Here is a 55558-nt window from a genome sequence, read left to right as displayed (position 1 = left end):
GAGTCGCCCGTGTGGACGCCCATCGGGTCGATGTTCTCGATCGAGCAGACGATGATGCAGTTGTCGGCCTTATCGCGGACAACCTCCATCTCGTACTCCTTCCACCCCAGCACGCTCTCCTCGATGAGCACCTCGGTGGTGGGCGAGAGGTCCAGGCCGCGTTCCACGATCTCGCGGAACTCCTGGGCGTTGTAGGCGATGCCGCCGCCGGTGCCGGCCAGGGTGAACGACGGGCGGATGATCGCGGGCAGGCCCACGAACTCCAGGCCTTCCAGGGCCTCTTCCATCGTGTGGGCCGCCTTGGACTTGGGGCTCTCGAGCCCGATCTTGTCCATGGCGTCGCGGAATTTCTGGCGGTCCTCGGCCTTGTCGATCACATCGGCCTTCGCGCCGATCATCTCGACGCCGTACTTCTTCAGGACGCCGCGGCTTTCGAGCGCGAGGGCCGTGTTGAGCGCGGTCTGGCCGCCCATGGTGGGCAGGAGGGCGTCGGGGCGCTCCTTCTCGATGATCTTTTCGACCATCTCGGGCGTGATCGGCTCGATGTAGGTGGCGTCGGCGACGTTCGGATCCGTCATGATCGTCGCCGGGTTCGAGTTCACCAGGACGATGCGATAGCCCTCGGCCCGAAGCGCCTTGCACGCCTGGACGCCCGAGTAGTCGAACTCGCAGGCCTGGCCGATCACGATCGGTCCCGCGCCGATGATCAGGATCGAGGAGATGTCGGTGCGTTTCGGCATGGCTCTCGCGCGCAAGGGCGGCCGCGCTGCGACGCGCGCCGTCACCGGTCAGGACTTCAGGTTAAGGCGCCCCAATAGAGGGGGAGTTCCCCGCGCGCAAGCTTGCGCTGTCCTCCGAAGGGTATACGCGGCCCATGGCGGCGTCCGCCGCTCGGGCCGTGTTGCGCCGCGGCCGATTGGTTCCCGAGAATTTCTCTTTCGAATCACGCAACTAACACGCGGCTCGGGCTCTATCCCTTGGCGCGCCGAATCCCCGGCGGCGGCAGAGCGGAGTCGCCCGATGAGCTTGGTGGACAGAATCCCGACCTTGAGCGACGAGGAGGTCGTGAACCTGCTGGCCAACGCGCAGCGGCTGGCCGAGACCGGCGACGACAAGCAGAAGGCGGCGGCCGCGGACCTGCTCCCCGCGCTGGAGACCGAGGCTGCGGCCCGCAAGGACGCGCGCCTGGAACGCGCCAAGGCCAAGCGGGCGGCGACCCGCAAGGCGACCGTCAAGGCCAAGGCCGCGGCGTAGACGTCCACTGCTCAGGCTGAGCGCCCGGCGCCTTGCGGCGCCGGCCCGCCGGCGGCAGGGTCGTCGCCATGCGACGCGTCCTGATCCTGCTTCTCGCCGCAGCGGCCTTTCCCGCTGCGGCCCAGACCCCGCCCGCGCCGGGGAAGCCGGTCACGATCGACGCCACGCTCACGGGCCAGCCGATCCGCGCTGCGCCGGGCGACCTGCGCGTCAGCATCAGCCAGGTGGAGCTGCCGGCCGGCGGCCGCCTTGCGGCGCACAAGCATCCCTATGCCCGCGTGGTCAACGTGCTCGCCGGGCGACTGCGGGTGATCAACCTGGACACGGGGGACGTCCGCGAGGTCGCGGCCGGCGACTGGGTCGTGGACGCGGTCGAGCAGTGGCATGAGGCGTCGGTGGTGGGGCCGGAGCCCGTCCGCCTGATCACCATCGACCTCGCGCCGCCGGGGGCCCCTGTGACAATCCAACGCACGCCGTGACAACCAGCGCTTGCCTAACCGTGCGGCTGAAGGCAGCTTCGCAATGGCTGCCCGACCTTCGGCGGCCTCAACCGTAGGATCTCACTTGGCCGCCGTTGCGACCTCCTCAGAAAGCCTCAATCCGCTGATGGCGCGGATCGCCGAGGGCGATCGCGGCGCCCTGCGACAACTTTACGAGGCGACGTCCGCGAAGCTTTTTGGCGTTTGCCTCCGTATCCTCTCCGACCGCGAGGAGAGTGAGGACGTTTTGCAGGACGTGTACGTCACCATATGGCGACGCGCCGACCGGTTCGACGCCTCCCGTGCCAGCGTGATGACCTGGGTCAGCACGATCGCACGCAACCGCGCGATCGACCGGCTGCGGGCGCGGGGGCCGATGGCCTACGCGGAGCCGGTGGAAGAGTTGGAGATCCCGGATGGGTCCGAGAGCGCCGAAGCGCTGCTTTCGGCCGCCGACGACCGGAACCGCCTGTCGCACTGCCTGGGCGAACTGGACGATCGGACGGAAAAGGTCATCCGGACCGCCTTCTTCGAAGGCGTCACGTACGAAGCGCTGGCCCGGCGAATGGATGCGCCGCTGGGCACGGTGAAGAGTTGGATTCGTCGGGGACTGGCGAAGCTTAAGGGATGCCTCCAGTCATGAGCGAAGCCCCCGATCTTTCGGAAGCCGAAGCCCTGGCCGCAGAGCATGCGCTGGGGGTGCTGAACGCGCGGGAACGTGCGGACGCCGAAACGCGCATGGCGCAGGATCCGGCCTTCGCGGCCGACGTCGAGGCGTGGCGGCAGCGCCTCGCGCCCATGCTGGACAGCGTGAAGGCCATTCCGCCGCCCTCGGACACCTGGGCGCGGATCGAGCGGCTGCTCCCGGCCAACGACAACACGCTGGCGAACCGTGTGCGGTTCTGGCGCAACTCGGCCATGGGCGGGTTCGGCCTTGCCGCTGCGGGCATCGTCGCCGCCGTCGTGGTCGCCGCGCAGGGGCCGCAGATCGTGACGCAGGAGGTCCCGGTCCAGCCGCAGGGCCAGCTGCTCTCGGCCAGCGTGGTCAGCCAGGACACCCGGGTCCAGCCGCTGTTCGTCGCGGCCTACGACCCCGACCGCAAGCAGCTGATCGTCACCTCGCTGCTCCCCGAGGGCTCCGAGCGCGACAAGGTCCACCAGCTATGGCTCATCGCGGGCCAGGAGAACCCCAAGTCCCTGGGTCTGGTCGAGTCCGGCAAGGCCAAGGTGATCGCGCTCCCGGCCGAGCTGCTCGCCAAGATGAGCGAAGGCGCCGCCCTCGCGGTCTCGCTCGAACCGCCCGGCGGCTCCAAGAACCCCGACGGCCCCAGCGGGCCCGTCATCGGCGTGGGCAAGCTTTCGCGGCTGTAGCGCCGGCCGTCACGTCCGACCTCTCCGAAGCCGCCGCGGGCCACCGCGGCGGCTTCTGCATTCCTGCCGACCTATCCTGCGGAATCGGCGGGGGAAACGCCGCATCGGCTGCGGCTGACAGGGCGGTATCCGGGGTGTCGCCAGATCGAGGCGATGAACCCAAGGAAGACTCCCACATGACCGCCAAGTTCCTCGCCGCCGCCGCGGCCGGACTCGCCATCGCCGCCGCCGCCGTCCCGGCTTCCGCGGCCGAAAAGACCGTCCAGGTCGGGGGCGCGCCCATGTACCCCTCCAGGACCATCGTGCAGAACGCGGTGAACTCGAAGGACCACACCACCCTGGTCGCCGCGGTGAAGGCGGCGGACCTCGTGCCCACGCTCTCCAGCCCCGGGCCCTTCACCGTCTTTGCCCCGACCAACGCGGCGTTCGGCAAGCTGCCGCCGGGCACGGTGGACACGCTGGTCAAGCCCGAGAACAAGGGCGCCCTGACCAAGGTCCTGACCTACCATGTGGTCCCCGGCCGGCTCTCGGCCAGCGACCTGTCGGCCAGGGTGAAGGCGGGCGGCGGCAAGGCCGTCCTGAAGACCGCCCAGGGCGAGGCCCTGTCCGTGACGTCGAGGAACGGGGCGCTCTGGATCACGGACGCGAAGGGCGGCATGAGCCGCGTCACGATCGCCAACGTGTTCCAGTCCAACGGCGTCATCCACGTCGTCGACACCGTCCTGATGCCGTGAGGCCCTGGGGCCGGGGTGGGAGCCGGCCCCTTCGCCCGAACGCGAACGAGGCAGCGCATGTGCGATCGGACATTCCTGTACTGCCCGCGACGTCTGGTGGGCCTCTGCTCGCCGGACGGTTGCGACCCCGGACAACCGGCCGCGCCGGCGCGGCGTGCTCACGCCAGCGAGCGGACCCACCCCGGCAGCTCCGAGATGGCGGCGAGCTCGGTGAACCGCGGGTGGCCCTCCGGCGCGTCGGCCACCTCGTGCGCCCAGGTGATCGGGTAGGGGATGTAGGCGCCCCAGCCGCCGGCTTCGAGCGCGGGCAGGATGTCCGATCGCAGCGAATTGCCGGCCATCACGGCCTCGGCCGCCCCTGTGCCGTAGCGATCGAAGACGCGCGCATAGGTCTGGGCGTCCTTCTCGCTGACGATCTCGACGGCCGCGAACAGGTCGCCGAGCCCGGAGGCGGCCAGCTTCTGCTCCTGGTGAAGAAGGTCGCCCTTGGTGATCAGGATCAGGCGGTAGCCGGCCTCGGAAAGTTCGGCCAGGGCGTGGTCCACGCCGGGCAGGGGCTCGACCGGCTCGGACAGCATCTCGCGCCCCGCGGCCAGGATGTCGGCGATGAGACGTCCCGGCGGGTCGCCGCCGGTCAATTCCATCGCGGTCTCGATCATCGAGAGCGTGAAGCCCTTCACGCCGTAGCCGTAGAGCCTGAGGTTCCGCTTCTCCACCTCGGCCAGCTTGGCGGTGGTGACCTCATGGCTGGCGAAGCCGGACAGCATCTCGCGCAGCCGGTCCTGGCTAAGCCGGAAGATCGTCTCGTTGTGCCAAAGGGTGTCGTCGGCATCGAGGCCGATCGTGGTGATGCGCATGCGCGCTCATAAGGCGCAGACCGGAGGTTGCGCAATCGCCGGGCGCCGGCTGCGCGGGCCGCGGGCGCCGAACCGCTTTCGCCGCCGCAACCCCCGATTGACGCACGCGGTTAAGGGTCGGCGGACATCCTGGACCTGCTGGAACAGGGGAGGCGAGGCATGGCGGGAAGCGGGCTCTGGGCGCGGGTCGCCCGGCTGTTCGGCGGCCGGGCGCTTGCGGAGGCCCGCGACCAGGCCGCCCGGGCGGAGGCCCGCCTGCGGGACGCCATCGAGGCCATCCCCGAAGGCGTGGTCTTCCTCGACGCGGAGGGCCGCTACGTCCTCTGGAACGCGCGCTACGCCGAGATCTACCACCGCTCGGCCGACCTGTTCCGGCCCGGGACCCGGCTGGTGGACACGCTGCGCGAGGGCGTGCGCCGCGGCGATTACCCGGACGCCATCGGACGCGAGGAGGCATGGCTGGCGTCGCGCCTCGCGAAGCTCGCCGCGGCTACCGGCGAACGCCACGAGCAGCAGGTCGCCGACGGGCGCTGGCTGATGATCGAGGAGCGGCGGACGTCCGACGGCGGCGTCATTGGCCTGCGCGTGGACATCACCGAGATGAAGCGGCAGGCGGCGCTGCTGGAGCACGCCCTCGCTCACGCCGAAGCCGCGCACCGGGCCAAGGCCGAGTTCCTGGCCGACATGAGCCACGAGTTGCGCACGCCGCTGAACGGCGTGCTCGGTCTGGCCCAGGCGCTGGACGCCATGGAGCTGGGCCCCGGGCAGCGCGCGCTGGTCTCGGAAATCCGCACGGCCGCGCGGCAGCTGGACCGGCTGGTCACGGGGCTCCTCGACTACGGGGACGCCGACCTCGCCGGCGACGAGCACGCGGTGCAGGCCGCCCCGGACCAGCCGCTGCGGGTGCTGGCTGCCGACGACAATCCCACGAACCGCAAGGTGATCGCGCTGATGCTGGAGGCGACCGGGGCCCAGGTGGTGACGGTGGAGAACGGCTACGAGGCGGTGGAGGCGTGGCGGGTCGGCGCCTTCGACGTGGTCCTGATGGACCTGCGCATGCCCGTCCTCGACGGCCTGGCGGCCATCCGCATGATCCGCGCCGAGGAACAGGCGGGCGGCCGGCCGCGAACGCCGATGATCGTGCTTTCGGCCAACACGTCGGCCGAGGACCGGGCGGCCAGCTCGGGCGCCGGGGCCGACGGGCATATCGCCAAGCCGATCCGGACCGAGGCGCTCTTTGCGGCGCTCGAGGCGTCCCTGGCCGCGCGGGCGGCCTGAGTCCGCTCCGGCCGCCCGCGACGATCGGGTAGATCCGTACTCGTAACCGGTCATCCCGGCGAAGGCCGGGATCCAAATGGGATGGCTTAGACGTGGGTTCCGCAGGCGCGGAGCCCCTCCAACCACGGTCTCGCACCTGGGCCTGGGTCCCGGCCTTCGCCGGGACGGTCGGAAGTCGTGGAAACCGGGTCTGAACCCTACGCGACGCAGGCCTTGTGGGGCTTCAGGACGCGTTCCGTCGAGGCGGGGAAGCGGGCCAGGGCGGCGGCCGGCCGGATCGGGCGGCGCACGAGCTCGCCGCCGCAGTTGGGACAACGTCCTTCCAGCCGATGGTCGGCGCAGTCGGCGCAGAAGGTGCACTCGAAGCTGCAGATGCGCGCGTCGGGGCTGGCGGGCGCCAGGTCCCGGTCGCAGCACTCGCAGTTGGGGCGAAGGGCAAGCATGGCATGAGCATCGTCCGGCGCGCGCCGGGGCGAAAGGACAGGCTTGCCTCCTTTCCCGCCAGCTACTCGCCGAAGCCCTCGCCGAGCTCCCGGACCGGGTCGAGGCGCAGGAGGCGCGAGTCGGCCACGCCCGCCGTCCGGTGCTTCACGAACTCGCGGTACTCCGGATCGCGGACCATGGCGATGAAGGCGTCGGCCGACGGGTACTCGGCGATGAAGGCGATGTCCCACGCCTCGGAGCCGGGCCCGGTCACCATCACCTGAGGCTTGCCCGCCCACACCTGGCGTCCGCCCAGGCGCGAGAAGATGTGCGCCGTCGTCCGGCCATAGGCGCGGTAGGCGTCCAGGCCCGTGAGGTCCTTGCCGTGATCGGGATGGTCCGGCGGGTACTCGGCCTTCGGCTTCAGCCGGACCAGATTCAGCATGTGGATCGGCTGATCGCGCGGCAGGCCCTTGAAGATGTCCCAGGCCTCCCGGCCGGGATCGATGTAGCTTTCCGCCATGACGTCCTCGATCGGCTCACGGCCCCGCGGGCCGAAGCCTCGCCGTAGCATGCGGGAAGGCGGTCGTCTGCGGGGCGGGTCGCTCGGCAGGCGCGCTGGGCAGGGTGAAGTAGAAGGCTGCGCCGCCGCCGGACGCGCGCTCGCACCACAGCCGGCCGCCATGCGCCTCGACGATCGCCCGCGAGATCGAGAGGCCGAGACCCATCCCCTGCGGCTTGTCGGTCACGAAGGGCTCGAACAGCCGATCGGCCAGGCTCGAGGCGATGCCCGGTCCCGAGTCGATCACGTGGACGCGGACCATGTCGGAGCCGTCCGCCGTCGCGCCGACGCGCAGCTCGCGCCAGGGGGATGCGGCCATCGCCTCCAGCGCATTGCGCACGAGGTTGACGATGACCTGCTGCAGCTGGACCCGGTCGGCCAGGACCTCGGGCGCCCGCTGCCGGAAGTCGTAGTGCAGCACCACCGATTCGCGGGCGATGTCGGCCATGGCGAGGTCGATCGCCTCGGCCACCAGCTCATGCAGGGGCCAGGCCGCGGTCGCCACCTCGCCGCGATGCGCGCCTTCTCGGACGCGGTTGACGATCTCGGCGGCGCGCGCCGCCTGGTCGCCCAGCTTGCGGAGGAGGTCGGCCATCTCCGGGTCGCCCCGCGCGGCCAGCCGGTGCGCGGCGGCGGCGTAGCTGGTGATCGCGGCCAGCGGCTGATTGAGTTCGTGAGCCAGGGTGACGGCCAGCTCGCCCATGGCGTTCAGCCGGGCCGCCTGGGTGAACTGGAACTGGGTTTCGGCGCGGCGCTGCGCCCAGCGCTCCGCGAGCGAGCCTTGCCGATCCTCGGATGTCGCCATCAGACGCGAGAATCCCGCGACGCGCCGCGCGAACGCGGCGATCGGACCTTGGGCGGACTCCGCGGCCCAACCCGCGGTGCTCGACCGTGCACGCTTCACGTTACTTCTGCCCCCTAGAGCAGGTTCAGCGTACAATTTCAGATAGAATTTACAATAGAATTCCTACCAGGGCGGGCGGTCACGGCGCCGCGCATTGACCCCGCCCCGGCGACTGACTAGGTACCCCGCCGTTTGCCCATAAGGAGCCGCCGATGAGCCGTGACCTCTTGCCTGGCGTCACCGGCGTGCTTGCGCTGGCCGACGGGACCGTGCTGCAGGGCCTCGGCGTCGGCGCGGTCGGCGAAGCCGTGGGCGAGGTCTGCTTCAATACCGCCATGACGGGCTATCAGGAGATCCTGACCGACCCGTCGTACATGGCGCAGATCGTCGCGTTCACCTTCCCGCACGTGGGCAACGTCGGCACGAACGTCGAGGACATCGAGCAGATGTCGGGTTCGGCCGAGACGGCGGCGCGCGGCGCGATCTTCCGCGACGTCCCCACGCGGCCGGCCAACTGGCGCTCGGACGCCGACCTCGAGACCTGGATGGCGCGGCGCGGGGTCGTGGGCCTCGCCGGCGTCGACACGCGGGCGCTGACGCGTTCGATCCGCGAGAACGGCATGCCGCACGGCGTGATCGCCCACGATCCGGACGGCCGTTTCGATCTGGACGCCCTGATCGCCAAGGCGCGAGCGTGGTCGGGACTCGAGGGCCTGGACCTGGCCAAGGACGCCTCGTGCCTGCAGCCCTTCGTCTACGAAGAGGGCCTGTGGGACTGGGAGGGCGGCTACGCGAAGGCCCCGGCCTCGCCGAAGTACGAGGTCGTGGTGATCGACTACGGCGTGAAGCGCAACATCCTGCGGGCCCTCAACTCGGTGGGCGCACGGGTCACCGTGGTGCCGGCCAAGACCACGGCCGAGGAGATCCTGGCGCGCAATCCCGACGGGGTCCTGCTCTCGAACGGCCCCGGCGACCCGGCGGCGACCGGCGAGTACGCGGTCCCCGAGATCCGCAAGCTGGTGGAGAGCGGCAAGCCGGTCTTCGGCATCTGCCTGGGCCACCAGATGCTGGCCCGCGCGCTGGGCGCGAAGACCGTGAAGATGGATCAGGGCCACCACGGAGCGAACCATCCGGTGAAGGACCTGACCACCGGCAAGGTCGAGATCGTCTCGATGAACCACGGCTTCACGGTCGACCGCGACAGCCTGCCCGAGCCGGTGGTGGAGACGCACGTCTCGCTCTTCGACGGAACGAACGCGGGCATCGCGCTCAGGGACAAGCCGGTCTTCTCGATCCAGCACCACCCCGAAGCCTCGCCCGGCCCCACCGACAGCCTCTACCTCTTCGAACGCTTCGCCGGGCTGATGGACAAGGCGAAGTAGGGCGACATCCGTCGGCGGCGAGGCCGCAAGAGTTTTGTCCACGGAAGCACACGGAAACACACGGACTGGGTGTTTCCGTGGAGGGCTCCAGACTCCATTCGATAGCTGGGGCTTCAACAGCTTCCGACCGTCCCGGCGAATGCCGGGACCCAGATCCACGCGCAGGGTCGTGGCGGGAAGAGCTCCGAGCCTGCGGAACCGCTTCCGAGACATCCCATCTGGATCCCGGCCTTCGCCGGGATGACCGGGTTTGGATTGCGGACCCGAGCGGAGTTGGTCCGACCACAACCGAGGGATCGAACCAGACGCGAACATATCTGCGATGTCACACGCAGGCTTCCTGAGCCGTCCTTGCCGTGAACAGGACGGAGATGAGCCTTGCGGTTGTGGGAGCGGGGTTTGGCGGCGTTGATGGCGCTGCTGTTTGCGGCGAACGGGGCGGCGATGCTGGTTGCGCCGCTGGGGTGGTACGACGCCGTGCCGGGCGTGCCGGCCACCGGGCCGTTCAACGCGCACTTCGTCCGTGACATCGGCTGCGTCTACCTGGTCTGCGCGCTGGGCGCGGGCTGGTACGCCTGGCGGCCGGCGCAGGGCTGGCCGGCGCTGGCGGCCGCAGCGGCCTGGCTGACCGCGCACGCCGCCGTCCACGTCTACGACGCCTCGTGCGGGAGCACGCCGCTGGGCGACCTGCGGCGCGACCTCGTGGGCGTCTACCTCTTCGCGGCCATTCCGCTGGCCCTCGCGATCCTCGGCAGACCCAAAGGAGCCTCCGCATGCTGAAGGCGATCTTCACCCGCGTCATCGACCGCTTCGAACGGCGCTGGCGCTACGACGCGAGCTACATGCGCCATATCCTGCGCGGCTCGCCGGCGAGCTTCGCCAGGTTCAGCGTGATCCCGTTCGTCGTGGATCGCAGGGCCGCGCCGGCGGAAGCCCTCGCCGCCGCGGGCATCGTCGGGACCATCGCGGAGGACTGCGGGCCCTGCACCCAGATCTCGGTGGACATGGCGGCGGCGGGCGGGGCCCGGCCCGAGGTGCTCCGCGCGATCCTGGCTGGCGACGAGGCGGCCATGGGCGACGACGCCCGGCTGGCCTGGCGGTTCGCGCGGGCGAGCCTGGCCCGCGACCTGGACGCCGTCGATCCGCTCCGCGAGGAGGTGGTGCGCCGCTGGGGCGACCGGGGCCTCGTGGCGCTGAGCCTCTCGCTCATGACCGCGCGGATGTATCCGACCGTGAAGTACGCGCTGGGCTACGGCCGGACATGCTCGAAGGTGACGGTGGCGGGCCGCGAGACGGCCGTCGCGCCCGTCGCGCTGGCGGCATAGGGTCGGGCATGGAAGCGACGACGCTCGCCAGCGCATTCGAGGCGAACCGGGACCGGCTGAAGCGGCTGGCCTACCGGATGCTGGGCTCGGTCACCGAGGCCGAGGACGCCGTCCAGGACGCCTGGCTGCGCTGGGCGCGGGCCGGCGAGGGCGTGACCGACCCTGCGGCCTGGCTGGTGCGCGCCACGACCCGCCTCTGCATCGACCGCCTGCGGGCGGCCAAGGCGGAGCGCGCCGCCTACAAGGGCCCCTGGCTGCCCGAACCCCTGATCGAGCCGCTCACCGACGATCCGGTCGAGAAGGCCGAGGAGGTCTCGATCGCCTTCCTGCTGGCCCTGGAGCGGCTGTCGCCGCTGGAGCGGGCGGTCTTCCTGCTGCACGACGTGTTCGAGCAGGACTACGGCGAGGTGGCGCAGACGCTCGGACGTTCGGAGTCGGCCGTCCGGCAGCTGGCGAGCCGGGCGCGCGAGCACGTGCAGGACGCGCGGCCGCGCTTCTCCGTCGACCGGGAGCGCGCGCTGAAGCTCGCCGCCGCGTTCGGGGCCGCGGCGGCGACCGCCGACGTGCGCGCGCTGCGCGAGCTGCTGGCCGAGGACGCCATCCTGGTCAGCGACGGCGGGGGCAAGCGCACGGCGGCGCTCCGCGTGCTAGTCGGCCGCGACGACGTCATCGGGCTCATCCAGGGCATCGTCTGGCGCCATGGCGACCTGGGCGTCCGCCGCGTCGAGCCGGTGCGCATCAACGGGCTGCCGGGCCTGCTGATCGAGGTCTCGGACGGCCCCGAGACGTTCGCGCTGGAGCCCAGCGACGACGGCCGGATCGCCGCCGTCTACATCATGCGAAACCCCGAGAAACTGCGCCATCTGGGCGGCGCCGCGCCGCCCGTTTCCTAGGCGCCCTGCGCGCGGAAGGAGCCGCCGGGCCACGCGTTCGCCGAAATGGGCCCGCGCGCGCCCCGCCGCCCTTGCGATCTGAACACCGTTCACTATGTGCCAGCCGTTCCGGGAAGCGTGGCCGTTGAGACCGCGCGTCGGGACGAGGAACATCAGGAACTGGGTCGACCCTTGAGCCCGTCTGAGGAACGACCGTCATGCGCACTGTTGCACTCGCCTTCGCCGCCGCCGCGCTTCTGGCCACGCCCGCCGCTGCGGAAACCGCCAAGCTGAACGTGGCGGGCAAGACCCCCGAACAGGTCGCCAAGGCCGTCTGGGACGTCGCCCAGAAGACCTGCCGGGACCGCGAGGTCATGATCACGATGATCGAAGCCCACCGCGCCTGCGTGGTCTCGACCTACCGCACCACGCTCGCCAACTCGGGCAACGCCCAGCTCGCGGCGCTCGCGGACACCCTGCCGTCGTCCTGATTCGGTCGGCCGGTTCGCGCCTTTCCCCTCGCGCCTTGCCGTGGAGGGGAGGGGGCGCGGCTTGGCGCTGACTTCGCGCGTCCGTTTCTGACGTGGACTCGGTCCACAGGTCGCCCACAGGCGGTCAACAGAGGGAATCAGCGCATCCACGTCCGCGGCCCCGGGCCGTCTCGCGCTCGCGGGCGCTGGATGTGATGGCTCACGCGGATGGTCGGGCGGTTCGACGAACGGTTCCTGGAGGAGATCAAGTCGCGGCTGCGGCCCAGCGACGTGATCGGCCGCACCGTCAAGCTGCGCAAGCAGGGGCGCGAGTACGTCGGCCTCTCACCCTTCAACAAGGAGAAGACCCCCTCGTTCTACGTGAACGACGACAAGGGGATGTTCTTCGATTTCTCGTCCGGCAAGACCGGCGACCTCATCACCTTCCTGCAGGAGACCGAGCGCCTCAGCTTCTCCGAGGCGGTCGAGCGGCTGGCCGGGGAGGCCGGCGTGCCGCTGCCGGCGCTGGACCCGCGAGGCGCCGAGCAGGAGAGGGCGCGGCAGGGGCTCGCCGACTGGCTGGAGCTGGCGGCGCAGTGGTTCGAGGCCGAGCTGCGGCGGCCCGGCGGGCGCGAGGCGCGCGCCTACCTGGAAGGCCGCGGGCTGCCGGAGGCCGAGTGGAGCCGCTTCCGCCTGGGGTTCTCGCCGTCGGGCCGCACCGCGCTCAAGGACTACCTCGTGGCCAAGGGCGCGCGGCCGGGCGAGCTGGTCGAGGCGGGCCTGCTGGTCGCGCCGGAGGACGGCGGCCAGCCCTACGACCGCTTCCGCGACCGCATCATCTTCCCGATCCTCGACGTCAGGGGCCGGGTCGTCTCGTTCGGCGGCCGGGCGATGGATCCGCAGGCGCGCGCCAAGTACCTGAACGGCCCCGAGACGGTGGTCTTCCACAAGGGCCACCAGCTCTACGGCCTCTCCGAGGCGCGCAAGATCCTGGCGGCGGCCAAGGCCGACGAGGCGCCGCCGCTGGTGGTGGTCGAAGGCTACATGGACGTGATCGCCTGCCAGCGGGCGGGGATCGCCGGCGTCGCGGCCATGGGCACGGCGCTGGGCGAGGACCAGATGGAGGTCCTGTGGCGGCACCATCCCGAGCCCACCATCTGCCTCGACGGCGACCGCGCGGGCCGCGCAGCCGCGGGGCGGGTGATCGACCGGGCGCTGCCGCTGCTGAAGCCCGGCAAGAGCCTGCGGTTCGCGCTCGTCGAGGGCGGCAAGGACCCGGACGACGTGCTGCGCGAGCAGGGGCCGGCCGCCTTGCGCGCGCAGCTCGCCAGGACCACGCCCTTCGCCGAGGCGCTGTTCGTCCGGGAGCGCGACGCGGAGGATCTGGACACGCCCGAGCGGCGGACCGCGCTGAAGGTGCGGCTGCGCAAGCTGGCGGCGACCATCGCCGACCCGGACCTGGCGGCGGCGTACAAGGAGGACCTGCTGGCGCGCTTCGAGGCGCTCTGGCCCACGCGGAACCCGGTCTACACGGTGGGCGCCGCGGGGCGGGAACTGTCGCGCGCGCGCTGGGACCGGCGCAAGGCGGTGCTGGCCGGCGCCACGGCCGAGACCAAGGACGCGACCGAACGCCTGCGGCGCGCCCCGCGAGCCCTGCCGGCGGCGCTGGCCCAGGCGGCGCTGCGCGATCCTTCGGTGATCGACGACGCCATCGAGCTGGTGGGCCGCCACGGCTTCGGCGACGAGAAGCTCGACCAGCTGGCGCACGAGCTCGTCCGCCTGCGCTACGAGACCGACCATCTGGAGCTGGAGGCGCTGCAGCGACGGCTGCTGGCCAGCGGGATCGCGCCAGAAGACCTCGCCCGCGTCGAACGCGAGTCGCAGCGGGCCGGGGTGGCGGCTCCGTTCCTGAAGGAGAGCGGCGCGCGCGCCCGCCAGCTCTGGCGGCAGGCCTTCGACCTCCTGATGCAGCTAGAGAGCCTGGAGCGGGCCGTCGAGGCCGCGGCCCGCGACCTCGACCGTGACCGCGACGCGACCACCCTGATGAGCCTGAAGGCCGAGCGCGACCACCTCCGCCGTCTGATCAACAGCGATTGGGCCAACGGCGACGAGGCCGCGACGCCCGTGCTGCCGCACTGAGCGGCGCGCGGCGGGGCCTGCCGCCTAGGGCTGGCCGCCGGAAAGCCCCAGCAGATTGGCGAACTCGCGCCGCGTGCGCGGTCCGTAGGTGGCGAACGAGGGGTTCGGCCGCTCGGCGTAGCCGGCCTTCTCCCGGGCGACGGCGTCGCTTGCCGTGTACTTGCGCAGGTCGGCCGGATCGAGGCCGTAGGGCTTCACGGCGTTGAGCCCAAACACCTTGCGGCGCAGCTCGGGCGTCATCTTGGGATAGCCGTGGCGGGCCTGGAGTTCGTCGGAGATCTGGAAGGTCCGGAACGCCTGGATCTGGTCCTGCGGCGAGCCGTACCAGATGGAGTCGGTGCCCCAGAGCACGTTGTCCTGGCCGACGGCCTTGAACAGCTTCCCCAGCACATGGGCGGCGGTCGTCGGGTCCCGCATGGCCACGAAGCGCCAGGTCGAGCCCAGCTCGGCGTAGACGTTGCTGTTGGGGGCGACGCCGGCCTCGGCCAGCGAGGTCACGAGGGCGTCGACGCCGTCCGTCTTGGCCGGGTCATAGGGCCCCTCGGCCTGCCCGGCGACGTAGCCCGAGTGGTAGATCAGGAAGTTCATGTCGGGGAAGCGCTTCGCGATCGGCCCGATGTCGCGGCACGTCGAGTGCTCGTAGCTGCGTGGCCCGAAGGGCAGGCCCTTGTGGATGCAGATGTTCTGCACCCCGAGCTTGCGGGCGCGCTCGACGAAGGCGACGCCGACGTCGTCCGTCATCCAGAACCCGGCGCCGGAGGGGCCCCACTGGGTGTAGGTCTTGAAGGCGCTGACGCCGAAGCCCTTCAGCCGCTCCATGTCCTCCAGGTCGCCCTTCTGGTTGGGATTGACCCGGCCATGCAGCATCAGGCGCTTGGAGCCCTGCATCCGCTCGACGATGGCGCGGGTGGCGACGGCCTCTTCGATGGTGAGCGGCTCGCCCTCGCGGGTCGAAGGCACGAACGACAGCACCATGATGTCCGTGTCGGAGTCGAGAAACACGTCCTTGATGAACTCCTCGGCGCCCAGCCGCTGCAGGTAGCTGCGGTCGCCTGGGGGCGTGTTCAGCGCCCGGGCCTTCGGCATCTCGGCCAGGGGGCGCGCGTTCGGCGGCAGCGTCTTCAGCCACGCGCCGGTGGGGTTCACGAAGTGGCCCTGGACGTCGAAGATGAACTCCGACTTGCCCAGCTGGGCCTTCGCGACGTCGGGCTCGAGCGCCGCGCCGTCCGCCAGCTCGAAGTAGCCGCCGGTGCGCCCTGCCTCGGCATGGGCCGCGTTGAAGGCCAGCAGCGTCGACGCCGCGCCGCAGGAGGAGGTGAGGAACCGGCGGCGCGCGACGCCGAGCCGGCGCGCATTCCGCTCGGCCATCTCGCGCGCCACGTGGTTCGCCTTGCGCAGGCTGGCGTCGAGCGGAATGGGCGCGAACTCGCCGTTGGACGTGGAGTCCAGCTTGATCGGGAGCCGCAGCCCGTGGGGATCGAAGTCTTCAGCCATGGCCAGTCTCCTTGCGCGGACTGACAGTGGCGCCCCCCGACCGGTGGGACAATGCGCCTCATCCCCGTCGGCGCGCCTTGACAGAACCGGGCTGCCGCGCCATCTGCGGCAATGCGGATTTAGCGCGCTACGACAGACATCGATGGGCCGCTGCGGCATTCGGGCGCGCCCCCTTCGCGGATGTGATGTCTCCCTCGCGGTGCGGAAATCCCGGTGGTCGCGCCGTACTATCGGCCGGCGCGCATGCTGGACGTCGCGAAGGGGAACCTCCGCGGCCGCGTTCTTGCATGGCGCGTCGTGTTCGTTGCGGACGCGTGTCCACCGGCGCACTCGATCAGAACGGGAACATTAGGGCGGACCACGGGTCGTATTGTCGCGACCTCTCGATCGTGGGCCGCCGGGCACCATCTTCGGCCCGCTCCGCGCCCTTCCAAGGGGCACGGGACGGCAGCCGAGTTCGGAGAAATAGATGAGCGCAAACACGGCCGAGACCGAAGCCCCGGAAACCACGGCTGGCGACGGGCCGCTGCTCGACCTCACCGACGCCGCGGTCAAGAAGTTCATCAAGCAGGCCAAGACGCGCGGCTACGTCACGATGGACGAGCTGAACAAGGTCCTGCCCTCGGAGGAAGTCACCTCCGAGCAGATCGAAGACACCCTCGCCATGCTGAGCGAGATGGGCGTCAACGTGGTCGAGTCCGAGGACGACGCCGAGGGCGGCGAGGTCGTGGTGCGCGAGGAATCCGCGGTCGTCGAGACGACCAAGGAGCCCGCCTACGACCGCACCGACGATCCGGTCCGGATGTACCTGCGCGAGATGGGCTCGGTGGAGCTGCTCAGCCGCGAGGGCGAGATCGCCATCGCCAAGCGCATCGAGGCCGGCCGCGACACCATGATCCGCGGGCTCTGCGAGAGCGCGCTGACCTTCGAGGCCATCATGGTGTGGCGCGAGGAGCTCGAAGGCGGCCGGATCCTGCTGCGCGAGGTCATCGACCTCGAGCAGACGTACGGCGGCCAGAACGCCGCCGCCGGCGAGATCCCCGCCGCGGCGGAAGAGGCCGAGGAGGCCGAGCCCGAAGGCGAGGAGAAGCCCGAGGGCGAAGGCGAGGGCGACGACGACTTCGACGACGGCGCGGGGCCCACGATCAGCGCCATGGAAGCCGAGCTGCGGGAAGGCGTGATGGCCACGCTCGACGCCATCGCCGCCGAGTTCGAGGCCTTCCGCCTGCTCCAGGAGAAACTGGTCGCCCACAAGCTGAAGGGCGAGGACCTGAGCGCGAAGGACCGCCAGGCCTACCAGGTGGCGACCGGCGCGATCGTCCAGCACCTGAAGACCCTGAAGCTCAACAACAACCGCATCGAGGCGCTGGTCGAGCAGCTCTACGCCATCAACAAGCGCCTGATGGTGCTCGAAGGCCGCCTGCTGCGCCTGGCCGACAGCTACGGGATCAGCCGCGGCGAGTTCCTCAAGGCCTACTTCGGCCAGGAGATGCGTCCGGACTGGGCCGACCAGGTGAAGAGCCTCGGCGTCCGCTGGACGAAGTTCTCGGAGAACGACGGCGGCCAGATCGCCGAGATCCGCAACGAGATCGCGGCCCTGGCGCAGGAGACGGGCGTTCCGATCGACGACTACCGCCGGATCGTCCAGACCGTGCAGAAGGGCGAGCGCGAGGCCCGTCAGGCGAAGAAGGAGATGGTCGAGGCCAACCTGCGCCTCGTGATCTCGATCGCCAAGAAGTACACCAACCGCGGCCTGCAGTTCCTGGACCTGATCCAGGAGGGCAACATCGGCCTCATGAAGGCGGTCGATAAGTTCGAGTATCGCCGAGGCTACAAGTTCTCGACCTACGCCACCTGGTGGATCCGGCAGGCGATCACCCGTTCGATCGCCGACCAGGCGCGGACCATCCGCATCCCGGTGCACATGATCGAGACGATCAACAAGATCGTCCGCACCAGCCGCCAGATGCTGCACGAGATCGGCCGCGAGCCGACCCCGGAGGAGCTGGCCGAGAAGCTGGCCATGCCGCTGGAGAAGGTGCGCAAGGTCCTGAAGATCGCCAAGGAGCCGATCAGCCTCGAGACGCCGATCGGCGACGAGGAGGACAGCCACCTGGGCGACTTCATCGAGGACAAGAACGCGGTCCTGCCGATCGACGCGGCCATCCAGTCGAACCTGCGCGAGACCACGACCCGCGTGCTGGCGTCGCTGACGCCGCGCGAGGAGCGCGTCCTGCGCATGCGCTTCGGTATCGGCATGAACACCGACCACACGCTGGAAGAAGTCGGCCAGCAGTTCTCGGTGACCCGCGAGCGGATCCGCCAGATCGAGGCCAAGGCCCTGCGCAAGCTGAAGCACCCGTCCCGGTCGCGGAAGCTGCGCTCGTTCCTCGACAGCTAGACGCATCGACACGATAACCGCTGCGCCGATGAACCGGCGCGGCGGGCGTGTAGTCTCGCCTGGCAATGTCCGGGAGGGATGCATGCACGGCCTGAAGGCGGTCATCCTCGTCGTCGCCTGCCTCGTCGCCCCGGCCGTCGGCCGGGCGCAGAGCTTTGCGGTGACCGGCGTCCGCGTCTTCGACGGCGAGCGGGTGATCCCCCGCGCCACGGTGGTGGTCCAGGACGGGCGCATCTCCGCCGTCGGCCCGACCGCCAGGGCGCCCGCCGGCGCCCGTGTCGTGGACGGAGCGGGCCGGACGCTGCTGCCCGGGCTGATCGACGCGCACACGCACACCTTCGGCGCGGCGCGATCCGATGCGCTGCGATTCGGCGTCACCACCGAGCTCGACATGTTCACCCACCCGTCGGTCCTGGGGTCCCTGCGCCGTGAGCGGGACGCCGTCGCGCCGACGGCCCAGTCCGACCTCTTCTCCGCCGGCGTGCTCGCGACCGCGCCGGGGGGCCACGGCACGGAGTACGGGTTCCCGATCCCGACGCTGACGTCGCCTGCCGAAGCCGATGCGTTCGTGGCGGCGCGGATCGCCGAAGGGTCGGACTACATCAAGGTGGTCTACGCGCCGCGGCTGGGCGCGCGCAGCCTCGACCGGGCCACCATGGCCGCGGTGATCGCGGCGGCCCATGCGCGGGGGCGCCTCGCGGTCGTCCACGTGCAGGAACTGGAGGCGGCCCGCGCCGCCATCGAGGCGGGCGCGGACGGCCTGGCCCACGTGTTCTCCGATGTCGCCGGCGACCCGGCGCTCTACCGGCTGGCCGCCGCGCGGAAAGTCTTCGTCGTGCCGACGCTGACGGTGATGGCCGGCGTCGCGGGCCTGGGGGAGGGCGCCAGGCTCGCCGCCGATCCGCGCTTCGCGGCGACCCTGAGCGCCGAGCAGACCGGGACGCTGAAGCAGGCCTTCCGTCCGCAGACCTTCTACAAGTACCCCGTGGCGGCCACGGCCGTCGCGGGGCTCAGGGCTGCGAAGGTGGACATCCTGGCGGGGACCGACGCCGGAAACCCCGGGACCACGCACGGCGCGTCGCTCCATCAGGAGATGGCGCTGCTGGTGCGGGCCGGCCTCACCCCCACGGAGGCCCTCCGCGCCGCCACCGGCGCGCCGGCGCGGCGCTTCCGGCTCGAGGGGCGGGGGCGCATCGCCCCGGGCGCCCGGGCGGACCTGGTCCTGGTCGACGGCGACCCCACCCGGGACATCGAGGCCACCCGGGCCATCGTCGAGGTCTGGAAGAACGGCCGCACGGTGGAGCGCAGGCCGGCGTCCGCGCAGGCCGCAACGGCTGTCCCGCTCAAGGGCCTCCTGGGCGACTTCCAGGCCGGGCTCGACGGGCCGGACGGCGTGACGTGGGCGGCCACGAGCGACCGCCTCGCCGGGGGACAGTCCGACGCCAGGGTCAGCCACGCCGCCGGGGTCCTGAAGGCGGAGGGCGAGATCAAGCCGCCGTTCCCGTTCGCCTGGGGCGGGGCGATGCTGTTCCTGGCCGGCCCCGGGCAGCCGCCGCGCGACATCCGCGGGGCCGCCGCGCTCGTGTTCCGGGTGCGGGGCCAGGGCAGCGGCCCTCAGGGCCGTGCGATGCTGTTCGACACCTCGAGCCCGCAGCCGAAGCAGCAGCCGTTTTCCTTCAGCGCGGACTGGCAGGACGTCCGGATTCCCATCGCGAGCTTCGTGGGGCTGAACCCCGCCGCGCTGGTCGGCGTGGTCATCGCCACCGATCCCACCAAGGGGCCTTACGCCTTCGAGATCGACGACGTCCGCCTGGAGTAGCGCGGGGGCGGCGCGGGCCCTAGAAGCGGGGGCGAAGGAGCCTCAATGACCGCCCGCAAGTTCTTCGCCGTCGCCGCCGCGGCGCTTTCGCTTTCCTCCACGGCGTTCGCCCAGTCCCCGCCCGCAGGGGCGTCGTCCGCCGATCGCATCCGCGCCCACGTCGGCTTCCTGGCGTCGGACCTGCTGCAGGGCCGCGAGCCCGGCTCGCCGGGCTATGACATCGCGGCCGGCTACGTGGCGAGCCAGTTCGCCCAGCTCGGCCTGAAGCCGGGGGGCGAGGGCGGCAGCTACTTCCAGACCGTCCCTCTGGTCGCCTTCCGCGCCGCCGAGAAGGGCGTCTACACCGTGCGCGGCAAGGACGGCGTGGCGGTCCCGCTGGCGTTCGGCCCCGACGTGCTGACCGGCCGCAACGCCGGCGCCGGAGATCTCCGCGTCTCAGCGCCCCTGGTCTTCGCGGGCTACGGCGTGGTGGCGCCGGAACGCCGCCGGAACGACTACAAGGGCCTGAACGTGAAGGGGAAGATCGCGGTGGTGCTCTCGGGCGCGCCGGCGTTCTTCCAGACCGAGGAGCGCGCGTTCTACGGCAACGCCCGCACCAAGCGCGAGGCCGCCGCCAAGGCCGGCGCCGTCGGCGTGATCTTCCTCTCGACGCCCAGCGACGAAGCGCGGCGGCCCTTCGCGGAGGGCGCCCGCACCTGGCAGGCGTGGTCCATGACCTGGCGCAAGCCGGATGGGACCGCGTTCGATCCCGCCCCGGCCGCGCCCGGCCTCGGCAACGTCAGCGTCCAGGGCGCGGAGAAGCTGTTCGCCGGGGCGCCCAAGACCTTCGCCGAGGTGATCGCCGCCGCGGACAAGCGGAAGGCCGATCCGCCGCGATTCGCGCTGGCGACTTCGATGGACGTGACCCTCAGGACCGAGGTCCGCAGCGTCCAGAGCAGCAACGTGGCCGGGCTGCTGGAAGGCTCGGACGCCAGGCTGAAGGACGAGGTGATCGTCCTTTCCGCCCACCTCGACCACATCGGCGTGACGCCGCCCGTGGCGGGCGACGAGATCAACAACGGCGCGCTCGACAACGCGGGCGGCATCGCCACCATGCTGGAGGCGGCCCGCGCCTTCATCGAGTCGGGACGCCGGCCGCGGCGCTCGGTCCTGTTCCTTGCGGTGACGGCCGAGGAGAAGGGCCTGCTCGGCGCGGAGTACTACGCCCGCAACCCGACGGCCGGCGGGACGATGGTCGCCAACGTCAACCTCGACATGCCGATCCTGACCTACGACTTCGTGGACGTGGTGGCGTTCGGGGCCGAGCGGTCCAGCCTGGGTCCCGCCGTGCGGCGCGCGGCCGAGCGGATGGGGGTGACGCTGTCGCCCGATCCGATGCCCGAGGAAGGGCTGTTCACCCGGTCCGACCACTTCCGCTTCGTGGAGGTGGGCGTGCCCTCGACCTTCCTGATGACCGGGTTCCAGAACGGCGGGGAGGCGCGGTTCCGCGGGTTCCTGCGCGACTGCTACCACAAGCCCTGCGACGACCTCTCGCAGCCGATCGACTACGGCGCCGGCGCCAGGTTCGCGCGGATCAACTACGAGATCGCCCGCGAGCTCGCCGACGCCGACGAGCGGCCGCTCTGGAACAAGGGCGACTTCTTCGCGACGCGCTTCGCGCCGGCGGCGTCCATCGCCGACTGAGGCTGCAACGGGCGGCCACGGGTTTGTCGCGCGCGGTCATGGCCGGGTCGGAGGGCGCGCGCCACGATGGCGCGCGATGCGGCCCAACATGCTAGCGCCAGGCGTAGTTGAAGCTCACCGAGATCCGCGGCGTGCGCGCGCGGTTCGCGGGGACTTCGTGGCGCAGCCAGCTCTCCCACATGAAGACGGTTCCGGCCTGGGGCTGCAGGTACACGAAGGCCTGGGCGTCGTCCGGCGCATCCGGCCGGCGAGGCGGAGCCGCCATCATCAGCGGCAACCGGGGATCCTCGATCTTGAGGGCGGAAGCCCCCGGCGGCGTGGCCACATAGACCGTGCCCGAGATCACGCTGTGGGGATGGATGTGCCCGCTGTGTCCGGCTCCGGGCTTCAGGACGTTCACCCACAGGCTGTCCAGGCGCAGCCGGCCGCCGCCCAGGTCGAGGTGCAGGCCTTCGGCGAAGCGGGCGGCGTGGCGGTCCAGCTTCCTCTTCAGGTCGGCGAACACGCTCATGCGCTGGGGCAGGTCGTTGAGCGACCCATAGGACGTGTAGCCCCCGTAGCCGTGGGCGCGGCTCCAGGCGCGTCCGGCGGCGTCCTCGGCCTCGAGCTCCTGGCAGGCGGCCAAGATATCGGCGTTGAAATTTTCGAAGCTGCGGTCTGTTGTAAGGCTGGCTTCGTAGATGGGCGTGACGAAGAGCGGGCGCAGCGTCATGGAGGCGGCTTAAACCAGCCCGGTGGTTTCTCAAAACGTCGAGCGGTCGCTCCATCGGACTTCTGGCGCGACGCACGAACGTTGGTTAGGCTTGGCGTACAAATGAGGCCTGCCCGTCGAAGGCAGGCGTTGGGGGAAGCGAGAAGATGATCAGGATCGTTGCGGCCCTTGCTGTGGTGGGCCTCGTCGCGGCGGGCCCGGTGGCCGCGCAGGCGCAGGCCCGGAAGCCGGCCGCCGCCGCCTACAAGGCGCCCCGCGGCCCGGACGGGAAGCACCCCGACCTCAACGGCGTCTGGCAGGTGATGAACACCGCCGGCTGGGATATCGAGCCGCACGCCGCGCGCGCGGCCCTGCAGATGCGTCCCGGTCCCTTCGTGCCGGTGCCGGCCAAGGCGGTCGTGGCGCTTGGCGCGGTCGGCGCGGTTCCGGCGGGCCTCGGCATCGTGGAAGGCGGCGAGATCCCCTACACGCCCGAAGCCAAGAAGAAGCGCGACGAGAACCGGGCCAACTACCTCAGCCTGGAAACCGGCGATCCCGAGATCAAGTGCTACCTGCCGGGCGTGCCGCGGGCGAACTACATGCACCTGCCCTTCCAGATCTTCCAGTCCGAGAAGTCGATGATCATCGCGTACGAGTACGCGGGCGCCGTGCGCAACGTGCTCTTCACCGACCCGGGCCCGCCGCCGGTGGACTCCTGGATGGGCCAGTCGGTGGCCAAGTGGGACGGCGACACCCTGGTGGTCACGGTCAACGGGATGAACGACCGCACCTGGTTCGACCGGGCCGGCAACCACCACTCCGACCAGATGACGGTCGTCGAGCGCTGGACGCCCACCGGACCGGGCGTGATGCGCTACGAGGCCACCATCACCGATCCCAACACCTTCACCCGTCCGTGGAAGATGAGCTTCAACCTCTACAAGCGGCAGGGCGAGGATGCGCGGCTGAACCAGTTCAAGTGCGTCGAGTTCGTGGAAGAACTGATGTACGGTGACCTGCGCAAGGAACCGCTGAAATAGGCCGGCAATGGCCTTTGGATACTTGAGACGACCATCCGGCGTTTGGAGGCGAAGATGGACAAGAGGAAACTGATCATCGCGGGGGCGATCGCGGCCGGCCTCGGCGCGGCGGCCGCCGGCGGCGCCGCCTGGGCGCACCACGCGTTCGCGGCCGAGTTCGACGGCAAGGCTCCGGTCCTGCTGCGCGGCAAGGTGACCCGGGTGGAGTGGATCAACCCCCACGCCTGGGTGCACATCGCCAACGTGAACAAGGACGGCACCACCACCGCGTGGATGGTGGAAGGCGGCACGCCCAACACGCTGCTGCGCGCCGGCATCGACCGCAACTCGCTGAAGGCCGGGACCGAAATCATCGTCCGCGGCTACCAGTCCAAGGACAAGCTCTGCCGTCCGGCCTGCAAGGCCAACGGCCGCGACGTGACGTTCCCGGACGGCCGCAAGATCTTCATGGGCTCGTCGGGCACCGGCGCGCCGAAGGACGGCTCGGATCCGACCGAGAAGTAGGGTCCGTCCACGAGACCGGATGTGAGAGGGGAGCCTTCGGGCTCCCCTTTTTCGTTCCGGCTCGCGCCTATCGCGTCTGCAGGCGCAGCAGCGAATCCCACATGTCCTGGGCGAAGCGGATGACCGAGATGTTGGCCGAGAACGCGGCCTTCGCCTCCACCATCTCGACGACCTCCCTGGCCACGTCGACGGTGTCGTCCGCGCCCATGCCGGCGATGTTGACGGCCGAGGCCTCGAACCGGCGGGTCGCCGCCATCAGGCCGTAGCGCGCGGTGCTGATCGGATCCATGGCCGCAAGGCTGCCACGCGAGCGTTAACCGGGGCCTCGCAAGCTTGGTTAGCGAGGCGTTCGCGCCTTTCGGGGTTTCCCGACCTTGGGCGGCAGGGCCGAGGTGAAGACAAAGGCCGCCCGAAGCACCTCCGCGAGCCGCGCTTCGTCCTCGACGACCGAGGCCGGCAGTTCGCTGTAGGCGCGCATCCTGAAGCTCGGCCGCGGCTCGAACGTGCGCAGGTCTCCCGCGGCGGCCAGCTCGGCGTGAAGCGCGGGCGGCAGCCGGGCGAACACGACCTCCTGGAAGAGCCCCGCGAACATGTTCCCGCTGGCGAAGGCGCAGGGGCAGCCGAACATGACGCGCCGTTCCAGGCCCGAAGCCTCGGGGAGGCTCAGGTCGAAGAGATCGACCAGACCGCGCGGGGGTTTTGTCCAGGCCACCTCGCCAGGATGGCGCGCGGGCGACGGCAGGGGAAGCCGGGCGCGGACAAAGCGCGTATCCTGCCGGGAAAGGAGCAAGCCATGCGACGTCCCATCCTCGGCCTTGCCTTGGCCCTGGCGGCGGCCGGCGCCGCTGCCGCCGCGCCGCCGCTCACGGGAAAGCCGCCCGGGACGACCATCCAGTGCATCGAGGCCGGCGGCCGCGCCGTCCCGGCGACCTGCCAGGTTCCGGCCAGCCGCCTGGACCCGGTCGCGTACATCTGCACCTGTCTTGACGGCGGGCAGCGGGTCGAGGTGGCGATCTGCGCCAGGGGCCAGACGCCCCCGCCCGAAGGCCGGGCCCTGAACGTCGCCCGCCGCGAAGCGATCCGGGACGGCAGCCTTGTCGGCGACACGGTGGCCGGGCGTCCCATCTGCGAGGCGCCCCGCGACCGCTGAGCCGTCGTCGGCTCAGCCCAGCGCCGCGTAGACCATCTTCTGGAACATGGGCCCGCCCACGCGGCCGGTGGGGCGCTGGCCCTGCATCGCGGTCACCGCCTCGGGGCCCAGCGGCATGGAGTCCTGGATCAGGTACATCAGGATCATTTCGTTGGCCGGGTCGGCCTGCCACCAGGTGCCGAACGCGCCCGGCCAGCCGAAGGCCCCCTCGGCGCCGGCGCCCATCCACTCGTGCTTCTGGGCGTCCATGATCATCGAGAGCCCCAGCCCGAAGCCCTGGCTCAGCCAGAACGGCATGCCCATGAAGCCGTGGCCGCGCTGCTCGTCGCTGAGCCGGTTGGCCGCCATGATGTCGACGGTCTCGGTCTTCAGCAGGCGCACGCCGTCCACCTCGCCGCGGCCCAGCAGCATGCGGGCGAACTTGAGGTAGTCGTCGGCGGTGGAGAAGAGGCCGCCGCCGCCGCCTTCGAAGGGGGAGGGCGCGTCGGGAATCGGCAGCGAGACGTCCTTCAGCGGGCCGTCCTGCGGCGGCGCCTGGTAGAGGCGCGCCAGGCGGTCGCGCTTCTCGGGCGGCAGCCAGAACGCGGTGTCCGTCATGCCCAGCGGGTCGAAGATGCGCGCCTTCAGCACCTCGCCCAGCGGCCTGCCCTCGATCCGGGCCACGAGGAAGCCCAGGACGTCGGTCGCGTGGCTGTAGTGGAAGCGGTCGCCCGGCGGATAGCTGAGCGGAAGCTCGCCCAGCGCCTTCAGCCATTCGTCCGGCGTGAGCGGATTGACCAGCGGCGAGCCCAGCTTCTCCTCGTGCGCATAGGCGATGGGGCCCATGGACGTGAAGCCGTACGCGAGGCCGGCGCGGTGGGTCAGGAGGTCCTCGACGGTGATGTCGCGGTGGGCGGGCCGGGTCTTGTCGACGGGGCCGGTCGCCTCTTCCAGCACGACCATGCCGCCCAGCTCCGGGATCCACTTCGTGATCGGATCCTCGAGCCTGAGCTTGCCTTCCTCGACCAGCTGCATGATCGCCACCGAGGTGACCGGCTTGGTCATCGAGGCGATGCGGAAGATGGTGTCGCGCTCCATCGGCAGCCCGCGCGCGATGTCGCGCTGGCCGATGGTGTTGAGCTGGACGATCTCGCCCTTGCGCCAGACCAGCGTCACCATGCCCGAGAGCAGGTTCTGGTCCACGAGCCCCTTGAGGGCCGGACCCACCTGGTCGAGAACCTCACGCTTGAAACCCGCCGGCGCCTGCGCTCCGTCCACGGCCGCCTCCCTTATCGTTGTTCACCCGGCATAGCGCCGCGCGCGGGGCGCCGCGTCAAGGCTTCCCACGGGGAAGCCGATGTCGCCGGGCCGCCGCCCTGGACCGCCGCGTCCCTTTCCGCCTGCGTCACGTAGAAGCTGCGGAGTTGCGCCTCCGCGACGCCCTTCGTAACTGGGGACACGATGACCTCCGTTCCGTTTGCCAAGCGCCCGTTCGCCGCGGCCCTGCTGGGCGCCCTGGCCGCCGCCTGCTCGCCGCTCTCGATGTTCGCGACCCTGTCGCCGAAGGATCCGTCCAGCCGGGTGGCGAACGGCGCCGCCTACGGGGCGGGCCAGCGGCAGCGGCTCGACGTCTATGCGCCCCGCGGCGCCTCGCATGCGCCCGTGGCGGTCTTCTTCTACGGCGGCTCCTGGGACTCCGGCCGACGGCAGGACTACAACTGGGTCGGCCGGGCGCTGGCCTCGCGCGGCTTCGTCACCGTGGTCGCCGACTACCGTCTCTATCCCGAGGTGAAGTACCCCGGCTTCCTCGAGGACGGGGCGCAAGCGGTGAAGTGGGCGGTGGACAACGCCGGGCGGTACGGCGCGGACCCCAGCCGGATCGTGCTCGTGGGCCACTCCGCCGGGGCCTACAACGCCGTCATGCTGGGCCTGGACGGGCGCTACCTCAAGGCCGCCGGGGTCGCCCCCGAGCGGATCAAGGCGATCGCCGGCCTCGCCGGTCCCTACGACTTCCTGCCGCTCAAGGGCGACACGACCAACCGGGTGTTCGGCGGAGCCGACGATCTGCCGTCGACCCAGCCGCTGGCCTTCGTGACCTCGTCGTCGCCGCCGGCGTTCCTGGCCACGGGCGCCCGCGACGGGATCGTCTATCCCAAGAACACGATCGCCCTGGCCAACCGGCTGCGCGCGGCCGGCGTGCCGGTGGAGGAGCGCCACTACCAGGGCGTCGAGCACATCGGCATCATCCTGGCGCTGTCGCGGCCGCTGCGGGGCGGCGCGCCGGTGCTCGAGGACATGACGGGCTTCCTGCGCCGCCATGTCGATACAAGCGTTGCCGCAACGCGGAACGAAGCCGCCGCCGCCGAGTAGTCGTCGACGCTCAACGGCTTACGGCGTAAGGCTTCGGCGCCCCTCGGTGACCTTGTTGCGATGCCGCATTGAACCCGCCACGGGGCGTGCGTATATGCCGGCCGCCCCTTGGAGGATCCCATGCTGCTCACCCTCATGAAGGCCAAGCTGCATCGCGCGACGGTCACCCAGGCCGACCTGGACTACGAGGGGTCGATCGCCATCGACCGCGACCTGCTCGACGCGTCCGGCATCCTGCCGCACGAGCAGGTGGACGTGCTCAACATCACCAATGGCGCGCGCTTCACCACCTACGCCATAGAAGCGCCGCGCGGATCGCGTGTGATCGGCGTCAATGGCGCGGCCGCCCGCCTCGTCCAGAAGGGCGACAAGGTCATCGTGGTGACCTATGGCATGCTGCCGGCCGAGGAGGCGCGAAACTATGCCCCGACCGTGGTGCTCCTGGACGACGGCAACGAGATCAAGGCGGCCGCCTAGGCCTGCCGCGGCCCTGGCCGCGCTCGGGTTCGCCGCGCTCGGCCTGGCGGCCTGTTCGCCGACCGCGCCGCCCGGCGTCGACCGCGACGAGCTGGACGCGGCCGTGTCGCGCGCCGTCGGCGACCCCAACACCTGCGTGCTGATCGCCGACGCCGACTCCGGCCGCACGCTTTACCGCTACAACACCGCCACCACGTGTGCGCGCGAGTTCGCGGCGTGCGACCAGCCCGGGACGCGCACCCTCAAGACCCTGCTCGACGCGACCGTGAAGGACCGCCAGGCGCGGACACTGTCCTGCAACACCCAGGCCGATGCGTCGCGGGGCGTCGGCTGGGCCAGCGGCCCCATCGCGGGCACGTCCTACGTCTACGCGGCGATGATGGAGGGCGACCGCGCCTTCCCCGGCCGCATGATGGCCGACCGGCTCGAGACCGCCTTCCGCCGCGCGAAGGTTTCGAAGGCGCCTTAGGGCCGCCCGCCTGGACGGCCCCGCGGACGTTTCGTCGAACCTACCGCGCCAGCTCGTAGAGCCCGCTCACGTCGATCCGCACCCGCAGCTCGCCGCCGGCCACCGGGGTGCCGGCGTCCTTGGCCTGGGCGGCCATGGCGAACCGCTCCATCGGCATCGGCGGGGGCGGGGTGAACCCGCCGCCCTCCGACAGGCTGACCAGGCGCGACACGCGGTGGCCCGTCGCCCGCGCGTAGAGGTCCGCCTTGGCCTGCAGCGCCTTCACGGCGGCCTCGCGGGCGACGTTCTCGGCCGCGGTGGGATCCTTCAGGCCGAAGCTGATCCCGTTGACCTGGTTGGCGCCGGCCGCGACCGAGGCGTCCACCGCAGGCCCCAGCCGCTTCAGGTCGTTGACGGTGATCGTCACCTGGTTCGAGACCTGGTAGCCGATGAGCTGCGGCGGCTGGTTCTCCTGGTAGCGGTACTGCGGCGACAGGTTCAGGTTGGACGTCTGGATGTCGCGGTCGGCGAGGCCGGCGCGGCGCAGGCTCGCCATCACGGCGGTCATCCGCTGCGCGTTGGCGCTCATGGCCTCGGCGGCGGTGCGGCCCTCGGTCATCACGCCCAGGCTGATGACGGCCATGTCGGGCGCCACCCTGGCTTCGCCGTAGGCCGCAAGGTTCAGCGTCGTGGCCCGGAACATGGTGTCGGCGGCCGGCGGCGCGGCCTGGGCCAAGGCGGCGCTCGCCGCGGTGGAGGTCAGCAGCGCCAGGCTCAGGCCGGCGGCGCGCATCAAGGTCTTCATGGTCGGCTCCAGTGGGGGGAGGATGGAACGCCCAAGCGTGGCAGTCCGTGCCTGAACGCAAGCTTTAAGCGCCATGCAGCCCGTGGTAACGCCCCAGCCTGCCGCGCGGCTACGGGCCTGTAGCTCAATGGTTAGAGCCGGCCGCTCATAACGGTCTGGTTGCAGGTTCGAGTCCTGCCGGGCCCACCAGCGCCTCCTCAAGGGGCGGGCTTGTCTCAAGTCCCTGTCTGGTAACAGCTTCTCAGAGCGGGCTGGGGCACATTGTTGTGCGGCTACGGGTCAGCGTGAGTTGGCGAAGTACCCCGGATTGGTTCGCCGCGAAGGCGGTGTTTGGTGCGTGAGGAAGCGAGTCCCAGACGACCTTCGGCACGTTCTGGGGTCGTCGGACATCCGGCGAAGCCGATTCATCTGGACGATTTGGCGCTGACGTCGGGCTCCTGCCGGGGCTTGACCGACCCGCCTCATGTCCGGGCAACCTCTTGAAGATGCTGCGTGTTTACTGGCCGTCTTGCGGGCGTTAGCCGGCCAGCCATATCGGCGGAGCGCGCTGCTGGTTCGGATCGGTCACCGTCGCGGCCGAGTAGGCGGTGGCTCCCAGGCCCACGGCGAGGCCGGCGAGCAGCGCCCTCTTGATCGCCCGCAGGCGAAGCGCCTGGGCCCAGTCGTCGGCCGACAGGAAGAGGCTGGAGGGTGACCAGCGCCTCATTGGGCCACGTGGGCCCGGCGGGCCGCGACGGGTGCGGCCGGCTCGCCCGCCGCTGCGGGCAGCAGGAGGCTGACGGTCACGCCCGACCGGCCGCTGTCGAAGGCGAGGGTTCCGCCGTGGGATTCCACGATTTCGCGGCAGATGACCAGGCCCAGGCCGGTGCCCTGCGGCTTCGTGCTGAAGAGGCCCTTGTCCAGGCTGGCGAGCGCCGCGGCCGGGATGCCGGGCCCGTTGTCGATCACCCGGAGCCGCACCGCGCCGGGCGCCGGGCGGTCGACCCTGACCTGCACGACGGGGTTGCGGCGGCCTTCCAGCGCCTCGACGGCGTTGTTCAGCAGGTTCAGCAGCACCTGCTGGAGCTGCGCGCCGCGGCCGAGGACCGAGCCCGCCGTCGGGGCGACGTCGATCCGCAGGCTGATCCCGCGAAGCGCGCAGTCGCGTTCGACCAGCCGCGCCACCGACCGGACCAGGGGCTCGATCGCCACGGGTTCGGCGGGTGCGGTCGAGCGCGTCGTCAGGGCGCGGACACCCTCGATGACGCCGCGCGCGCGGCGAACCTCCTCGCGAAGGTTGTCGAGCGAGGCGCGGGCGCGTTCCAGGTTCGGCGGCGACCGGTCCAGCCAGTTGCCGGCCGAGCGTGAGAAGCCGGCCATCGCGCCCAGCGGCTGGCTGATCTCGTGCGCCAGCGTGCTGGCCGTGGCGTTGACGATGGAGATGCGGTTCATCCGCTGCAGGTCGTCGCGCATCCGTTGCAGCTCGAGTTCGACGCGCCCCCGACGCCGCTGCTCGATCAGCGACTTGCGCGTGGCGGCGCGCAGGCCCGCCTGCCGTTCGCGGAAGGCGACGGCGCATTCCTGCGCGAGCAGGGCGGCTGCGAGCATGGCGTAGGTGTAGGTCACCGCGTCGGAGTCGCGCTCGCCGGGCCGGAAGTTCCCGGGCTGGGCCAGCCACATCGTCGCGGCGGCGGCGATGCCCAGGGCGGTCAGGCCGCTCACCAGACGCGCGCCCGCGGGGCGGAAGCACATGGCGTTGGCCAGGAAGAACATCGGCGCCCAGCGCGTGATGCCGCCGACCTCGTACGCCGGCGCCGAACCGCCGATCAGGACCACGTACACGCCCAGGACGCAGGCGGACGCGAAAGCGACGCAGACCGCGGGAGCCTGGATGTTGATCGACCGGACCCCGTTGCGCGCGATCCCGGCAAGCGCCACGGCCAGGCTGCCGCCGATGATGACGTTGCCCATCACCTGCCCGCGGTCCGGCCAGGTCGCGAAGACGCCGTAGACGCAGGCCAGGAGCCCCAGCGCGATCACCGCGAAGCAGGCGCGGCGGACGGTCGTCAGGCGGAAGGCGGCGGCCCACTCGTCGGCGGGGACGAACAGGCTGCGCGCCAGCCTGCCGGCGATGGCGACCGCGGCGCTGGTCATGCCGCAGCCTCGTGCGCCGCGGCGGCAGGGAGGCGGATGGTCATGGTGGAGCCCTCGGCGTCGCGTCCGAAGGTCAGGGCGCCGCCATGGGCCTCCACGATCTCGCGGCTGATCGCCAGGCCGTGGACGGGGTCCTCCGGCGCGGCGGCGGCGAGCCCGCGGTCCAGCCGCGCGACGGACTCGGGCGCGACGCCGGGGCCGTCGGTGACGATTCGCAGGCGCACCTCGTCCGGGTCGGGCCGATCGGCGCGGATGCGGATGAGTCCGCGTCCGCGACCCTCGTGGCTCTCCATCGCGTGGCTCAGGAGGTTCAGGATGACCTGCTGCAGCTGGACGGCGCGGCCCCGGACGGCGCCCGCGTCGGCGGAGACGTCCAGGTGCAGGAGAATGCCGCGCAGCTCGCAGTCGCGGCGGACCAGCCGCCCGACATCGTGGACGAGCTCCGCGACCGCGACGTCGGCGGTCTCGGCGGCGCGGCGGCTGGTCAGCGCGCGGATGCGCTCGATGATCTCGACGGCCTTGGCGGCCTCGTCCTGCAGGGCGCCGACGGTGGCGCGGGCCTCGGCCGTGCGCGGCGGCGTCGCCGCCAGGGCGTCACCGGCCTCGGCGGCGAGCGCGTCGACGCGGTCCAGGGGCCCGCTGACCTCCTGCGCCAGCGCCCCGGCCATCGCATTGACCATGGAGACCCGGTTGCGCCGCATCAGGTCGTCCTGCAGGCGCCGTAGGTCCAGCTCAACCGCGATGCTGCGCCGGCGCTCGAGCAGCGCCTGCCGGGCCGCGGCGCGCAAGCCGGCGCGCCGTTCGCGCACGGCGAATGCGCACTCCTGGACCAGCAGCGCGCAGATGACCACGAGGTAGGTCAGGATCACGGTGTCCGTCTCGTAGTCGCCCGGCCGCGCTTGGCCCGACGTCGCCAGCCAGGCGGTGACGACCACGAGGATACCCAGGCCGGTGAGCCCGCTGACGATCCGCGCGCCGAGCGGCCGGAAGCACACGACGTTCAACGCGAAGAAGATGGGCGTCCAGAGGGTCGCCACCGCGATCTCGCCCGGCGGGCCGGATCCCAGCTCAAGCACAGAGAGTACGGCCAGGATGTTCGCGATCGAGATGGCGATGCACGCCGCCGGCGCCAGACGGCCGGCCAGGCGCCCGTCATCCAGGGCCGCCGCGACGAGCACCGTGGCCGTAGCGGCCGTGTACATCGCCATGGCCGGCCGCATGCTGGGTTCGGGCCAGAGAGCATACAGGCCGTACAGCGACGTGAGGACGCCGATCGTCGAGCATATGACGAATGCGCGCCTCACGACCCGGCGGCGAAAGACGCGGACCCAGACGTCGGTCGGCAGGAAGATGTCGGCCGCCTTCAGGGGTCTTCTCAGCCAGCGTTTTCGACGCGCGTGCAACGGCATGACTCCATACGGCGCCCTTCTGGCACGCTAAGGTCGAAGACCCGCGTTCGGCAACGGGACAGCGACGCTTTAGCGGCCATCAGCCTCCCGAATGGCCGGCCTCGACGACGCGTCTTCCCCGACCGGGAAGAGGGCGGGCCCGGGTCTCGGGCCATTCTTCGACCGGCACGCAGGGGTGGACCCTCACCCGCACGGGCAGGTCGGGGTTCATCCGCGGGCGGGCCAGCAGGGTGACGCGGGCGCCTTCGTGAGGCGCGGCCGCGACCCGCGCGGGCCGGGCCGCCAGGCGGCGCAGCGCCAGCGCCAGGGCGTCGGCAGGCGTGATGACGATCGCAGGCGTGGACACCTTCATGTCCGCTGGTGTCCGCCGTCGCCGCGCCGGGGTCCACGCGCAGGGCGCCCGAACTGAGCGCCCGCCGGTCCGCCTCAGCCGGGCTGCGGGGCGGGCAGCCGCACGGTGACGCCGTCGCCGTCAGGGCCGGCCTCGACGCCGATCGAGCCGCCGTGCGCCTCGACGATGTCGCGGCAGACGGCCACGCCCAGGTCCTCGCCGCCGGCCCCCGCGGCCAGCAGGCCGCCGTCCAGCCGGCGCAGGCGCTTCGCCGCCAGGCCGGGCCCGCTGTCGGTGACCCGCAACCGCACGGAGCCGGGCTCTGGCCGGTCGGCGCGCACGCGCACCTCAGCGCCCGGCGCGCCGTCGAACGCGCCGATGGCGCTGTTGAGCAGGTTCAGCAGCACCTGCTGGAGCTGGGCGCCGCGGCCCCAGACCACGCCGGCGTCCGGCGCCACCTCCACGGCCAGGGCGACGCCGCGCGCCGCGCAGTCGTCGGCGACCAGGCGCGCGACGCCGCGCACCAGCTCGTCCACCGGCGCCTCGACCAGCTCGATGACCCGCCGGTTGGCGAACACGCGCAGGTCCTCCACCACCCGGGCCGCCCGCAGCGCCTCGTCGTGCAGCTGGTCCGCCGCGGCGCGGGCGCGGGGCAGGTTGGGCGGATCGGCCGCCAGCCAGTTGCGCGTGGAGCGGGCGAAGCTGACCACGGCCCCCAGCGGCTGGCTGATCTCGTGCGCGACGGCGCTGGCCATGGTGTCGACCACCGCCGCACGGTTCTGCGCCAGCAGGTCCTCGCGGGTGCGGCGCAGCTCGGCGTTCAGCGCCGCCCGCCGCCGCCGCTCGCGTCGCGCCTGGCGCGCCGCCGCTTGCGCCCCGGCCTGCCACTCGCGGACCACGAAGGCGACCTCCTGCGCCAGCAGGCCGGCGGGCAGCACGAAGAAGGTCATCGTCACCACCTTGGTGTCGGAAGTCCCCGGCTCGAAGGCGCCCGGCCGGGCCAGCCAGGCGGCGGCGGCGGCGAGGATCCCCAGCGTGGTCGCCCCGCTGAGCAGCCGCGCGCCGCGGGGGCGCAGGCACATGGCGTTGATCATGAAGAACACCAGCGGCCAGCGCGTGATGGAGGCCATCTCCTGCGGGCTGTCGTTCAGCATCAGGGCGCTCCAGGCGCCGGGCACGAAGGAAAGGCTGGCCGTGATGCAAACGGCGGGCGCCAGGATGTTGATCGAACGCACCCCCGACCGCGTCGTCCAGACCAGCGCCGCGAGCAGGGTGGCGGCGATCAGGCTGTTGGCGGCCACGCGCACGGGATCGCCCCCCGCCGCGGCCACGGCCCAGACGGAGGCCGCCAGGCCCAGGCAGAGCCCGGCCGCCAGCAGGCGCCGCACGCCGGACGAACGAAACGCCCGCGCCCACTCCGCTCGCGGGATGAACAGGCCTGCGGCGAGGCGCGCCGCGTCGTCCCGCCTTGTCCTCGCCCTCCCGGACGTCGGCCCCTGTGACATCGGCTTCCCGTTCCCCGCTCAGCCGCTCCGGGGGCTGCGCGCAGCCCGCAGCCTAGAGCCGCCCGTCCGTACAGGCGAGGCCTCGGCGGGGCGCAGCTTGCCCCGCCGGCTCACGGCGCGCTTCCTGCCCGCAGGGCGGCTGCAAGGTGGCCCAGGAGGTACCAGCCCAATCCCAGGCAGACCATCATCAACAGCCGGTAGGGCAGGAGGCTGACGTTCCGCCGCCCGTCATAGGGCCGCGCGGCCAGACGTTCGAACAGGCGAAACGCCCCCGCGCAGCCCGCCACCGCGGCCACGATCATCGCGATCTTCACGCTGAGGCTCCCGTTGCGCGTCTCGCGCAGGGGAACCGCGCGCGGCCGCGGCCAGCAACGCTGCGCCCGCCCGGAACGGGCGCCCGGGCGGGCGGTGAACCGAGATCGCGAGGCGAGAGGGGGGCTACGCTCGGCGCTCAAGACCCTGTGAGGCGCGTGGCGTTCCCGTGCTCCCCTCCCGGCGCAGGCCTGCCCGCCCTTCCGTCGCGGCGCGGCCGCGACTATGGGAGCCGCATGAAGGTCGCGCTGATCCAGACCCGCACGCCCGCGAGCCACGCTGCGGCGCTCGCCCATGTCCTGCCGCTCGTGCGGGAGGCCGCGGCCGGCGGCGCCCGTCTAATCTGCACGCCCGAGGGCACGAACATCCTGCAGAAGGACCGCGATCGGCTGCTGCCCCAGCTCACGCGGCTGGAGGAGGATCCCGTGGTGACCGGCCTGCGCGAGGTCGCCCGTGAGCTGGGGGTCTGGATCGACGTCGGCTCGGCCCTGGTGCTGCGCGAGGACGGCAAGGCGGCCAACCGCCAGGTTCTGGTGCGGCCCGACGGCGGCGTGGCGGCGACCTACGACAAGCTGCACATGTTCGACGTCGACCTGCCGACCGGGGAGACCGCGCGGGAGTCTGCCACCTACGAGCCCGGCGATCGCGCCGTCACGGCCGAGGTCGACGGGGTCCGGCTGGGCCTGACCATATGCTACGACCTGCGCTTCCCGGCGCTGCATCGCGCGCTCGCGCTGGCGGGCGCCGAGGTGATGACCATCCCGGCCGCCTTCACCCGGCCCACCGGAGAGGCGCACTGGCGGGTCCTGATGCGGGCCCGCGCCATCGAGACGGGCAGCTACGTCCTGGCCGCCGCCCAGGGCGGCTTCCACGAGGACGGCCGCGGGACCTACGGGCATTCGCTGGTGGTGGAGCCCTGGGGCGAGGTGGTGGCCGAGCTTGACCACGACGAGCCGGGCGTGCTTTTCGCCGACCTCGACCTGGCGGCGCCGCAGAAGGCCCGCAGGGCCATTCCCGCGCTGGCCAATGCGCGGGCGTTCACGGGTCCCTAGATAAGGTTCGATGATCCGCTACGCGCTCACCTGCGACCACGATCACGCGTTCGAGGGCTGGTTCGCCTCGTCCGGCGACTACGACGACCAGCAGGCGCGCGGCCTGCTCGAATGCCCGGTCTGCGCCTCGAAGGCCGTCCGCAAGCAGATCATGGCGCCCGCCGTCGCCGGCACGAAGCGCACCGCGCGCGACGTCGAGCCCGCCCAGATGCGCGCGATGATGATGGAAGCCGCCGGCCGCATCCGTCGTCACGTGGAAGAGAACTTCGACGACGTGGGCGACGCCTTCGCCCGCGAGGCCCGCGCCATCCACGAGGGCAAGGCCGAAGACCGCGGCATCTACGGCCAGGCCTCGCCGAAGGAGGTCCGCGAACTGCTGGAGGACGGCGTGCCTGTCGCCGCCCTGCCGCCGGAACCCCCGAAGAAGACGGATCTCAACTAGCGGCGCCTTGCGGCGCGTTCCGCCTGACGGCAATCTCGGATTGCATTTCCGTGAGGCTGGGGGGCCGCGTGAGGAGCATCCGCATTCTGCTGGCGGCCGCCGCGCTGGCGCTCGCCGGCCCGTCCGCCGTCCACGCCGCGCCGCTCTCGGCCTATGGCGGCCTGCCCAGCATCGACGAGATCCGCCTCTCGCCCGACGGCTCGACCCTCGCCGTGATCGCCTCCGACGGCGTCAAGCGCAGCTTGCTGGTGCGGCCGACGGCCGGCGGCGCGCCCAAGGTGTTCGCCGTCGGCGAGGCGAAGGTGCGGCGGATCGACTGGCTGGGGACGGACCAGCTGATCATCACCACGTCGCAGACGGGCAAGCCGATCGACCTCTTGGGGCCGCGGCGCGAATGGCTGATGGGCTTCTCGCTGGACCTGAAGGACGACAAGGTCCGGCCGCTGCTCGCCAAGTCGCTGGCGAAGACGACCACCGGAACCCATTTCCGCGACGCCGGATCCGACCTGATCGGCGCGATGAACACCATGGCGGGGCCGCCCCTGGTGCGGCTCGTCGACGGCAAGCCGACGCTGTTCCTGCAGGCGATCGCCTTCAAGGACACCCAGGGCCTGCTGACCATCGTGCAGAGCAATCCGCGGAACGGCGCGCAGAAGATCGTCGAGTTCGGCGGCAACGACACCGACGAGATCCTGCTGGGCGCCGATGGCGCGCCCGTCGCGCGCAGCGACTACGACGGCAAGTCCGGCCGCTGGTCGCTGAAGCTGCGCCGTCCCGGCTCGGGGAGCTGGGCCGAGGTGCGAAGCGTCGCGGCCAAGATCGACCGTCCGTACATGGTGGGCCTCGGGCGGGACGGGCAGTCGGTCCTGCTCGCCGAGCCGGACGCCTCGGGCTACCTGCTGCGCGAGGTCGGTCCCGACGGCGCCGCCTCGGATCCGCTCGACGTCCGCGACGCCGACGGGGCCATCTTCGACCCGGAAACGCACCGGCTGATCGGGGTCCAGGCGCTGGTGGGCGACGAGCGGCGCTACACCTTCTTCGACCCCCGCGACCAGAAGGCCTGGAACGCGGTGCAGGCCGCGTTCAAGGGCGACCCGGTCCGGCTCGAGTCCTGGACGCAGGATCGCCAGAAGATCGTCGTCGCGGTGGACTCGGCCCGGGACGGGCCCGGCTACGCGCTGGTCGACCTCGGCGCCCGCAAGGGCGCCTGGCTGGCGGCCCGCTACGAGAAGATCCTGCCCGAGGACATCGCCAAGGTGCAGGCTCTGCGGTTCAAGGCGAGCGACGGCCTGCAGCTCACCGGCTACCTCACACTGCCCAACGGCCAGCCCGCCCGGAACCTGCCGCTGGTGGTCCTGGCGCACGGCGGCCCCGAGGCGCGCGACACGCCCGGGTTCGACTGGTGGTCGCAGGCCATCGCCTCGCGCGGCTACGCGGTGCTGCGCGTGAACTTCCGCGGCTCGGACGGGTTCGGCCGCGGGTTCGTCGAGGCCGGCTACGGCCAGTGGGGCCGCAAGATGCAGACGGACCTGTCCGACGGGGTGCGCCACCTGGCGGCCCAGGGACTCGTCGACCCCAAGCGGGTCTGCATCGCCGGCGCGAGCTACGGCGGATACGCCGCCCTGGCGGGCGCGACCCTGGACCCCGGCGTCTACCGCTGCGCCGCCTCGGTGGCCGGGCTGTCGGACCTGCGCCGCCTGGTGGAGGACGAAGGACGGGTTTCCCAGCGTTACTGGAAGCGGTTCATGGGCGTGCAGAAGCTGGGCGATCCCGCGCTGGCCGAGATCTCGCCGCTGACCCACGTCGGGCGCGTCTCCATCCCCATCCTGCTGGTGCACGGCCGGGACGACACCGTGGTTCCGCTCGAGCAGAGCCGGATCATGGCCGAGGCCCTGCAGAAGGCCGGCAAGCCGGTCGAGTACGTGGTGCAGGACGGCGAAGACCACTGGCTCTCGCGCGGCGAGACCCGCCTGCAGATGCTCACCGCCACCATGGCCTTCATCGAAAAGCACAACCCGCCGAACTGAGGGCTCCCCGTGACGCGTATCGCCTGCCTGCTCGCACTGCTGCTGTGGATCCAGGCGGCCCCCGCCGCCACGGCGCCGCTCGCCGCCTACGGCAAGCTGCCGTCGATCGAGACGGCGGTGATCTCGCCCAGCGGCCACGCCGTGGCGGTGGTCGTCACCAACGGCGAGCAGCGGACCCTGGTGGTCCGCGACCTCGGCAGCGGGGCGATCACGCTTCGTGGCCTCCTGGGCGACCACAAGATCCGCAACGTCCAGTGGGCCGGCGACAAGCGCCTGGTGATCGTCCACTCCGCGACCAGCAATTCCTTCGTGGTGCAGAACGGCTTCCGCGAGTGGTTCTTCGCCAACATGATCGACCTGACCACGAAGAAGATGACCCCGCTCATGCGCAACTCGCAGGCGGACCTGTCGTCGATCTTCGACTATCCGATCGTGCGCAACCACCGCGGCGACCCTGCCGTCTTCGTCCAGGGCGTGGTGTTCTCGGCGGGCCGCGGCCGGCTGTCGCTGTTCCGGATCGACACCGAGACCGGCGCCAATCGCCTCGTCGAGGAGGGGAGCCCGGAAACCATCGACTGGGTCGTGGACCCGGAAGGCCGCCCGCTCGCGCAGGAACTCTACAATCCCGGCAGCGGCGAGTGGACGCTGCGGATGCGCGGCCCGGACGGCTGGCGCGACGTCGTCACCGCGCGGGAGAAGCTGGACCGGCCGTTCATGGTGGGCCTGGGGCGGGACGGCGGCTCGGTCGTCTACGCCCAACTCGACGAGAACCGGCGCTGGCGGTGGCGCCAGGCCGGCCGTGACGGGACGTCCCAGCCACTCGACGTCGACAACAACCCCGCTCCGATCCGCGCCGCGCTCGACGGTCGGATGATCGGGCACTACCTGCTGGCGGGCGACGAGGACCGCTACACCTTCCACGACCCTGCCGACGCCCGTGCGTGGCAGGCCATCGTCGACGCCTACGCCGGGCAGCGGGTCCGGCTCGAGTCCTGGTCGACGGACCGTCGCCGCATCGTGGTGCTGGTGGAATCGGGCGCCGACGCGCCCCGCTATGCCGTGGTCGACCTCTGCGAGCGCCGCGCAGACTGGCTGGGCGCCCAGTATGTCGACCTGACCGCGGCGGATGTGTCGCCCCGCCAGCCTGTCCGCTTCAAGGCCGCCGACGGCCTGTCGCTGACCGGATACCTGACGACGCCGCGCGGCAAGCCGGCCCGCAACCTGCCGCTCATCGTCTTCCCGCACGGGGGGCCGGCGTCGCGCGACACCCCCGACTTCGACTGGTGGGCGCAGGGGATGGCCTCGCGCGGCTACGCCGTCCTGCAGGTGAACTTCCGAGGTTCCGAAGGCCTGGGACGGGCGTTGCTCGAGGCTGGATACGGGCAGTGGGGCCGCAAGATGCAGACCGACCTGTCGGACGGCGTGCGCCACCTGGCCGCTCAAGGGGCGATAGATCCGAAGCGCGTGTGCATCGTGGGCGCGAGCTACGGCGGCTATGCGGCGCTGGCCGGTCCGACGCTGGATCGCGGGGTCTACCGCTGCGCCGTTTCGTTCGGCGGGGTCAGCGACCTGAGGCGCCTGATCAGCTATTCGCAGTCCCGCAGCGGCGCCGACGCAGGCCGCTACTGGCGCCGGTTCATGGGCGTCGACAGCGAAGGCGTCGAGTCGCTCGCCGCCTATTCGCCCGCGCTCAACGCCGAGAAGGCCGACGCCCCGATCCTCCTGATCCACGGGCGCGACGACACGGTCGTGCCGGTCGAACAGAGCCAGATCATGGCCGCGGCCCTCCAGAAGGCGGGCAAGCCGGTCGAGCTCGTCGTCCAGAAGGGCGCCGACCACTGGCTCTCGCGCGGCGAGACCCGCCTGCAGATGCTCACCGCCACCATGGCCTTCGTCGAAAAGCACAACCCGCCGAACTGAGGGCTTCCCGTGACGCGTATCGCCTGCCTGCTCGCACTGCTGCTGTCGCTCGTCGTGGCGTCCGCGCCGGCCCGCGCCGCGCCGCTGGAGGCCTACGGCAAGCTGCCGCTTATCGAAGCGGCCGCGGTCTCGCCGAGCGGCCACGCCGTGGCGATGATCCTCACCAACGGCGAAAGCAGGCTGATTGTCGTTCAGGACCTTGCCTCCAACACCATCACAACGAAGGTGACGGCGGGCTCGGCCAAGGTGCGCGCCTTGCGCTGGGCCGGCGACCGGCACCTTCTCGTCGTCACCTCGGTGACGGCGGCCCCGATGTTCATCCTGAACGCGCGCCGTGAGTGGACGCTCGCGTTCCTGCTCGATCTGCAGACCAGCAAGGTCCGGCAACTGCTCCGCGACTTGGAGAACGGCATGAACACCGTGTTCGACGTGCCGGTGGTGCGCGAGGTGGAGGGAAAGCCGGTCGTCTTCGCCCAGGGCGTACGGTTCGTAAACAATCGCGGCCGGTTGGGGCTCTATCGCATCGACCTCGAAACGGCGAAGAGCCGGGAGGTCGAGGGCGGCTCCGAGGACACCGTCGACTGGCTCGTGGACGCCAACGGCAGGCCGGTGGCGCAGGAACTCTACGACGGCCTCAAGGGGCGCTGGACCCTGAAGGTCCCGGATCGGAGCGGTTGGCGCGAGACGGTCACCGTGGACGCCCCGATCACCCGACCCTACACGGTAAGCCTCGGCCGCGACGGGCGATCCGTGCTCTATGCGATGAGTGACGAGACCGGCTTCGCCTGGCGGGAGGCGCGTCTGGACGGCGCGCCGCCCGGCGCCCCCATCGCGGACGTCGAGGGTCTGGATCCGATCGTCGACACGACGGATGGCCGCCTTGTCGGTCATATCGCTCTGGTCGGCGACGACACCCGTTACACCTTCTTCGACCCCGCCGACGATCGGGCGTGGAAGGCCGTGCTCAAGGCCTACGCCGGCGACGCGGTCGCCCTGCGCTCGTGGTCGAAGGACCGGAAGAAGATCGTCGTGATCGTCGATTCCGCGATGGCCGGCCCGGCCTACGCCCTGATCGACCTCAACACGCGCGAGGGGACTTGGCTTGGGCCGGAGTACGTCGACCTCAGCCCGGCAGATGTCGCGATCAAGGAACCCGTCAGGTTCAAGGCGCGCGACGGCCTGGAGCTCTCTGGCTACATCACGCGGCCACGGGGCGGCCCCGCGAACAACCTTCCGCTGATCGTCTATCCGCATGGCGGACCGGCGGCGCGCGACGGGCCGGGGTTCGACTGGTGGGCCCAGGCCATGGCCTCACGGGGCTACGCGGTGCTGCAGGTGAACTACCGGGGGTCGGACGGCCTGGGCGAGGCGCTGCTGCAAGCCGGATTCGGCGAATGGGGCCGCAAGATGCAGACAGACCTCTCGGATGGCGTGCGCCACTTGGCGGCGCGCGGGACCATCGACCCAAAGCGCGTCTGCATCGTTGGCGCCAGCTACGGCGGTTACGCCGCGCTTGCAGGGGCCACCATCGACCGCGGCGTCTACCGCTGCGCAGTATCGGTCGCGGGCATCTCGGACCTCCGCCGCCAGATCTCGTATGCCCGCAGCCGGGGGGGCCGACCGGCGGAGCGCTACTGGAACCGTTTCCTGGGCGTATCCGACGAGGCGAGCGAGGAGGTCCTCGAGACCTATTCGCCGGCCCGCCTGGCCGACCGCGTCGAAATCCCCGTGCTCCTGATCCACGGCAAGGACGACTCCGTGGTCCCGCTGGAGCAGAGCCAGATCATGGCGACCGCGCTGCAGAAGGCAGGCAAGCCGGTCGAGCTCGTCGTCCAGAAGGGCGAGGACCACTGGCTCTCGCGCGGCGAGACCCGCCTGCAGATGCTCACCGCCACCATGGCCTTCGTCGAAAAGCACAATCCGCCGAACTGAGGCCGGCCGCAGCGCAGCGCGCGCAGTCCCCTCTGGCTTGACCTTGGGGGACGGCTGACAAAGGTCGGTCGAGACGACGGCGGAGGGGCCCGATGAGCGCGACGACCAAGTACCCGCACCTGTTCGAGCCGCTGGACCTCGGGTTCACGCGCATCAAGAACCGCGTGATCATGGGCTCGATGCACACGGGGCTGGAGGACATCCCCGGCGGGTTCGAGCGGCAGGCGGCCTATTTCGCCGAACGGGCCCGCGGCGGCGTGGGCATGATCATCACCGGCGGCATCGGGCCGAACCGCGAGGCCGGCGGCGGCGCCAAGCTCTCGACGCCGGAGGAGGCCGAACAGCACCGCATGGTGACCCAGGCGGTGCGCGCCGCCGATCCTGACGTGAAGATCTGCCTGCAGATCCTGCACGCGGGCTCGCTGGCCCGGAACCCCGACGCGGTGGCCCCCTCGGCGATCCGCGCGCGCATCGCGCCGAACGTCCCCAACGAGCTCGACGCGGAGGGCATCGAGAAGCAGCTGTCGGACTTCGCCAACTGCGCCGCGATGGCCCGGCTGGCCGGCTACGACGGCGTCGAGATCATCGGCTCGGCGGGATACCTGCTGTCGACCTTCCTGGTGGAACGGACCAACCAGCGCACCGACGAGTGGGGCGGGACCTGGGAGAAGCGCATGCGCTTCCCGGTCGAGGTGGTGCGCCGCGTCCGCGCGGCCGTGGGGCCCGACTTCATCGTCATCTTCCGCATCCCGGCCATGGACATGCTGCAGGACGGCCTGGCCTGGGACGAGGTGGTCAGCCTGGGCAAGGCGGTGGTCGCGGCCGGGGCCACGATCGTCTCCACCCACTTCTGCTGGCACGAGGCCCAGGTGCCGACCATCGCCACCATGGTGCCGCGCGCCGCCTTCGCCGGGGTCACCGGCCGGCTGCGCAAGGAGCTGGGCGTGCCGATGATCACCAGCAACCGCATCAACATGCCCGCCGTGGCCGAGCAGGTGCTGGCGCGCGGCGACGCCGACCTGGTCTCCATGGCCCGGCCGATGCTGGCCGATCCCGACCTGGTGAAGAAGACGCTCGAGGGCCGCGAGGACGAGATCAACACCTGCATCGCCTGCAACCAGGCGTGCCTGGACCACACCTTTACCGGCCGGCTGACCAGCTGCCTGGTCAACCCGCGCGCCTGCCGCGAGACCGAGCTGATCTACCCGAAGACCACGGCCGCCAAGCGCATCGCAGTGGTGGGCGCAGGACCGGCGGGGCTGGCCTACGCCACCGTCGCGGCCGAGCGCGGGCACAAGGTCGCCCTGTTCGACGCCGCCGCCGAGATCGGCGGGCAGTTCAACCTGGCCCGGCGGATCCCGGGCAAGGAGGAGTTCGACGAGACGCTGCGCTACTATCGTCGGCGGATCGAAGTGCTGGGCATCGACCTCAGGCTCGGGACCCAGGTCTCGGCCGAGGACCTGAAGGCCGGCTACGACGAGGTGATCGTGGCCACCGGCATCGAGCCGCGCACGCCTGACCTGCCCGGCATCGACCATCCGAAGGTGGCCGGCTACATCGACGTGATCGAGGGCCGGAAGCCCGTGGGGCAGAAGGTGGCGATCATCGGCGCCGGCGGCATCGGCTTCGACGTGGCCGAGCTGATCACCCACGCCGGGACCTCGGCCTCGCTCGACATCGACGTCTTCGCCCGGGAATGGGGCATCGACTTCCGCAACCATCCCCGCGGCGGCGTCACCGGCGTCACGCCGCAGGTCGCCAGTTCGGGCCGCGAGGTCACCCTGATGCAGCGCCGCAGCGATCCCGTGGGCAAGTCGCTGGGCAAGACCACGGGATGGACCCACCGACTCACCCTGCAGCGGCGGGGCGTGAAGATGCTGAACGGCGTCGAGTACCTGAAGATCGACGACGCTGGCCTGCACGCGCGGGTGGGCGGCCAGCCCGCCCTGTTCGAGGTGGACACGGTGATCGTCTGCGCCGGGCAGACCCCCAAGCGCGACCTCTACGACCAGCTGACGCGGCTGGGCGTGAAGGCCACCCTCGTCGGCGGAGCCTTCGAGGCGGCCGAGCTCGACGCCAAGCAGGCCATCAACCAGGCGTCCGAGCTGGCGGCGGCGGTCTGACCGCCTTCATCGCCGCCGCGCGGCGCGTCCGACCCACCAGGGGCTGGACCACGCCGTCGCGCCGTCGGCCTGGACGACGCGGACGTAGTAGCTGTCGCCGTCCTTCGGCGCTTCGGCGTCGGCGAAGCTGAAGGTGCGGTCGCGCTCCACGGCCGGCGTGATCTGGCGCACCGTGATCCTGTCGTCCGAGGCGCTGGAGGCGCTCGTCGTCCCCGAAGCGTTCAGGGCGGGCTTGACGGCGAGGCGCCGCGGCTCGGCTGCGGCGGCGGGCGTTTCCAGCGTCTCCTGCAGGATCGTGGCGCCGCCCTGGTTGAGGGTCACCTCGACCTTCGCGCCGGTCGCCGGGCCGGCCAGCTTGAGGCGCACGGCCTTGGCGAAGCCGCGGGTCGCCAGCCGGAACGTCACGGTGTCCGCCGCGCCAGGCTGCGGCCGCACCCATTCCGTCAGGTAATTGAGGGCCTCCACCTGGGGGCTGTATGCGGCCTCGATCCGGGCGCCGGCGACCCTGATCGTCCCGGTCCAGGCGCGGCCGGCGCGCGAGGGCTCGAGCAGCCTGGCGGGCTCGGAGGTCGACCAGAACTCCACCTCCACGAACGTCCCGTCCGCGGCGCCGGCCGGCGTGTCGAAGGCGCGGACCTCGTGGTCCTTCCCGTTCTTGACCAGGGTGATCGACTGGATCGGGGCCGTCCCGTGGACGACGCCGTCGATGCTGCGGCGCGCTCCGGCCGGGGTCACGGCGCCCATCTCGTGCCCATCGAGCGTGGCCTTCAGGATGATGCGGTCGCTGGTGGTGGCGTAGGTGCGGCGCTGCTTGATGGCGTCGAACAGGATGTCGCGGTCCTTGCGCGGCGCCATGACGGCCGCGACGCCGCCCGTGCCGTCGAAATAGAACCGCCCCAGCGGCCGCATCTTGTAGCCCGGGTGGCCCAGATGGTCGTCGCCCGCGCCGACGAAGCCCAACTGGAAGCCGTTGGCGAGGTAGCGCCGGCCCAGCCATTCGAACGCCCCGTGCTCCGAGACGATCTCCACCACCGGTTCGAGCCCGGCGTCGTTCTGGCTGGCGTCCGCCGTCATGTGCGCATGCGGGATCACCAGCACGTCCTTCGGCGCGTAGTGCTTGCGCAGGCCGCGGTAGAGGTCGGGCAGGGCGGGGTAGAGCTGGCTGGGCACCGGCTCCACCTTGTCGAGGCCGCGGAAGATCACGTTGTGGTGGCCGCCGTAGGCCGCGAGCACGGTCCACTCGTAGCCCATGTAGGTGATGAACCGGCCCGGCTGGTCGTACTTGCGCGCGCCCTCGCGGATCTGCTCCCACTCGTGGGCGTCCATCCAGAGGTCGTGCTCGGTCAGGCTGACGAAATCGAGCCGGGACTCGTCGCGGGCGAACTGGAAGTAGCCGTCCACGGTCCCCATGCCCTCCGAGAAGCCGCAGTGGCCGTGGGTCTCGCCCCAGTAGATGCGGGTGGTCGGCTTCGCCTCCACCAGGACGGGGTTGGCCTCGCCCACGAAGCGCCCGTCCTCCGAGACGATCTCGAAGCGATGCACGCCGGGCGCGCCGATGCGGACATCCTTGAGGACCGTGATCGCCTGAGCCGAGGCGGGGATCCTGCGGAACTCCCGGCCGTCCAGCTTTACGATCCAGGCCGGCGCGCCGCCGGTGGCGAGGTTGCGGAAGCGGTCCTCCGTGCGGATCGACACCTCGAACGGCTCGTCGACGCCGACGATCGAGGGGGCGAAGCCGTGCACGCCGCCGGCCGGGCCGCCCAGCAGGGGCTGGCTGACCTCGCGCGGGGTGAGCAGCAGTCCGTCGGCCTCGGTCAGGATCCAGAACGGGAACCGCACCGCGGTGTTGGAGACCTGGAACAGCTGCAGGCCCTTGCTGCCGCGCGACCGGTCGCCGTAGGTGACCGTCACCGTGTCGCCGGGGCGAAGCTCGCCCTCCGCCACCTTGAAGAAGACGCGGGGCATCTCGCCGATGCCCAGGCTGGTCGAGAACATCCCGGCGATCGGATAGGTCTCGCGCACGATCCTCACCGCCCGGTTCGAGGTTCGGCACGACACGTAGTTGTCGGCGTGGGGGTCGGTGGCCTGCAGCTCGGCGAACGAGAAGTAGAAGTGGTTCGGGAGCACTGCGCCGCCGCCGACGCGGATCGGCGCCTCGCCGACGGTGTAGGTCTGCTCGAACTGGACGTAGCTGTCGACGTGCCAGGGACCCTCCGTCCGGGCCGTCACCTCGCCGCAGAGCCGGGGGTTCTTCTCCAGCGCCGAGAGCGTGCGGACGAACTGGTCGATGGCGGCCAGGCTGCGGGCGCGGGCGCGCTCGCCGGTGGTCGGGAAGCCGGGCGCGTTGACGCCGGTGATGACCGACGGCAGGTCCGGATGCAGGTAGATCCCTGTCAGCGAGAGCGCGTTCATCCACGCGTAGAGCACCGCGCTGCGCGGCCGCACGTTCGAGAGGTCCGTGGGCCGGGCCGCGACGTCCTGTTTCAGGGTCTCGACCTGGCGTCGCAGGGAACCGCTCATGTGGTCGCCGGGCGCGGCAGGCTCGGGCTTGAGCAGCGTCTGCGTGGCCGCCCACCCGAGCGGGGGCGCGGCGACGCCGGCGACCAGCAGGGCCTGCAGCGCGTGGCGGCGGTTCATAGGCGTCATGGCGTGCCTCCCAGGCCCGGCGCGGCCGGGCCGAACTCGATGACGATGCGGTGTGCGGTCCAGACGACCCCGATCAGCGCCGCGCCCAGGGCGACCGGGCGCCGAAGCCGTTGCGGATCGAGCGAGACCCGGGCGGCGAGGCGCAGCGCGACGACGACCGTGGCGATGACCGCGAGCTGGGCGACCTCGACCCCGATATTGAACGCGGCCAGCGCGGCGACCTCGGCGCCCCGTGGCAGGCCCGCGTCGCGCAGCGCCGCTGCGAAGCCCAGGCCGTGCAGGAGCCCGAACCCGAAGACGAGCGCCAGGCGTCCCCAGCCCACGGCCTCGGGCCCGCGCAGCGACATCAGCGCCGCCAGGGCGATCGAGAGGGTGATGGCGGGCTCCACGAGCGCGGCGGGCGCGGCCACGAACCCCAGCGCGGCGAGGCTCAGGGTGATCGAGTGGGCGACGGTGAACGTCGTGACGAGCCGGGCCAGCGGCCCGAACCGGGGCGCGCCCATGGCCAGGGCGATGATGAACAGAAGGTGGTCCGGCCCTCCCGGGACGATATGGCCGAAGCCGAGGCGCAGGAACCGCAGCGCCTCCTGCGCCGCGTCCAGCCAGGGCCGCGGCCCGGCGAGGCGGAACGCGGGGCTCTGCTGGCCGTCCGTGAGCGGCGCGGTCACCGTCCGTCCGTCGGGATAGCGCACGGAGACGAACGCCGGCCCGAGGCTGGGCGGCAACGCGATGTCGATCGCCACCGTCCCCGGCGGCGTGCGGGCGGCGATCCGGATCGGAGCCGACGGCTGCGGGCTCCCGCGCGGCGTGAGGGCCTCGGCGCGCACGTCCGCGGGCGACGGGAAGCTGATGGTCAGATCCTCGATCACGCGGCGGTCGGCGCGAAGGGTGAGCATCTCCGCGAGCTGCCGTTCGACGGCGGCCCCGCGGGCGGCGATCTCCGCGTCGCTCAGGGCCGCCAGACGACCCGCCGCCGCCTCGTCGGGCGCGGCCTGGGGCGCGCCCAGGATCATCGGGGTCAGATGGACGCGGAGCGCCACGTCCAGGGTCCCGCCCGGGGCGATCCGCACCTCGGCGAGCGCGTGCGGCAGGTCGTGCGCCTGGCCGCCGCGACCGGCCATGAGCGTGAGCAGCACCGCCAGGACGGCGAGGGCCAGCAGGCGCCGCCCCGCGCGCGCAGGCTGCGTCGTCATGGCGAAGTCCATCGCGCCGCCCCCTGCCGGCAGGGCCTCAGATGGGCACCGTGAACGGCGTCCCGCAGACGTTGTAGGTGGTTGCCGGGCGGGACGGCCAGCGCGGGTCCTGCATGTCGCGCGACCACTGATCGAAGGCCTTCTCGAGCTGGCGGACCTTCTCGGGGTGCTTGTCCGCGAGGTTCGTCGTCTCGTTGAGGTCGCTCTTCAGGTTGAAGAGCAGCGTGTACTTGCCGTCGAGGCTCTTCCACAGCTTCCAGTCGCCCTGGCGGATGGAGGCCAGCGGCCGCCGGCGCCACATCAGGGCGTCGTGGGGGACGCCCGTCTTCTGGCCGGTCAGGTAGGGGGCCAGGTCGACGCCGTCGTAGACCCGGTCCGTGGGCAGCGACCCGCCGGCCGCGGCGATCACCGTCGGGAAGATGTCGAGCGTGGAGACGACGTTGCGGTAGACCTGACCGCCCTTCAGGCGCGCGGGCCACCGCATCATCATGGGAATGCGCACGCCGCCCTCGTAGTGCGTGAGCTTGCCGCCGCGCAGGGGCTCGCATGCGCACATGCCGGGATAGTAGGCGGCGCAGCCGTTGTCCGAGATGAAGTAGACGATGGTGTTCTCCCCCTCGCCCGAGGCGTCCACGGCCTTCAGGACCTCGCCGACCGCGTCGTCCAGCGCCGAGACCATCGCCGCGTAGATGCGGTTCTGCTCGTCTTTGATGTGCGGGAAGCGGTCGTAGTACTTCCGGGTCACCGTCAGGGGATCATGGGGCGCCGTGAACGCGAGGTAGAGGAAGTAGGGCTGATCCGACGCCGCGTTGCGGGTGACGAATTCGACCCCGCGCCGGCCGAAGTACTCGGTCAGGTACTCCTGGTGGTTGTCGACCACCTTCCGCTCGGGCCCCTCGACGATCTGGGTGTACTGGTTGCGGCGCGCGGCGTTGCCGCCTTCGCCCTCGCGGCGCGGGTTCACGAAGTTGACCACCTCGGGCCGGCGGATGTCGATGTAGCTGGTCGCCCCGCTCAGCAGGCCGACGAACTCGTCGTAGCCGCGGTTGGTCGGGTAGAACTGGGCCTGGGCGCCCAGGTGCCATTTCCCGATCAGCCCGGTGCGGTAGCCGTTGGACTTCAGCCCGCTGCCCAGCGTGATCTCGTTGACGTCGAGGCCCAGGCCCTCCTGCGCGTCGCGCGACGCGGGCCCGTTGTTGAACTCGAAGCCGAAGCGCTGCTGGTAGCGTCCGGTCTGCGTGCCGGCGCGCGAGGGGCTGCAGACGGGGGCGGTCGAGTAGCCGTCGGTGAACTTCACGCCCTCGTTGCCGATCCGGTCGATGTTGGGGGTGCTGATCCGCCGGATGCCGTAGGCCGAGATGTCGGCATAGCCCAGGTCGTCGGCCATGATGACGATCACGTTCGGCTGCTTCTGCGCCGCGCGCGGCTTGCCCAGCTGCCCGCCGCCGGCGCCCGTGCAGCCGGCCAGCGCCAGGGCCGCGCACAGGAGCGCCGCCAGGCCAGATCCCAATGTTCCGCGCATCTCGGCTCTCCGTCCGTCAGGCATGTCAGGTGCGGCGCTGCGCCAGCCGGCCGGCGCGCGCGGTGAACTTCGAGGGCTCCACGACACAGCGGAAACCCACATGCATCAGGGCGCTCTCAGGCGTCGCATGGGCCCGCGCCGTCGCCCGGAACCCCTGGCAGAAGGTGGGGTCGCAGAGGAACGAGCCGCCGCGCTGCACCCGTTCCCCGATGCCCCGGTCGGCCGGCTTCGCGGCGTCGTATGGCCGATACCAGGACGCGGTCCATTCCCAGACGTTGCCGGCCATGTCCGTGAGGCCCGAGGGCGCTTCCCCGAACGCGCCCACCGGCGCGGTGGTGCGGAAGCCGTCCTCGTTGCTGTTGTGCAGCGGGAAGGGGCCCTGCCACACGTTGGCCAGGTAGCGGCCGCCGCCCTTGAGCGAGTCCCCCAGCTTGAAGACGTGCCCTTCCGGCGTCTGGCCGAGGCGGGCGGCGCGCTCCCACTCGAACTCGGTGGGCAGGCGGGCGCCGTACGCCCGGCAGAAGGCGTCGGCGTCGCGCCAGCTGACCTGGGTGACCGGGTGGTCGTCGGCCGCCGCCGCTCCCGAGGGCCCTTCCGGACGACGCCAGTCGGCGCCTTCGACCTCGAGCCAGCCGCCGATGCGGGGATCGAAGACGCTGGCCGTGCCGTAGCGTTCGGCGTCGGTGCGGTAGCCGGTGTCCTGCACGAAGCGGCGGAACTGCGCGACGGTGACCGGGGTGCGGTCCATCAGCAGGGGCCGGGCCTCGTAGATGAACTGCGGGCGCTCGTCTGGCGGCGCCCGGTCGTCGCCGATCTGGACGCGTCCCCCGGGGATGGCGACGAGGACGGCCTGCCGGGGCTCTGCAGCGCGGGGCCCGCCGCGGCCTTCGCTCGCGGCCGCGGCCAGATAGAGCGAGCCGACCAGGAGTCCGCCGGCGCCTCCCAGGGCCACGAAGGCGAACTTGCCGAGGCGCAGGGCCATGACGCGACTCCAACACGAGCCGGAAAGGTGACCTACCGATCGGTAAGTGTCAAACGTCCGCGCGGGCGGCCGCCGGTCAGCGGCGCATCAGGCCGCCGAGCTGCATGGCGATGATCTGCTCGATGATCTCGTCCAGCGAAAGCTTGCCGTTCGGCTTGCGCCAGCGCGCCATCCACAGGATCGCGCCGATGATGCAGTGGGTGGCCACCGTGACGTCGAGGTCGGCCCGCGCCGCGCCGGAGTCCTTCAGTTCGGACAGCGTCCCGCGGATGAGCTCGAAGTACTCCCGCTTGCGCGCATTGATGATCCGCCGCTTCTTCGGCCCCAGGCCCCCGGGTTCGTCGGCCACGATCGTCACCGGGTTGCCGGACCGCGACGAGACCCGCCCGATGTTCGTGAGGTGGTTGCGGATGATCAGCCGCAGCCGGGCCTCTGGATCGGCCACCTCGCGCGCCGGGTGCACGACCTCATCGAAGAGCTCGTCCATCCCGAACGACATGATCGTGAACAGCAGGTCCTCCTTGCCCTTCACGAAGTGGTAGAGGCCGGCCTTGGTGATCTTCACCGCCTCGGCGATGTCGCTCATGGAGGTGGCGGCGTAGCCCTTTTCCACGAACAGCCGCGAGGCGTGGACGTAGATCTGGCGCGCCCTGTCGCCGGCGACGCGCGGGCCCTCGCGGCTGGCGACGACCAGGTCCGCGCCCTCGCCGGCCGGCGGCTTGCGGCCCTTGGCTTCCGCGCTGCGTTTCGCCGCCCCGGCGCCCGTGTCAGCCTTCGCCTTGCGGGAAGTGCGCGTCGCCGAGGTCAATCCAGCGTCTCCGGGCCATCTGAGGTCGCCGGCGCCGCGTCTGGCTGGCCGGGGCGGGCGTCGTCTGACGGGGCCTGCGTCGGCGGCATAGCACCGACGGAATCCATCTTCAAATTGTGCTCTCGGAGATTGCGCCGCGCCGCAGGCGGCGCCATGACTTGGCGCTGACCGATCGGTTAGTAGGTGAGCTGCGGCTATGCGGATGGCCTTTGCGAGGCGCGAGGTTCTGGCCGGCCTGGCGGCGGCGCCGGCGATGGGTTTCGCGCCGGCGGGGGCCGAGGTGCGCGAGACGATCGAGGGCCGGCCGACCCTCCGCAACATCCCCCGGAAGCCGGTCGGGCTGGTCTACCTCTTCCACGGGACGGGCGGCTCCGAGGCCTTCGCGACGCGCCGTCACACGCGTATCCTGACCGGCAAGCTCCTGGCGCGCGGCTACGGCGTCGCGGCCGCGCCGTCCGGGCGCCGCACGGCGCCGGTGCAGTGGGACCTCGGCAGCGTCGGGTCGGCGGAGAACGCCGACATCGCCTACATGCTGGCGCTCCACGAGACCCTGATCCGGCGCGGCGAGATCGAGCGGGCGACCCCGGTCTTCACCACGGGCATGTCGAACGGGGGCGGGTTCGCGAACGTCTTCGGCGTGGGCGCCCTGCGGGCGGGCCTGCCGGTGCGCGCCATCGCCGACTACATGGGCCCGATCCCGGCGGCCGCGCGGCCCCCGGCCGTCGCGGCGCGCGACTATCCGCCGATGTTCCTCGTCCTGGGCGAGAACGACGGCCTCGTCTCCGCTCAGACCGTGGGGGACGTGGCCCGAAGCCTCGCCGAGGCCGGCGCGACGGTCGAGCTTCACCAGCCGCGGGAGCAGGCGGTCTCGCCCGCGACCTTCGGCGTCATCGAAGGTCTCGGCGATGAGGCGCGGCGCGCGATCTTCCAGGGACTCGTGGACGCCGCCGTCCTGGATGCGGCCGGGCGCCGGCTCGTGTTCCGGGATCGCCCTGTGCTGGGCCGGCCCGAGATGGCCGAACTCGCCCGGATGATCCCGGCCGGCCCCCATTCGCGCGACGTGATGGACGAACTCCTGATCGCGTGGTCGGCGCATCAGATGCGCTCGGACTTCGCCGACGCCCAGCTGCGCTTCTTCGAGCGCCACCGGGGCCGGTGATCGGCGTCCCAACCGATCGGTCGGTAAGCTGGTTGTCGGATCGGCGAACCGGTGTAGAGTGAGGCTGCAGTGGCGGGGCCAACCGCCGGCGCCGGCCCTCGGGCCGGACGTCCAGACGCACGAGGGGGAAACCGTGGGATCATTCGCTGCAGACACCGTTCGCCCGGACACGCGCCGTTCCGGCGCCCTGACATGGCTCGCCTGCGCCTCGGTGGTCGCACTGGCCGGGGCGGGGGCGCCCGAGGCGGCGCGCGCGCAGACGGCCGGCGCCTCCGAAGCCGTCGACGTGGGCGAGGTCCTGGTCACCGCCCGCAAGCGCGAGGAGCGGCTGCGCGACGTCCCGGTGGCCGCGTCCGTCCTCGACGTCGAGGGCCTCGAGGCGCGGGGCGGCGTCAGCGACGTGCAGACGCTGCTCTCCACCGTGCCGGGCCTGCGCTACTTCAACACCAGCACGCCGGCGAACTCCGAGATCTCGCTGCGGGGCGCCGGCACCAGCCGCGGGACCTCGGCCGAAGCCGCCGTCGGGCTCTATCGCAACGGCGCCTACATCGGCGGCGGCGGCAATCTCGGCGGACGCAACTTCTCCACCGCCGACCTCTTCGACATCGGCCGGGTCGAGGTCCTCCGCGGCACCCAGGGGGCGCTCTACGGGCGGAACGCCGTCGGCGGCTCGATCAATGTGATCTCGGCCACGCCGACGCAGTCGTTCTCGGGCTTCGCCGACTTCAAGTACGGGTTCGAGAACAACCGCTCGCAGCTTCAGCTGGTGGTCAACGTGCCGCTGTCCGACAGCGTGGCGGTGCGCCTCGGCGCCTCGGGCGTGACCCAGGGCAAGGGCTTCTTCTACGCGCCGTTCACCGACCAGTACCACGACGACGAGGAGAGCTCGCTGCTCCGCGGCCAGATCCGCTACGACAAGGACGGCCTTGTCATCAACCTCCTGGCCGAGAACCAGATCGCGCGGATTCCCGGGCTCTTCTACACCTACGCGATCCAGCCGAACGCGGCGGCCGGCTATCCCCTCGGGCTCTTCGGCAAGAAGTACGAATCCGACTGGAACACGCCGCCGGGCGCCAAGCAGAACATCGCCACCATCAACCTCGCCGTGGCGTACGACCTGGGCTGGGCGTCGGTGGACTCCACCTCGATGTACAGGCGGCGCAAGTCGCTCTCGAACTTCGACAGCGACGCCACCAACCCGGTGGCCCTGGCCGCCCAGCGCGCCCGCGGCAACCAGCTGCTGCTGACCGACACGAACCAGGGCAACGAGAACCACAACCTCGCGGAGATCCTGTTCCAGGACATCCACCTGACGGGCGCGGAGGTGAACGGGTTCACCTGGCTGGCCGGCGCGGAGCTGCTGCAGATCAAGCAGAACCAGGCCAACTTCACCACGCGCACGCCCACGGCCGCCAACCGGTCGACGGGCAACTACACGCCCACCTTCGCCCGCATCCGCTCGTTCGGGGTGTACGGCTCGGTCGGCTACCAGGTCACGGAGCAGCTCAACCTCGAGGCCGAGGGCCGCTATTCGAAGGACAAGCGCGAGGTCCAGACCAACCGGTTCGACCGGCTGACGGGCGCGGTCGTGACCACCGGCGCGCGGCTGATCACCTCCGCACGCTCGTCCCCGGACTCGGCCATCTTCAACCTGACCGCGGGCTACAAGCCGACGCCGCTGTGGCTGGTCTACGGCAAGGTGGGCACGGGCGTCCGGGCCGGCGGCTTCAACACCGCGGCCGGCGACCCGCGGCAGCCGATCCCGATCCCGCCCGCATTCGGCGACGAGAAGTCGACGACCTACGAGCTGGGGGCCAAGGGCAACATCACGCCCAACATTTACGTCACCACCTCGGTGTACCGGACCGACATCAAGGACTTCCTGGTCCAGCAGGACAACGGCTGCCTGGCGACGAACCCCGTCTGCCCGGTGTCGTCCACGAGCTTCCTGATCAACGGCGGCAAGGCCGAGATCAACGGCGTCGAGGCCGATGTTGCGATGCGGTTCGACCTCTTCGGCGGCGGCCTTCGCATCAACGCCAACGCGGCCCGGCAGAAGGGCAAGGTCGTGGCCGGGCGGTTCAAGGGCGCCCGTACGCCCCAGACCCCCGTCTGGAACGGGTCGCTCAACCTCGACTACCGGCACGACCTGGTCGGCGGCTTCCGCGGTTTCACGAACGTGACCTATTCGTTCCAGAAGGGCGGCATCCAGGAGATCGAACAGTTCCCGAAGCTGCACGACAGCTACACGGTCGACGCCCGGATCGGCGTCGAGAACGGCTCGATCGAGGCGGCGCTCTACGCCACCAACGCCACCGACTACGACTACATCATCTTCGAGTCCGAGACCGTGCGGCGCTGGAACCAGCCCCGGCTGTTCGGCGCGCAGGTGCGCTACAAGTGGTGACCTGCTCCGGACGTGGCGTGACGTCGCCCGTCCGGGCTCACGCAGCCGGGCCGCGGAGGCCGGAGAGCAGGTTCCCGACGATCTGGTCCGAGATCTCGTCCAGCGAGAGCCGCCCGTTCGGCCGTCGCCAGCGGGCGACCCACATGATCGTGCCGATGATCGTGAACGCGGCCACGGTGGGATTCAGCTCGGGCCGCACGACGCCGCGCGCCTGAAGGGCCGTCAGCGTGTCGCGGATGAGGTCCATGTAGCGGCGCTTGCGCGCGTCGATCTCGCGCCGCCGCTCGGGGCTCAGCCCCTGGGGCTCGTCGATCACGATCGAGATCGGGTTGCGCAGGGCGCTGTCCGCGCCGACCACGTTGCGGATGTGCCGGCGGACGATGACTTCCAGGCGCGTCGCGGGATCGGCTTCGGCGAGCGCCGGCGCGATCACGTCGTGCTCCAGCTTGGCCATGCCGTGCAGCATGATCTCGTAGAGGAGATCCTCCTTGCTGGAGACGAAATGGTACAGCCCGGCCTTGGTGAGGCCCACGGCCACCGCGATATCGCTCATGGACGCGCCGGCGAACCCGCGCTCCAGGATCAGGGCCGACGCCTCCCGATAGATCTGGAGCCTGCGATCCATCGGCGGCGGGGTTCTTCCGAGCAAGCGGCGCCTGCCCGGGCCCGCGGCCCTACTTAGCGAGCCAACCGACCGGTCGGCAAGTACGGGTGCTCGTCCGCCGTGCAGGTCCGGCTGTCATCTTGCCAGAACGACGGTTTCGGCGGCGCCGACCTTGGGCCGCAGAGTCATGGTGAGCGACA

At 71.3% G+C, this 55558-nt stretch carries 53 protein-coding genes and 1 tRNA gene (1 of these 54 cut by a window edge); 31 read left to right on the top strand and 23 right to left on the bottom strand.

Translation table 11 applies throughout. The annotated features are described in order from the left end of the window. Positions 1 to 740, bottom strand: partial view of a carbamoyl-phosphate synthase large subunit gene (gene carB / locus JNK30_RS01220; RefSeq protein ID WP_293479425.1) — the beginning only. 2551 nt of this gene lie to the left of the window's left edge; the window shows 740 of its 3291 coding nt (coding positions 1–740); the start codon lies at positions 738 to 740; its stop codon lies beyond the left edge, outside the window. A gap of 280 nt (positions 741 to 1020) precedes the next feature. Between carB and JNK30_RS01215 the strand changes: the two genes are divergently transcribed. The 5 genes from JNK30_RS01215 (at position 1021) to JNK30_RS01195 (ending at position 3838) form a co-directional block, all read left to right on the top strand. Next, positions 1021 to 1254 carry a hypothetical protein gene (locus JNK30_RS01215; RefSeq protein ID WP_293479423.1) on the top strand — a complete coding sequence of 78 codons (234 nt, stop codon included), beginning with the start codon at positions 1021 to 1023 and terminating at the stop codon, positions 1252 to 1254. Between the two features lie 68 nt (positions 1255 to 1322). Further along, positions 1323 to 1733 (top strand): cupin domain-containing protein, encoded by a 411-nt coding sequence (locus JNK30_RS01210; protein WP_293479421.1) that lies wholly within the window; start codon positions 1323 to 1325, stop codon positions 1731 to 1733. An 85-nt stretch (positions 1734 to 1818) separates the two neighbouring features. Continuing rightward, positions 1819 to 2376 (top strand): sigma-70 family RNA polymerase sigma factor, encoded by a 558-nt coding sequence (locus tag JNK30_RS01205; RefSeq protein ID WP_293479419.1) that lies wholly within the window; start codon positions 1819 to 1821, stop codon positions 2374 to 2376. Then, on the top strand, positions 2373 to 3104 hold the full coding sequence (locus JNK30_RS01200; protein WP_293479417.1) for an anti-sigma factor: 732 nt from the start codon (positions 2373 to 2375) through the stop codon (positions 3102 to 3104). Before JNK30_RS01205 ends, JNK30_RS01200 begins: the two co-directional genes overlap by 4 nt. A 176-nt stretch (positions 3105 to 3280) precedes the next feature. Beyond that, positions 3281 to 3838, top strand: a complete 558-nt coding sequence (locus JNK30_RS01195; RefSeq protein WP_293479415.1) for a fasciclin domain-containing protein — start codon at positions 3281 to 3283, stop codon at positions 3836 to 3838. Between the two features lie 158 nt (positions 3839 to 3996). Here the strand turns inward: JNK30_RS01195 and JNK30_RS01190 are convergent, their stop codons facing one another. Continuing rightward, positions 3997 to 4695, bottom strand: coding sequence for an HAD family hydrolase (locus JNK30_RS01190; protein WP_293479413.1), 699 nt, complete (start codon positions 4693 to 4695; stop codon positions 3997 to 3999). Between the two features lie 159 nt (positions 4696 to 4854). Here JNK30_RS01190 and JNK30_RS01185 point away from each other — a divergent pair, with 159 nt between their 5' ends. Further along, complete coding sequence (locus JNK30_RS01185) at positions 4855 to 5973, top strand: response regulator (RefSeq protein ID WP_293479411.1); 1119 nt, start codon at positions 4855 to 4857, stop codon at positions 5971 to 5973. A gap of 197 nt (positions 5974 to 6170) precedes the next feature. On the opposite strand, the gene JNK30_RS01180 is transcribed toward JNK30_RS01185, so the two are convergent. The 3 genes from JNK30_RS01180 to JNK30_RS01170 all read right to left on the bottom strand — a co-directional run bounded on the left by JNK30_RS01180 (position 6171) and on the right by JNK30_RS01170 (position 7763). Beyond that, positions 6171 to 6416, bottom strand: coding sequence for a DUF1272 domain-containing protein (locus JNK30_RS01180; RefSeq protein WP_293479409.1), 246 nt, complete (start codon positions 6414 to 6416; stop codon positions 6171 to 6173). A gap of 62 nt (positions 6417 to 6478) precedes the next feature. Further along, positions 6479 to 6919 carry a DUF1330 domain-containing protein gene (locus JNK30_RS01175; protein ID WP_293479408.1) on the bottom strand — a complete coding sequence of 147 codons (441 nt, stop codon included), beginning with the start codon at positions 6917 to 6919 and terminating at the stop codon, positions 6479 to 6481. A 16-nt stretch (positions 6920 to 6935) separates the two neighbouring features. After that, on the bottom strand, positions 6936 to 7763 hold the full coding sequence (locus tag JNK30_RS01170; protein ID WP_293479406.1) for an ATP-binding protein: 828 nt from the start codon (positions 7761 to 7763) through the stop codon (positions 6936 to 6938). Positions 7764 to 8014: 251 nt separating this feature from the next. Here JNK30_RS01170 and carA point away from each other — a divergent pair, with 251 nt between their 5' ends. From carA to dnaG, 6 genes are all read left to right on the top strand, one after another. After that, entirely contained in the window at positions 8015 to 9184 is a 1170-nt protein-coding gene (gene carA, locus JNK30_RS01165) for a glutamine-hydrolyzing carbamoyl-phosphate synthase small subunit (RefSeq protein WP_293479404.1), read from the top strand. A gap of 411 nt (positions 9185 to 9595) precedes the next feature. Further along, complete coding sequence (locus JNK30_RS01160; protein ID WP_293479402.1) at positions 9596 to 9964, top strand: hypothetical protein; 369 nt, start codon at positions 9596 to 9598, stop codon at positions 9962 to 9964. Next, the gene (locus tag JNK30_RS01155; protein WP_293479400.1) at positions 9958 to 10509 is read left to right on the top strand and encodes a hypothetical protein; all 552 of its coding nucleotides are present in this window, start codon (positions 9958 to 9960) and stop codon (positions 10507 to 10509) included. The genes JNK30_RS01160 and JNK30_RS01155 overlap by 7 nt, the downstream gene beginning before the upstream one ends. Before the next feature lie 8 nt (positions 10510 to 10517). Further along, positions 10518 to 11402, top strand: a complete 885-nt coding sequence (gene sigJ / locus JNK30_RS01150; protein WP_293479398.1) for an RNA polymerase sigma factor SigJ — start codon at positions 10518 to 10520, stop codon at positions 11400 to 11402. 197 nt (positions 11403 to 11599) lie between these two features. Beyond that, positions 11600 to 11872 carry a hypothetical protein gene (locus JNK30_RS01145; protein WP_293479396.1) on the top strand — a complete coding sequence of 91 codons (273 nt, stop codon included), beginning with the start codon at positions 11600 to 11602 and terminating at the stop codon, positions 11870 to 11872. 207 nt (positions 11873 to 12079) lie between these two features. Continuing rightward, entirely contained in the window at positions 12080 to 13990 is a 1911-nt protein-coding gene (gene dnaG / locus JNK30_RS01140; RefSeq protein ID WP_293479394.1) for a DNA primase, read from the top strand. 24 nt (positions 13991 to 14014) lie between these two features. On the opposite strand, the gene JNK30_RS01135 is transcribed toward dnaG, so the two are convergent. Then, entirely contained in the window at positions 14015 to 15484 is a 1470-nt protein-coding gene (locus tag JNK30_RS01135; protein ID WP_293479392.1) for an amidohydrolase family protein, read from the bottom strand. Positions 15485 to 15953: 469 nt separating this feature from the next. Here JNK30_RS01135 and rpoD point away from each other — a divergent pair, with 469 nt between their 5' ends. The 3 genes from rpoD (at position 15954) to JNK30_RS01120 (ending at position 21387) form a co-directional block, all read left to right on the top strand. Beyond that, a complete protein-coding gene (gene rpoD / locus JNK30_RS01130) occupies positions 15954 to 17885 on the top strand; it encodes an RNA polymerase sigma factor RpoD (RefSeq protein ID WP_293479390.1) in 1932 nt (643 codons plus the stop codon). A gap of 82 nt (positions 17886 to 17967) precedes the next feature. Further along, positions 17968 to 19704, top strand: coding sequence for an amidohydrolase family protein (locus tag JNK30_RS01125; protein ID WP_293479388.1), 1737 nt, complete (start codon positions 17968 to 17970; stop codon positions 19702 to 19704). Positions 19705 to 19749: 45 nt separating this feature from the next. Then, the gene (locus JNK30_RS01120) at positions 19750 to 21387 is read left to right on the top strand and encodes a M28 family metallopeptidase (RefSeq protein WP_293479386.1); all 1638 of its coding nucleotides are present in this window, start codon (positions 19750 to 19752) and stop codon (positions 21385 to 21387) included. A gap of 91 nt (positions 21388 to 21478) precedes the next feature. Here the strand turns inward: JNK30_RS01120 and JNK30_RS01115 are convergent, their stop codons facing one another. Next, positions 21479 to 22099 (bottom strand): TIGR02466 family protein, encoded by a 621-nt coding sequence (locus JNK30_RS01115; RefSeq protein WP_293479385.1) that lies wholly within the window; start codon positions 22097 to 22099, stop codon positions 21479 to 21481. A 146-nt stretch (positions 22100 to 22245) separates the two neighbouring features. On the opposite strand from JNK30_RS01115, the gene JNK30_RS01110 reads away from it, so the two are divergent. Together JNK30_RS01110 and JNK30_RS01105 are read left to right on the top strand one after the other, a co-directional pair. Further along, on the top strand, positions 22246 to 23118 hold the full coding sequence (locus JNK30_RS01110; protein ID WP_293479383.1) for a hypothetical protein: 873 nt from the start codon (positions 22246 to 22248) through the stop codon (positions 23116 to 23118). Between the two features lie 54 nt (positions 23119 to 23172). Next, positions 23173 to 23622, top strand: coding sequence for a DUF6152 family protein (locus JNK30_RS01105; protein ID WP_293479381.1), 450 nt, complete (start codon positions 23173 to 23175; stop codon positions 23620 to 23622). A 67-nt stretch (positions 23623 to 23689) separates the two neighbouring features. Here the strand turns inward: JNK30_RS01105 and JNK30_RS01100 are convergent, their stop codons facing one another. Next, on the bottom strand, positions 23690 to 23911 hold the full coding sequence (locus tag JNK30_RS01100) for a flagellar basal body rod C-terminal domain-containing protein (RefSeq protein ID WP_293479379.1): 222 nt from the start codon (positions 23909 to 23911) through the stop codon (positions 23690 to 23692). A 48-nt stretch (positions 23912 to 23959) separates the two neighbouring features. Then, positions 23960 to 24334: a TfoX/Sxy family protein gene (locus JNK30_RS01095; protein ID WP_293479378.1), complete on the bottom strand. Its 375-nt coding sequence runs from the start codon at positions 24332 to 24334 to the stop codon at positions 23960 to 23962. 81 nt (positions 24335 to 24415) lie between these two features. Here JNK30_RS01095 and JNK30_RS01090 point away from each other — a divergent pair, with 81 nt between their 5' ends. Further along, positions 24416 to 24772: a hypothetical protein gene (locus JNK30_RS01090; protein ID WP_293479376.1), complete on the top strand. Its 357-nt coding sequence runs from the start codon at positions 24416 to 24418 to the stop codon at positions 24770 to 24772. 12 nt (positions 24773 to 24784) lie between these two features. Here the strand turns inward: JNK30_RS01090 and JNK30_RS01085 are convergent, their stop codons facing one another. Next, positions 24785 to 26029: a serine hydrolase gene (locus tag JNK30_RS01085; protein ID WP_293479374.1), complete on the bottom strand. Its 1245-nt coding sequence runs from the start codon at positions 26027 to 26029 to the stop codon at positions 24785 to 24787. Between the two features lie 183 nt (positions 26030 to 26212). On the opposite strand from JNK30_RS01085, the gene JNK30_RS01080 reads away from it, so the two are divergent. From JNK30_RS01080 to JNK30_RS01070, 3 genes are all read left to right on the top strand, one after another. Then, positions 26213 to 27121 carry an alpha/beta hydrolase gene (locus JNK30_RS01080; protein ID WP_293479372.1) on the top strand — a complete coding sequence of 303 codons (909 nt, stop codon included), beginning with the start codon at positions 26213 to 26215 and terminating at the stop codon, positions 27119 to 27121. Positions 27122 to 27241: 120 nt separating this feature from the next. Further along, positions 27242 to 27598, top strand: a complete 357-nt coding sequence (panD, locus tag JNK30_RS01075) for an aspartate 1-decarboxylase (protein WP_293479371.1) — start codon at positions 27242 to 27244, stop codon at positions 27596 to 27598. Between the two features lie 103 nt (positions 27599 to 27701). Then, a complete protein-coding gene (locus JNK30_RS01070) occupies positions 27702 to 28067 on the top strand; it encodes a hypothetical protein (RefSeq protein ID WP_293479369.1) in 366 nt (121 codons plus the stop codon). 40 nt (positions 28068 to 28107) lie between these two features. Here the strand turns inward: JNK30_RS01070 and JNK30_RS01065 are convergent, their stop codons facing one another. Then, complete coding sequence (locus JNK30_RS01065; protein WP_293479368.1) at positions 28108 to 28851, bottom strand: SIMPL domain-containing protein; 744 nt, start codon at positions 28849 to 28851, stop codon at positions 28108 to 28110. A gap of 113 nt (positions 28852 to 28964) precedes the next feature. Between JNK30_RS01065 and JNK30_RS01060 the strand changes: the two genes are divergently transcribed. Continuing rightward, positions 28965 to 29040, top strand: a tRNA-Ile gene (locus JNK30_RS01060). Positions 29041 to 29140: 100 nt separating this feature from the next. Then, positions 29141 to 29278, top strand: a complete 138-nt coding sequence (locus tag JNK30_RS22955; RefSeq protein ID WP_367118720.1) for a DUF6538 domain-containing protein — start codon at positions 29141 to 29143, stop codon at positions 29276 to 29278. Positions 29279 to 29368: 90 nt separating this feature from the next. Here the strand turns inward: JNK30_RS22955 and JNK30_RS01055 are convergent, their stop codons facing one another. The 6 genes from JNK30_RS01055 to JNK30_RS01030 form a co-directional block, all read right to left on the bottom strand. After that, positions 29369 to 29557: a hypothetical protein gene (locus JNK30_RS01055; RefSeq protein ID WP_293479366.1), complete on the bottom strand. Its 189-nt coding sequence runs from the start codon at positions 29555 to 29557 to the stop codon at positions 29369 to 29371. Continuing rightward, on the bottom strand, positions 29554 to 30984 hold the full coding sequence (locus JNK30_RS01050) for an ATP-binding protein (RefSeq protein ID WP_293479364.1): 1431 nt from the start codon (positions 30982 to 30984) through the stop codon (positions 29554 to 29556). The genes JNK30_RS01055 and JNK30_RS01050 overlap by 4 nt, the downstream gene beginning before the upstream one ends. Next, positions 30981 to 32387: an ATP-binding protein gene (locus tag JNK30_RS01045; RefSeq protein ID WP_293479362.1), complete on the bottom strand. Its 1407-nt coding sequence runs from the start codon at positions 32385 to 32387 to the stop codon at positions 30981 to 30983. The genes JNK30_RS01050 and JNK30_RS01045 overlap by 4 nt, the downstream gene beginning before the upstream one ends. 85 nt (positions 32388 to 32472) lie before the next feature. Continuing rightward, on the bottom strand, positions 32473 to 32745 hold the full coding sequence (locus JNK30_RS01040) for a hypothetical protein (RefSeq protein ID WP_293479360.1): 273 nt from the start codon (positions 32743 to 32745) through the stop codon (positions 32473 to 32475). A gap of 74 nt (positions 32746 to 32819) precedes the next feature. Then, positions 32820 to 34112, bottom strand: a complete 1293-nt coding sequence (locus JNK30_RS01035) for an ATP-binding protein (protein WP_293479358.1) — start codon at positions 34110 to 34112, stop codon at positions 32820 to 32822. Positions 34113 to 34339: 227 nt separating this feature from the next. Beyond that, a complete protein-coding gene (locus JNK30_RS01030) occupies positions 34340 to 34543 on the bottom strand; it encodes a hypothetical protein (RefSeq protein ID WP_293479356.1) in 204 nt (67 codons plus the stop codon). A 234-nt stretch (positions 34544 to 34777) separates the two neighbouring features. Here JNK30_RS01030 and JNK30_RS01025 point away from each other — a divergent pair, with 234 nt between their 5' ends. From JNK30_RS01025 to JNK30_RS01000, 6 genes are all read left to right on the top strand, one after another. Next, positions 34778 to 35593: a carbon-nitrogen hydrolase family protein gene (locus JNK30_RS01025; protein ID WP_293479354.1), complete on the top strand. Its 816-nt coding sequence runs from the start codon at positions 34778 to 34780 to the stop codon at positions 35591 to 35593. Positions 35594 to 35603: 10 nt separating this feature from the next. Beyond that, positions 35604 to 36035, top strand: coding sequence for a DUF1178 family protein (locus JNK30_RS01020; protein ID WP_293479352.1), 432 nt, complete (start codon positions 35604 to 35606; stop codon positions 36033 to 36035). A gap of 68 nt (positions 36036 to 36103) precedes the next feature. Beyond that, positions 36104 to 38062, top strand: coding sequence for a S9 family peptidase (locus JNK30_RS01015; RefSeq protein WP_293479350.1), 1959 nt, complete (start codon positions 36104 to 36106; stop codon positions 38060 to 38062). A gap of 9 nt (positions 38063 to 38071) precedes the next feature. Continuing rightward, on the top strand, positions 38072 to 39982 hold the full coding sequence (locus JNK30_RS01010) for a S9 family peptidase (RefSeq protein WP_293479349.1): 1911 nt from the start codon (positions 38072 to 38074) through the stop codon (positions 39980 to 39982). Positions 39983 to 39991: 9 nt separating this feature from the next. Next, a complete protein-coding gene (locus JNK30_RS01005; RefSeq protein ID WP_293479347.1) occupies positions 39992 to 41914 on the top strand; it encodes a S9 family peptidase in 1923 nt (640 codons plus the stop codon). Between the two features lie 92 nt (positions 41915 to 42006). Continuing rightward, positions 42007 to 44037, top strand: a complete 2031-nt coding sequence (locus JNK30_RS01000) for an NADPH-dependent 2,4-dienoyl-CoA reductase (RefSeq protein WP_293479345.1) — start codon at positions 42007 to 42009, stop codon at positions 44035 to 44037. A 6-nt stretch (positions 44038 to 44043) separates the two neighbouring features. On the opposite strand, the gene JNK30_RS00995 is transcribed toward JNK30_RS01000, so the two are convergent. The 5 genes from JNK30_RS00995 to JNK30_RS00975 all read right to left on the bottom strand — a co-directional run bounded on the left by JNK30_RS00995 (position 44044) and on the right by JNK30_RS00975 (position 51188). Then, positions 44044 to 46683: a DUF3604 domain-containing protein gene (locus tag JNK30_RS00995; protein WP_293479343.1), complete on the bottom strand. Its 2640-nt coding sequence runs from the start codon at positions 46681 to 46683 to the stop codon at positions 44044 to 44046. Next, a complete protein-coding gene (locus JNK30_RS00990) occupies positions 46680 to 47888 on the bottom strand; it encodes a HupE/UreJ family protein (RefSeq protein WP_293479341.1) in 1209 nt (402 codons plus the stop codon). Before JNK30_RS00990 ends, JNK30_RS00995 begins: the two co-directional genes overlap by 4 nt. Before the next feature lie 25 nt (positions 47889 to 47913). Continuing rightward, positions 47914 to 49398, bottom strand: coding sequence for a sulfatase-like hydrolase/transferase (locus JNK30_RS00985; protein ID WP_293479339.1), 1485 nt, complete (start codon positions 49396 to 49398; stop codon positions 47914 to 47916). A 25-nt stretch (positions 49399 to 49423) separates the two neighbouring features. Next, positions 49424 to 50380, bottom strand: coding sequence for a formylglycine-generating enzyme family protein (locus JNK30_RS00980; protein ID WP_293479337.1), 957 nt, complete (start codon positions 50378 to 50380; stop codon positions 49424 to 49426). Between the two features lie 76 nt (positions 50381 to 50456). Then, entirely contained in the window at positions 50457 to 51188 is a 732-nt protein-coding gene (locus tag JNK30_RS00975; RefSeq protein WP_293479335.1) for a TetR/AcrR family transcriptional regulator, read from the bottom strand. A 196-nt stretch (positions 51189 to 51384) separates the two neighbouring features. On the opposite strand from JNK30_RS00975, the gene JNK30_RS00970 reads away from it, so the two are divergent. Next, positions 51385 to 52347, top strand: coding sequence for a hypothetical protein (locus tag JNK30_RS00970; RefSeq protein WP_293479333.1), 963 nt, complete (start codon positions 51385 to 51387; stop codon positions 52345 to 52347). A gap of 133 nt (positions 52348 to 52480) precedes the next feature. Beyond that, positions 52481 to 54754: a TonB-dependent receptor gene (locus JNK30_RS00965; RefSeq protein WP_293479331.1), complete on the top strand. Its 2274-nt coding sequence runs from the start codon at positions 52481 to 52483 to the stop codon at positions 54752 to 54754. 37 nt (positions 54755 to 54791) lie between these two features. Here JNK30_RS00965 and JNK30_RS00960 read toward each other — a convergent pair whose 3' ends face one another. Further along, positions 54792 to 55379 (bottom strand): TetR/AcrR family transcriptional regulator, encoded by a 588-nt coding sequence (locus JNK30_RS00960; RefSeq protein ID WP_293479329.1) that lies wholly within the window; start codon positions 55377 to 55379, stop codon positions 54792 to 54794. Positions 55380 to 55558: the final 179 nt, after the last annotated feature.

Origin of the sequence: Phenylobacterium sp. (genome assembly GCF_016793225.1) — a bacterium.
In the GTDB taxonomy this organism is placed as follows: Bacteria; Pseudomonadota; Alphaproteobacteria; order Caulobacterales; family Caulobacteraceae; genus Phenylobacterium.
This window is presented reverse-complemented; position numbering and strand designations above follow the sequence as displayed.

What these genes read in the sequence shown, in the direction of transcription:
- JNK30_RS01215 (WP_293479423.1), top strand. Translation starts at nt 1,021, where the DNA reads ATGAGCTTGGTGGACAGAATCCCGACCTTGAGCGACGAGGAGGTCGTG.
- JNK30_RS01210 (WP_293479421.1), top strand. Translation starts at nt 1,323, where the DNA reads ATGCGACGCGTCCTGATCCTGCTTCTCGCCGCAGCGGCCTTTCCCGCT.
- JNK30_RS01200 (WP_293479417.1), top strand. Translation starts at nt 2,373, where the DNA reads ATGAGCGAAGCCCCCGATCTTTCGGAAGCCGAAGCCCTGGCCGCAGAG.
- JNK30_RS01195 (WP_293479415.1), top strand. Translation starts at nt 3,281, where the DNA reads ATGACCGCCAAGTTCCTCGCCGCCGCCGCGGCCGGACTCGCCATCGCC.
- JNK30_RS01190 (WP_293479413.1), bottom strand. Translation starts at nt 4,695, where the DNA reads ATGCGCATCACCACGATCGGCCTCGATGCCGACGACACCCTTTGGCAC.
- JNK30_RS01185 (WP_293479411.1), top strand. Translation starts at nt 4,855, where the DNA reads ATGGCGGGAAGCGGGCTCTGGGCGCGGGTCGCCCGGCTGTTCGGCGGC.
- JNK30_RS01180 (WP_293479409.1), bottom strand. Translation starts at nt 6,416, where the DNA reads ATGCTTGCCCTTCGCCCCAACTGCGAGTGCTGCGACCGGGACCTGGCG.
- JNK30_RS01175 (WP_293479408.1), bottom strand. Translation starts at nt 6,919, where the DNA reads ATGGCGGAAAGCTACATCGATCCCGGCCGGGAGGCCTGGGACATCTTC.
- JNK30_RS01170 (WP_293479406.1), bottom strand. Translation starts at nt 7,763, where the DNA reads ATGGCGACATCCGAGGATCGGCAAGGCTCGCTCGCGGAGCGCTGGGCG.
- carA (WP_293479404.1), top strand. Translation starts at nt 8,015, where the DNA reads ATGAGCCGTGACCTCTTGCCTGGCGTCACCGGCGTGCTTGCGCTGGCC.
- JNK30_RS01160 (WP_293479402.1), top strand. Translation starts at nt 9,596, where the DNA reads ATGGCGCTGCTGTTTGCGGCGAACGGGGCGGCGATGCTGGTTGCGCCG.
- JNK30_RS01155 (WP_293479400.1), top strand. Translation starts at nt 9,958, where the DNA reads ATGCTGAAGGCGATCTTCACCCGCGTCATCGACCGCTTCGAACGGCGC.
- sigJ (WP_293479398.1), top strand. Translation starts at nt 10,518, where the DNA reads ATGGAAGCGACGACGCTCGCCAGCGCATTCGAGGCGAACCGGGACCGG.
- JNK30_RS01145 (WP_293479396.1), top strand. Translation starts at nt 11,600, where the DNA reads ATGCGCACTGTTGCACTCGCCTTCGCCGCCGCCGCGCTTCTGGCCACG.
- dnaG (WP_293479394.1), top strand. Translation starts at nt 12,080, where the DNA reads ATGGTCGGGCGGTTCGACGAACGGTTCCTGGAGGAGATCAAGTCGCGG.
- JNK30_RS01135 (WP_293479392.1), bottom strand. Translation starts at nt 15,484, where the DNA reads ATGGCTGAAGACTTCGATCCCCACGGGCTGCGGCTCCCGATCAAGCTG.
- rpoD (WP_293479390.1), top strand. Translation starts at nt 15,954, where the DNA reads ATGAGCGCAAACACGGCCGAGACCGAAGCCCCGGAAACCACGGCTGGC.
- JNK30_RS01125 (WP_293479388.1), top strand. Translation starts at nt 17,968, where the DNA reads ATGCACGGCCTGAAGGCGGTCATCCTCGTCGTCGCCTGCCTCGTCGCC.
- JNK30_RS01120 (WP_293479386.1), top strand. Translation starts at nt 19,750, where the DNA reads ATGACCGCCCGCAAGTTCTTCGCCGTCGCCGCCGCGGCGCTTTCGCTT.
- JNK30_RS01115 (WP_293479385.1), bottom strand. Translation starts at nt 22,099, where the DNA reads ATGACGCTGCGCCCGCTCTTCGTCACGCCCATCTACGAAGCCAGCCTT.
- JNK30_RS01110 (WP_293479383.1), top strand. Translation starts at nt 22,246, where the DNA reads ATGATCAGGATCGTTGCGGCCCTTGCTGTGGTGGGCCTCGTCGCGGCG.
- JNK30_RS01105 (WP_293479381.1), top strand. Translation starts at nt 23,173, where the DNA reads ATGGACAAGAGGAAACTGATCATCGCGGGGGCGATCGCGGCCGGCCTC.
- JNK30_RS01100 (WP_293479379.1), bottom strand. Translation starts at nt 23,911, where the DNA reads ATGGATCCGATCAGCACCGCGCGCTACGGCCTGATGGCGGCGACCCGC.
- JNK30_RS01090 (WP_293479376.1), top strand. Translation starts at nt 24,416, where the DNA reads ATGCGACGTCCCATCCTCGGCCTTGCCTTGGCCCTGGCGGCGGCCGGC.
- JNK30_RS01080 (WP_293479372.1), top strand. Translation starts at nt 26,213, where the DNA reads ATGACCTCCGTTCCGTTTGCCAAGCGCCCGTTCGCCGCGGCCCTGCTG.
- panD (WP_293479371.1), top strand. Translation starts at nt 27,242, where the DNA reads ATGCTGCTCACCCTCATGAAGGCCAAGCTGCATCGCGCGACGGTCACC.
- JNK30_RS01065 (WP_293479368.1), bottom strand. Translation starts at nt 28,851, where the DNA reads ATGAAGACCTTGATGCGCGCCGCCGGCCTGAGCCTGGCGCTGCTGACC.
- JNK30_RS01055 (WP_293479366.1), bottom strand. Translation starts at nt 29,557, where the DNA reads ATGAGGCGCTGGTCACCCTCCAGCCTCTTCCTGTCGGCCGACGACTGG.
- JNK30_RS01050 (WP_293479364.1), bottom strand. Translation starts at nt 30,984, where the DNA reads ATGACCAGCGCCGCGGTCGCCATCGCCGGCAGGCTGGCGCGCAGCCTG.
- JNK30_RS01040 (WP_293479360.1), bottom strand. Translation starts at nt 32,745, where the DNA reads ATGAAGGTGTCCACGCCTGCGATCGTCATCACGCCTGCCGACGCCCTG.
- JNK30_RS01025 (WP_293479354.1), top strand. Translation starts at nt 34,778, where the DNA reads ATGAAGGTCGCGCTGATCCAGACCCGCACGCCCGCGAGCCACGCTGCG.
- JNK30_RS01020 (WP_293479352.1), top strand. Translation starts at nt 35,604, where the DNA reads ATGATCCGCTACGCGCTCACCTGCGACCACGATCACGCGTTCGAGGGC.
- JNK30_RS01000 (WP_293479345.1), top strand. Translation starts at nt 42,007, where the DNA reads ATGAGCGCGACGACCAAGTACCCGCACCTGTTCGAGCCGCTGGACCTC.
- JNK30_RS00995 (WP_293479343.1), bottom strand. Translation starts at nt 46,683, where the DNA reads ATGACGCCTATGAACCGCCGCCACGCGCTGCAGGCCCTGCTGGTCGCC.
- JNK30_RS00990 (WP_293479341.1), bottom strand. Translation starts at nt 47,888, where the DNA reads ATGGACTTCGCCATGACGACGCAGCCTGCGCGCGCGGGGCGGCGCCTG.
- JNK30_RS00985 (WP_293479339.1), bottom strand. Translation starts at nt 49,398, where the DNA reads ATGCGCGGAACATTGGGATCTGGCCTGGCGGCGCTCCTGTGCGCGGCC.
- JNK30_RS00980 (WP_293479337.1), bottom strand. Translation starts at nt 50,380, where the DNA reads ATGGCCCTGCGCCTCGGCAAGTTCGCCTTCGTGGCCCTGGGAGGCGCC.
- JNK30_RS00970 (WP_293479333.1), top strand. Translation starts at nt 51,385, where the DNA reads ATGCGGATGGCCTTTGCGAGGCGCGAGGTTCTGGCCGGCCTGGCGGCG.
- JNK30_RS00960 (WP_293479329.1), bottom strand. Translation starts at nt 55,379, where the DNA reads ATGGATCGCAGGCTCCAGATCTATCGGGAGGCGTCGGCCCTGATCCTG.